The following is a 57,671-nucleotide window of genomic DNA, read 5'->3' as shown; positions in this document are numbered from 1 at the left end:
CCGGTGTCACTCCAGCCAAATGTCGCTTGCCAAAAACCGGCAGCAATTTGTAGCGCAGCCGGTAACCCCACCGGGATCACCGATAAAAATAGCCAGCCGGTCACTTTCCCAAGTTTAGGTCCAAAGGCCATAGTGACGAAATGTGCAGCGCCACCCGCACTGGGGAAGTGACGGCCTAAAGCGGCAAAAGCGATAGCAATAGGGAAAACCAGCACAATCAACACCGGCCAGGCCCACAGGCTGTCGTCACCTGCCAGCATTGCTGCCAACGCGGGGACGGCAAAGACACCGGTTCCCAGCAGTGAGGTGGATAGCAACCCGACGCCTTGTGCCAGGCTTAACTCCTGTTTTAGTCCCACTTCACCGCCTTTTTCTATACCTAATCTATAATACCCAAAGTCATTGGAGTGGCAGGTAGGCAGCAAGCAAACACATCCCGATGAGCTTACTCAAGTAAGTGATTCGGGTAAGTACGCGCAGCTAACACCCCTGCAACTTCAAGGCCGAAGGGTATTTAGCCGCGGCCATTCTTGATTGACTGAATAATATTGGTGGTAGAAACACCATCTTCAAAATTCAGCACTTTAACTTCACCACCTGCGGCCCAAACTTCTGCGCTACCGGCGATTTCATCAGGTTTATAATCGCCGCCTTTCACCAGCAGATCCGGCAAAATATCAGCAATCAAGCGCTGTGGAGTGTCTTCTTCAAATGGCACTACCCAATCTACCGCTTCCAATGCACCCAAGACAATCATGCGCTGATCCAGCGGATTTACTGGGCGTTTTTCGCCTTTTAATCGTTTGGTCGATGCATCACTGTTAACTGCGACAATCAGGCGATCACCCAACTTGCGGGCATTGGCCAAGTAGGAAACATGACCGGCATGCAGAATGTCAAAGATACCGTTGGTCATCACCACTTTTTCACCGCGCTGACGGGCCTGCATCACCGCTTTTTTCAGTTGCTGCTCATCCATCACGCCGAAACCGGTCTCAGCACGGCCACGGATAGCATTTTCCAGCTCAATTGGCGACACCGTTGAGGTACCCAATTTACCGACTACAACGCCAGCTGCGGCATTCGCCAAGAAGCATGATTCTTCGAGAGTATTTCCCGCCGCCAATGCCGCCGCCAGCACACCAATCACCGTGTCGCCAGCCCCGGTCACATCAAATACTTCCTGTGCCTGAGTGGGCAAATGTAATGGCGGTTTACCCGGCTGAAGCAGGGTCATCCCCTGTTCGGAGCGAGTCACCAGCAAGGCTGAAAGTTCAAAGTCAGCCACCAACTGCATACCCCGGCTAACCAACTCTTCTTCGTTTTTACAGTGACCCACCACCGCTTCAAACTCAGATAGATTCGGTGTCAGCAAGGTTGCGCCGCGGTAACGCTCAAAATCGCTACCTTTAGGATCGATAAGAACTGGAACTTTTGCTTTACGGGCCAACTGGATCATTGTCTGCACGCTGTTGAGCGCGCCTTTGGCATAGTCGGACAGTACCAACGCGCCAATTTGCGGCAGCGCTTGTTGAATGCGCTCAAAGATAGGTTGCGGATCGACACCATCAAAACCTTCTTCAAAATCCAGACGGATCAGCTGTTGGTTGCGGGACAGTACCCGTAATTTGGTAATGGTCGGGTGCGTCGGTACCGAAACAAAATCACAGCGCACCTGAACTTCATTCAGTTTGCTGGTCAGTGCTCGTGCGGCATCATCAATACCGGTTAAACCGACTAAGCGAGAAATAGCGCCAAGGGAGGCGATGTTCATCGCCACGTTCGCAGCACCACCAGGGCGTTCTTCGATGGTATCCACTTTCACGACCGGCACCGGTGCTTCTGGTGAAATTCGGCTGGTTGGGCCATACCAATAACGGTCTAACATGACATCACCAACGACTAATACACCGGCGCGGCGAAAATCAGGCAGCGTGACTTTCATACGTTAGCCCCCCAAAGTGAGCTGTTATTAACCCCGAAAACACACATCCCTTCGCTCCAATTTTGTATTTGTTATACCCAATAGATTTTAAGTTGCAGCCAACGCTCTGCGACTCGAAAGATGACCGGTATAGATGGTGCTGGATAATATCACAGACACCTTATATCCCATTAATAACTGGAATTTATACGCTCGTTGGCGCAGCAACCAGCCATTTACGCCAACTGGCGGCCACTTGTTCTCTTTCTGTGATAAAGCTATCAACCGGGACTTTGCTTGACTGCTCCTGCAATGCTAGATGATGAATTTCATCACGCATGGTGACATAAGCGCGCATCAATGCCGCAGCCTCCTCGGGCTCCATAATGTCGTAATTGGCCATTAGCTCAAAAATTCGCACATTATCAGACCAACGGGTCAGACGTGGTTCAGTAGCGGCATAGCGCAGTACCAGATATTGCGCGATGAACTCAATATCGGTGATCCCGCCCTCATCTGCTTTGATATCAAAGATATCGCGCTGTTTACTGCCCAAATGGGTGCGCATTTTCTCGCGCATTTCGCGCACTTCCTGCTGTAATTGTGCCGCTTCACGAGGGCGGCAAAGGATTTGCTGGCGGATAGCATCAAATTGTTGGTGCAGTGCCGGGTCGCCATAGACAATGCGAGCACGAACCAATGCCTGATGCTCCCAAGTCCAAGCTTCATTCTGCTGGTAATCAGCGAAAGCCTCGACGGTGCTGACCAACATGCCCGCTTCACCGGATGGCCGTAACCGTGCATCGACCTCATACAAAATGCCCGATGAGGTGCGGGTACTGAATAAATGCATCACGCGCTGCGCCAGCCGCAAATAGAACTGGCGGCCATCAATGCTGCGCTCACCGTCAGTCATCACATCCAACGGGCAATCGAGCAGAAATACTAAATCCAGATCTGAGCTATAGCCCAGTTCCCAACCGCCCAGCTTGCCATAACCAATCACGGCAAAACCGCGGCCTTCGCGCTGCTGTAAATGGCTTGGTTGACCATAGCGAGCCACCATCTGCCCCCAAGCTTGCTGGATAACGGCATCAATAATGGCTTCAGCCAGATAGGTTAAGTGATCGCTCACTTTCATTACCGGCAGTGCCTCGGTGATATCACCGGCAGCAATACGCAATTGTTGGGCCTGCTTAAACTGGCGCAAAGCCTCCAGTTGCTGCTCTTCGTCATCTTCTGGCACCCGCAGCAAATATTGGCGCAATTCATCGCGGTAAGCACCGGGTTCCAATGGCTGATAAAACGACTGCGGGTCAAGTAACTCATCTAATAACAACGGGTAACGCGCCAATTGGCTGGCAACCATCGGAGAGGCCGAACACAGGCGAATAACATGTTTTAGTGCCGCATGGTACTCCACCAGCAATTCCAGATAAGTGGTGCGAGTAACAATACTTAGCAGCAATTGAATCAAGCGACTCAGCGCAACATTGGCATCTGGACGCGGACAAACTTCAGCAAACAGCCTTGGCATCAGTTGGTCCAATACCTCACGACCGCGCGGGCCAATGGTGCGTTTATCAACGTCGTGGCGGAAATCATTCACAGTGGCCAGTAACTGACGACGAGCGGCTTCGTCTAAGTGCGGCGTCAGTGGCGCTAAATCCTCTTCTTCCAGCGCATCCTGCCACAAGCTTTTATACAAGCCATGGCAAGGATCTTCGCCGATATCAGGGGTATCGTCGCCAATCAAGTCATCAAAAACTACCCGTACGGCCTGCATATGCTGTTCTAAAGCACTATTCATAGCAGCCCAATCGGCATACCCCATGCCCCAAGCCAATCTGGCCTGATTCAGTGCATCGCTGGGTAAGGTCTGGGTTTGCTCATCACCAATGGCTTGCAGTAGATTCTCTAAACGGCGCAAAAACAGGTAGCTGCCACTGAGAGAGCTCACCTGTGCTTCGGGCAGCAAACCCAGTTCTGCCACGGCCTGCAAGGTCGGCAACAAAGCTCGCTGTTGTAACCGAGGTTCACGACCACCACGAATAAGCTGAAAAACTTGCGTGATAAATTCTATTTCACGAATCCCGCCCGCACCCAGCTTAATATTATCTTTCAAGCCGCGACGCCGAACTTCACGAGCAATCATCCCTTTCATATTACGCAGCGATTGGATCACACTGAAATCGATATAACGACGGAAGACAAAAGGCCGCAAAGTCTGGCGCAACTCTTTGCTGTAGTGGTCTTCAGCCCCGCCCATTAGGCGAGCCTTAACCATGGCATAACGTTCCCAGTCGCGCCCCTGCTCTTGGTAATAATCCTCCAGCGCCGCAAAACTCAAAACCAATGGGCCACTATCACCAAATGGACGTAACCGCATATCCACCCGGTACACAAAACCGTCTATCGTTTGCTGGTCCAGTGCCTTAATAAGCCGCTGCCCTAAGCGCGTGAAAAACTGGGCATTATCGAATTGGCGACGTCCGCCTTGGGTCTGGCCGTTCTCCGGATAAACAAAAATCAGATCAATATCTGACGAGAAATTAAGCTCGCCACCACCTAATTTCCCCATGCCCAGAATCAACAGCGGCTGCGGCTCGCCTTGGCTATTACTCGGGGTGCCAAACTCCCGACAACAAGCCTGATATAGCCAATCACGCGCGGCAATAATCAAGCTTTCAGCCAGCCAACTTAGCTGCTGCAAAGTGTCCGTCGTGCTGCTGGTTTGCAGCGCCTGTGACCAAGCGATACGCACCATAATCCGGCGACGAAACAGCCGTAAAGCCGCTAATAGCGCGGCTTCGTCTGACACGTCAGCCAGTGCCTGGCTTAGCCATTGGGGATAAAATTGCCACTCATCGGGTTGCGGCGGTTGCTGATGCAACTCGTCCAGCCATTCAGGGTGAATCAGTAACATGTCACTGACAAAATCACTCAGCGCTAATACCGCAATATCTTCTTCACGTAAGCTCGGTGGAGCCGGTAACTCACCAAAGCGCTGTTGTACATTCTGCGCCTGATGCTGTAATTCCGAAGAGAGTGGCAACATATCAAATTCCCTTAACGAGCAGAGCCATTACGCCAAAAAGCGGGCTGAGATAAGGCTTCCTTGCGGGCGGTATCACGCCAGTGGCCCTGACGTTCCATAATGGCCAACTGCAAACCAAACCAGCCATCAATGTATGGATGCCATTCATTCTGTGGATAGAAGCCAGAAAGCAATTGGAAAGACATAATCTGCCGGTTTAAGCGCGGAAGCTGTGCCAGATAGCCATCGTCATCCAGATTGTGAGCAAAGGCCTCTTTCAAGTCAGCGGCACTGCGGCTCAGCATAATGTCGCAGAAACGCTTAAATGAACCGTCAAACTTGGCCTGCGCTTTGGCATCCATAAATGGCCGCCAGCCAGAGGTAACCAGCCACGATGTGAGCGCTAACTTACATTTCAGGTAATCGACGCTGTAGCAGAGTAACTCGGCATTGACATTTTTCGGCTCTAACTGTGGCTCCAACGCAATCAACAAAGCCCGTAATTCGGTGCTGGCTTTGCGTGGCACCAACCCACCGAAGATAGCCAATGACTGGCGTATCAGCGCTAATGCTTCAATAATCATAGCCTTGGCTGCAGGCTCGCCGCGCAACCATAACTCTTCGTGGTATTGCCAGTGATCCAGCGCCATTTCCAGCCCGGCGACCATTCCCTGCTCAACAGTCGATTTTGGCGCTGGCTGCAAGACTAATAATGGGCGCAATTCTCGTGGTGGATTGCCTTGCGCTAAATGATAACCACGAGCTGCTTTGCTCAAATTACCCTGACGTAAACCGCCGATTTGTGCCAATTCAGCCGCCAGTGCCAGCAAATCTGCCTGATTGCCTTGTTTCAGCTCCAGCTCAATTTCACTCAGTGGCTCCGACAGTTCGACAGTTTTATCTGCACTGTTAGACGAAATAGTTCCTTGGTCGAGAGCAAGCTCTATCTCACTCTCACCGTAAGTAATTACCCACTTCTCACGCGTGAAATCCGTGCGGAACAGAGGATGTAATTCAGCTTGTAGTGCTTCAATATCCCAACCTTCAGGCCAGATATCGGCAGGGAAACGCGCCAAATCTAATTTGTCGCTATCAATATCGACATTATATTCAGGCCGCTGATGCAAACCGCCGACCACTTTACCGCCGGTCTTCACCGTCATTTCATAACGGCCATCATAACCACGAATGCGTAAGCCAATATCATTCTGGCGCAGCCGGTTATCCGCCGTTTCAAAGTAGATATTGGTCAAGGTTTGCGGAGCTGAATGCTGGCTCTGCCAAGAGGTGATTCGCTCCGGCAAAGCGGCAATGGCCGCAGGAGTAGCAATAAATTTTAATTCTATTTCAACGGTCATAATTTCATTCACACCGGTATGTTGCGAGATTACGGGCATTATGCCTCTTTCGCAGTGATTTGCCTGTTTTACACAGATAAACCCGCGCGGCAGCCCCAAGTCAAACCCTATTTTAACCTGTTTTGGCAGGTCTACCCTAAGGCTTCATAAGACAAATTTTCACCGCAGTAAAAATGAGCAATAAAATGGCTAAAGCCGCGCTGGCTATGAGAGTAAGATAGTTCTCATTCCGGTTTATGCGTTGCGTCGGCAAACTGAACACACTACTATCGTCACATATATTCACTCATAAATGACTCTCTAATGCAGAAATTACGCCTAATTTGCCTCGCCGTGCTAAGTCTCACTCTTTCTCTGAGCGCTTATGCAGAAGAAAAACGCTACATCTCTGATGAGCTGGATACCTACGTTCATAGCGGCCCCGGTAACCAATACCGTATTGTCGGCACGCTAAAAGGTGGGGATGAAGTTACCCTGATAAGCGTTAATGACGAGACAAATTATGGTCAAATCCGCGACAGTAAGGGTAAAACAACGTGGATCCCGCTGGATCAACTGAGTGAAACACCCAGTTTGCGTGTTCGGGTGCCAGACCTTGAACAGCAGGTCAAAACACTGACCGACAAGCTGGCTAATATCGATAATAGCTGGAATCAGCGCACCGCAGAAATGCAGCAAAAAGTGGCAGCCAGCGACAGCGTTATCTCCGAATTGCAAAAAGAGAATGAGTCCCTGAAAAATCAGTTAGTGGTGGCTCAGAAGAAAGTCAGCGCGGTGAATCTGCAATTGGATGACAAGCAGCGCACCATTATTTTGCAATGGTTTATGTACGGCGGGGGGGTTGCAGGTATTGGCTTGCTGTTGGGCCTGATACTGCCGCATCTGATCCCAAGTCGTAAAAAGAATAATCGCTGGATGAACTGATACCCACGTTACGCAAAGAATTTATATCGGCTGCCCATTGGGCAGCCTTTTGCTCAGTCTGTTCTCATCCCCAACTATACTGAACTGATTGCTGGTAATTTTGGCGGCCAGTTATAGAATCGTCGCCATCTCCGCTTTATCTCCAGCGCTATAACATCAAGAACGAAGGGTATAACCCAAAGTCATTGATGTTATAGATAGGCAGCAAACGAATGAATCCCGATGAGCTTACATGAGTAAGTGATTCGGGTGAACGAGAGCAGCTAACAACGCTATAACATCAAGAACGAAGGGTTAGTTAATATGGAAATCTACCTGGTCGGCGGCGCCGTCCGCGACAGCTTATTAAACCTGCCAGTTACCGAACAGGATTGGGTCGTTGTGGGGGCTACTCCAGAACAATTGCTGGCACAAGGCTACCAACAAGTTGGTAAAGATTTCCCGGTATTTCTTCATCCTGTTAGCCATGAAGAGTATGCGCTGGCTCGTACCGAACGTAAATCAGGCCAAGGTTATACGGGCTTTACTTGCTACGCCGCCCCCGATGTAACGCTGGAAGAGGATTTACTGCGCCGTGACTTAACCATCAATGCGATTGCCCGCAGCAGTAATGGCGAGCTATTCGATCCTTACCATGGCCAACAAGACCTAGCAAACCGAGTGTTACGCCACGTCTCTGACGCTTTTGGTGAAGATCCACTCCGGGTGCTGCGTGTCGCGCGTTTCGCCGCTCGTTTTGCTCACCTCGGTTTTACTATCGCCCCAGAGACTCAATCATTGATGGCAGCAATGGCCGAAAGCGGTGAGCTTTCTGCTTTAACACCAGAGCGGGTCTGGAAAGAAACCGAGAAAGCTCTGAAAACGCAAAGCCCGCAGATCTATTTTCAGGTACTACGTGATTGTGGCGCATTGGCGGTGCTATTCCCAGAGATTGAGCGCTTGTTTGGTGTTCCGGCCCCGGAAAAATGGCATCCGGAAATTGATACTGGCATTCACACACTGATGACACTGGCCATTGCTGCTCAGCTCAGCCCTGAAGTTGACGTGCGCTTTGCTGCACTGTGCCATGATTTAGGTAAAGGTCTGACGCCAAAAGAGTTTTGGCCTCATCACCACGGCCATGGCCCGGCGGGAGTCAAATTAGTCGAGCAATTATGTCAGCGCTTACGAGTGCCGAATCCGGTGCGAGATTTAGCAAAATTGGTGGCGGAATATCATGACCTTATTCATACGGTGAATAAGCTCCGCCCTGAAACTCTACTTAAGCTATTTGATTCTATTGATGTGTGGCGCAAACCAGAGCGCCTTGAGCAGATGATTATGACCAGCGAAGCAGATGCCCGAGGCCGCACCGGTTTTGAAGAAAATCCTTATCCACAAGGCGATTATTTGCGAGCAGCATTCCATATTGCAAACAGTGTCTCGGTGCAGGAAGTCGTGGCCAGTGGGCTACAAGGCTTGGCAATCCGCGACGAACTAAAGCACCGCCGTCAATTGGCGCTGGCCCAATGGAAACTCACTCAAGAAGTGATTCCGCAATAAATCACTATCATACTGACATAAAAAAGCCCTGATTATTCAGGGCTTTTTTATAGCACTCGACAACTAAACCACTACATAAAGACCCAATACACCGCTGCCGCAACAACAAAGCGATAAATGGCGAAAGGCACAAAAGAGATGCGTTTAATCAGCGACAAGAAGGTTTTGATAGCAATCAGTGCAACGATAAATGCGGTGATAAACCCAACAGCAAACATCGGCACGTCGCCCAACGTCAGGAAATGCAGGCTTTTGTATAAATCTAATGCGCTGGCCCCAAGCATCATCGGAACTGCCAGAATAAAGGAGAATTCAGAGGCGGCGTAGCGGTTCACCCCGACCAACATCCCACCAGAAATAGTGGCTCCCGAGCGAGAGAAACCCGGCCACAATGCCAGGCACTGGAAGCAACCAATAGCAAAGGCTTGGCGGTAAGTAATATCATCCAGCCCAATAGCTTTAGGATTTTTAGGTTTAAACCACTCTGCGGCCAACAATAGCAAGCCGCCAGCCACTAATGCATACATGACACTGTGCGGGTTAAATAACGACTTGATGACATCGTGGAACACTAATCCCAAGCCAACTGCCGGGATCATCGCCAGTAAAATATGGCCCAATGTCAGGTGACCGCTGGTTTTCCCCTCGTGAGGGACTTTACCAAAATGGATGCCAATCAGGCCGAATAAGCGCCGCCAGAACACCACCACCACAGCCAAAATCGACCCTAACTGAATAATAACTTCAAAGGTTTTTGCTTTATCGCCAGTAAAGCCTAATAGCTCACCAACAATAATCATATGCCCAGTAGATGACACTGGCAGAAACTCGGTAAGCCCTTCCACCACACCCAAAACAAAAGCCACAAACAGCGAATACATATCCGTCATCTACGATACCCATGCCAAGTAATAGAGATCACAAAAAAAACGGCAGTGCTGAAAACTGTATCGATAGTGGTTAAAACAATATCGATAGTTAACAAAACAATGCCGTTTAAATTCAATATTAATTAATTTATCACGTCATACGATGCAATCAGACCACATTATCGGTTCAGGGTTGCACTTTTATGTCACTACAGCGAAAAATTATGCCATCAATATCACAATGAATCAGTTAGGCCACAAACCGCGCTCAATCACTACGCCAACATTCCTCGCCTGGGCGACAGCTCCCGGCTTGCTGACTTTAATCCGCACCCAAGGTGAGTTAAAGCGCTGTAATAATAGCTCGGCAATCTCTTCCGCTACCCGTTCCACCAAAGCAAAACGCTGCGACTCGACGTGTTTTATGACGGCATCACTGATATCAGCATAGCTTAGGCAATCCTTTACATCATCACTGACGGCTGCCTTACGGTTATCCCAGCCCATTTCGATATCGAACACCAGCTTTTGCTGAATGGTCTGTTCCCAGTCATAAACACCGATGGTGGTTATGACACTAAGTTCCTCAATAAATACGATGTCCATCACGTCATTCTCTGTTTTTGCGCCTGCCGGATACCACTTCCAGCCGAATATGCGTATTATCCACTGATGTTGCGATTAAAACGATCATTATTCAACAGGGCGGTGTTATGAGTGCTATCGCGCTTGGCATGATTATCTTCGCGTATTTGTGTGGCTCTATTTCCAGTGCAATCCTGGTATGTCGGGTTGCCAAGCTGCCAGATCCGCGTGTGCATGGCTCCGGTAATCCCGGTGCCACCAACGTACTGCGCATCGGTGGCCGTGCCGCAGCGGCAACAGTACTGATTTTCGATGTGTTGAAAGGTATGTTGCCGGTTTGGATAGCTTATCTGTTGCACGTCTCGCCACTCTATCTTGGTCTGACCGCCATTGCAGCCTGCCTTGGCCACATTTACCCGGTATTTTTCCACTTTAAAGGCGGTAAGGGTGTCGCCACTGCGTTCGGTGCCATCGCCCCTATTGGCTGGGATCTCACCGGCTTGATGACCGGTACTTGGCTGCTGACCGTGTTACTGAGTGGTTATTCATCTTTAGGGGCTATCATCAGTGCCCTGATAGCGCCCTTCTATGTCTGGTGGTTCAAACCTCAATTTACCTTCCCAGTCGCCATGCTTTCCTGCCTGATTTTGATGCGCCACCACGATAATATCCAACGTTTATGGCGCGGCAAAGAAAGTAAAATCTGGGATAAACTCAGAAAGAAAAAACAGAAAACCCCAGCCGAAGAAGCCGCAGAGTTGGAAGAAAAAGAAGATTAATTTTATTGGATGGGCCTCGCAGCCCCGCCAAATTCAGAATGACTAAGCGGGAGCGAGGCAAGGCGCAAGACATTGAGGGCGCGGAGCATACATCAGTATGTGAGCATCCCGAAATGACGCAGCAACACCGCCGCAGCCCCGCCAAACCCAGAATGACTAAGCGGGAGCGAGGCAAGGCGCAAGACATTGAGGGCGCGGAGCATACATCAGTATGTGAGCATCCCGAAATGACGCGGCAACACCGCCGCAGCCCCGCTTAGCCTTTCTGATTAGACTTTCGGTAACTCACTCAAAGGCCAGCGCGGCCTTACCGACACCGCCAACTCGCTATTCACACCACTTTTCAGCCGAATCAAACCTGCATAGGCGATCATCGCCCCATTATCGGTGCAAAATTCTGGTCGGGCATAAAATACTTCGCCGCCGCGTTTTTGCATCATTTCTGCCAGTTTTGAGCGCAGGGTGCGGTTAGCGCTCACGCCACCAGCAATAACCAAGCGCTTAAAGCCGGTTTGATCCAATGCTCGTTTGGATTTGATTGCCAGGGTATCAACCACTGCATCTTCAAAGGCGCGGGCAATATCGGCACGTGTTTGGTCATCGTCGCCATTGGCGCGAATAGTATTCGCTGCAAAAGTTTTCAGACCAGAAAAACTAAAATCCAGCCCTGGGCGATCAGTCATTGGACGAGGGAAAGTAAATCTCCCCGCGGTACCCTGCTGCGCCATACGCGACAACATGGGCCCACCAGGATAATCCAGCCCTAACAATTTAGCTGTTTTATCAAAGGCTTCCCCAGCGGCATCATCAACAGACTCACCGAGCAATAGATACTCACCAATACCCGTCACACTGATTAACTGTGTGTGACCACCAGAGACCAGCAGTGCAACAAACGGGAACTCGGGTACGTTATCTTCCAGCATTGGAGCCAACAAGTGGCCTTCCATATGATGAACCGGCACTGCGGGAACACCCCAGGCAAAGGCGAGTGCACGGCCGACAGTGGCTCCAACCAGCAATGCACCGACTAACCCCGGGCCTGCGGTATACGCCACACCATCAATGTCTTTGGCGCTCAGATTAGCTTCTTTCAATGCCGCCTGAATCAATGGCACAGTTTTGCGCACATGATCACGGGAAGCCAGTTCAGGCACTACGCCACCATAATCAGCATGCAATTTAACCTGACTGTACAGTTGGTTAGCTAATAGACCGGTTTCATCGTCATACACTGCAATTCCGGTTTCATCGCAGGATGTTTCTATACCCAAAACTCGCATTACATTTCCCATCATTCACGTGCGGCCGATAGTTTAGCATAACCCAGCTGCTCGTCATGATTTCTGATCCGAAATTGAACGCAAAAGCGCCATTTTGGCGTATCAATAAGGTGAATGTTGTTGATAGTTGTCGCATTTGAAAAGAATGTTGATAAATTCGCTCAATGGCCCTGTTTAGTATATAATCAGCGGCCGTCGCACTCTCGGCACCAACTTTCTTGTAAAGAACGGGGGCGACATCACAGGGGCGTGCCTGTTTCAATTTGCTGTGGTGCTTTACAAAGCAGCATCCATTGAAGTAAAATTCCGCACCATTTTGAGAAGGCTGGCGATTGGCCAGCAGCAAACCGATTTCTATTGAGGTGAGAGGCACATGCCGGTAATTAAAGTACGTGAAAACGAGCCGTTCGACGTAGCTCTTCGTCGTTTCAAACGTTCCTGCGAAAAAGCAGGTGTTTTAGCTGAAGTTCGTCGTCGTGAATTCTATGAAAAACCGACTACCGAACGTAAACGCGCTAAAGCTTCTGCTGTAAAACGTCACGCGAAGAAATTGGCTCGCGAAAACGCACGCCGCACTCGTCTGTATTAATTCTTCGGGGGTAACCCCACAGCGTAGTTTTTTATGTTCTAAGAACGCGCAGATCGAGTAGTTGCATACGAAGGCCGTGCTTTCCGAAAGGAATGCGCGGCTTGTTCTCGTTTATGGACTGACCGAATAGGGGCTTATGGCTGGACGAATTCCACGGGTATTTATCAATGACTTGCTGGCTCGTACCGACATCGTCGATCTGATCGATGCTAGGGTAAAGCTAAAGAAGCAAGGCAAAAATTATCACGCGTGCTGTCCGTTCCATCATGAGAAAACTCCCTCATTCACCGTTAATGGCGAAAAGCAGTTTTATCACTGTTTCGGCTGTGGTGCTCATGGTAATGCTGTCGATTTCTTGATGAATTACGATCGACTTGAATTTGTCGAGAGTATCGAGGAATTAGCCACTATGCACGGGCTGGAAGTGCCTTACGAGGCAGGAACCGGCACCACACAGATTGAGCGTCATCAACGACAAAGTCTTTATCAACTGATGGAAAGCCTGAGTGCATTCTATCAACAGTCACTCAAAGGCCAGACAGCCAATCAGGCGCGCGAATACCTTAAACGTCGCGGTTTGAGTGAAGAAATCATCCAACATTTTGCTATCGGTTTTGCCCCTCCTGGTTGGGACAATGCCTTAAAACGTTTTGGTCGTGATGGTGAGAGCCGCACTGCGCTGAACGATGCTGGGATGTTGGTGACTAATGATACAGGGCGAACTTACGATCGTTTTCGTGAGCGCGTCATGTTCCCTATCCGCGATAAACGCGGGCGGGTTATCGCCTTTGGTGGGCGAATTCTGGGTGACGGAGTGCCGAAATACCTCAACTCCCCGGAAACAGAAATTTTTCATAAGGGCCGCCAGTTATACGGCTTGTATGAAGCGCAAGTGAACCACCCTAACCCAACCCGGCTACTCGTGGTTGAAGGTTATATGGATGTGGTGGCACTGGCGCAATTTGGTATCGATTATGCTGTTGCCTCACTGGGTACAGCCACGACCGCGGAGCATATTCAATTATTATTCCGCGCGACTGATAACGTAATTTGTTGTTATGACGGAGATCGGGCCGGTAGAGATGCAGCCTGGCGCGCATTAGAGACGGCACTGCCCTATCTAAATGATGGACGTCAACTACGCTTTATGTTTTTGCCCGATGGCGAAGACCCGGACACTCTGGTACGTAAAGAAGGGAAAGATGCATTCGAACGGCGGATGGAGGAGGCGCAGCCACTCTCAACTTTCTTGTTCGAAACATTGATGCCGCAGGTTGATTTGAGCAGTCCAGACGGGCGCGCCAAATTAAGCACGCTGGCACTCCCTTTGATAAGCCAAGTACCAGGTGAAACTTTGCGTCTTTACCTACGCCAACAGCTAGGTAACAAGTTAGGTTTGCTCGATGACAGCCAGCTTGACAAGCTGATGCCGAAACAGGCTGAAAACATAAATAGCTACCAGCCGCCCCAGCTAAAACGCACAACCATGCGTATACTTATAGGGCTACTGGTACAAAACCCACAACTGGCTACACTTATCCCCTCATTGCAGGGTGTTGAGCAAGCCAAGTTAGCCGGTTTACCGTTATTTATTGAGTTGGTTGAGACTTGTTTAGCCCAACCGGGGCTGACAACCGGTCAGTTATTGGAACTGTATCGTGATAATAAATTCAGCCAACAGCTTGAAACTCTCGCAACATGGAACCACATGATTGTTGAGGACATGGTCGAACAGACTTTTGTCGACACGCTAACCAGCCTGTATGACTCCATATTGGAGCAACGTCAGGAAACACTAATAGCGCGTGATCGTACACATGGATTAAACGCCGAAGAACGTAAAGAGCTTTGGTCTTTGAATCTGGCTTTAGCCAGAAAAAAATGAAATACCTAACGGCTTAAGTGCCGATAAATGTGGGGGCGAATCCCCACAATATGCCGTCATAGCGGGCAGCGGCGACAAAAAAAACAGCCCCAAATGCTATTGTTGGCGGTTTCGCCGACCGACACCAACCCAAATACTCTGAAGTGTGGATACCGTCTTATGGAGCAAAACCCGCAGTCACAGCTGAAGCTACTTGTCACCCGTGGTAAGGAGCAAGGCTATCTGACCTATGCTGAGGTCAATGACCATCTGCCGGAAGATATCGTCGATTCCGATCAGATCGAAGACATCATCCAGATGATTAATGACATGGGCATACAGGTGCTGGAAGAAGCGCCTGATGCCGATGATTTAATGCTGGCCGAGAACACCACTGATACCGACGATGACGCGGCTGAAGCTGCTGCACAGGTGTTGTCCAGTGTTGAATCCGAAATCGGGCGTACAACCGACCCGGTGCGTATGTATATGCGCGAAATGGGTACCGTTGAGCTATTGACGCGTGAAGGCGAGATTGATATTGCCAAACGTATCGAAGACGGTATCAATCAGGTGCAGTGTTCTGTTGCTGAGTACCCTGAAGCAATTACTTATCTGCTGGAACAATATGATCGCGTCGAAGCGGGTGAATCCCGTTTATCTGACCTGATCACCGGCTTTGTTGATCCAAATGCCGAAGAAGATATTGCACCGACAGCAACTCACGTTGGTTCTGAATTATCCACCGAAGAGATGGATGATGACGACGACGAAGATGAAGACGAAGAAGAAGAAGAAGACGACAACAGCATCGATCCAGAGCTGGCACGTCAGAAATTCAGCGAATTGCGTGAGCAGTATGAAAACGCGCGCATGGAAATCAAGAAAAACGGCCGCAGCCATGCTAATGCTGCTGCTGAGATTCTGAAGCTTTCTGAAGTGTTCAAGCAGTTCCGCTTGGTACCGAAGCAGTTCGACTATCTGGTCAATAACATGCGTGCCATGATGGACCGCGTTCGTACTCAAGAACGTATCATCATGAAACTGTGTGTTGAACAGTGCAAAATGCCGAAGAAAAACTTCGTGACTCTGTTTGCTAGCAACGAAACCAGCGATACCTGGTTTGCGGCTGCAATTGCCATGGGTAAACCATGGTCTGAAAAACTGAAAGATGTATCGGATGATGTTCAACGTAGCTTGCAGAAACTGCGCCAGATCGAAGAAGAAACCGGTCTGACAATTGAGCAAGTGAAAGACATCAACCGCCGTATGTCTATCGGTGAAGCGAAAGCGCGTCGTGCCAAGAAAGAAATGGTTGAGGCTAACCTGCGTCTGGTTATCTCTATTGCGAAAAAATACACCAACCGTGGTCTGCAATTCCTTGATTTAATTCAGGAAGGCAACATCGGTTTGATGAAAGCAGTAGATAAATTCGAATACCGTCGCGGTTATAAGTTCTCAACTTATGCCACTTGGTGGATTCGTCAGGCAATCACCCGCTCTATCGCGGATCAGGCACGCACCATCCGTATTCCGGTGCATATGATTGAGACTATTAACAAACTCAACCGTATTTCACGCCAGATGCTGCAAGAGATGGGCCGTGAGCCAACGCCAGAAGAGCTGGCTGAACGTATGCTGATGCCGGAAGACAAGATTCGTAAAGTGCTGAAGATTGCGAAAGAGCCAATCTCAATGGAAACCCCAATTGGTGATGACGAAGATTCACATCTGGGCGATTTCATTGAAGATACCACTCTGGAGCTGCCGCTGGACTCTGCGACCTCTGAGAGCCTGCGTTCTGCAACTCACGACGTGTTAGCTGGCCTGACAGCGCGTGAAGCGAAAGTTCTGCGTATGCGCTTCGGTATCGATATGAACACTGACCACACATTGGAAGAAGTGGGCAAACAGTTCGACGTAACCCGTGAACGTATCCGTCAGATCGAAGCGAAGGCATTGCGTAAACTACGCCATCCGAGCCGTTCTGAAGTGCTACGCAGCTTCCTTGACGATTAATCGTCAGTTGCAGTGATAAGCACACAAAAAACCCCGGCATGCCGGGGTTTTTCTTTTTAGCCAAGTAGCCAATATTTAGCTGATATCTGCGCCACCAACCTGCTATGCCCGTAAAAAACCTTAATTTTGCGCATAAAACACCCATCTGATTCTTCAGCTCTAGACCGCAGGATAAAAACTACCGTATAATCAGCGCCCAAGTCTGGCCCCTTAGCTCAGTTGGTTAGAGCACGCGACTCATAATCGCTTGGTCGCTGGTTCAAGTCCAGCAGGGGCCACCAGATAAAACAAGGAGTTAGATGAGAAATCATCTGACTCCTTTTTCGTTTTATACGAATCGGGTCAGGTAATGGGTCAGGTAAGGAATTGCTTCCCTACCCTGTTCATCTCGCTGCCAGAATCCTTGGATAGTGCTTCGCCACGATATCATTCATCTTTTCTGTCAGATCGTAGCGCTTAAAAGTGATGTGCGCGGTTCCTTTCTGAAAGTAACGGATACTGAAGAAATCATCTTCGTAAACATCCTTCGAAAGGTTGTCCCGAATATGTTCCAACAACCGAGTAGTATTGTACGGGTGACGGCAGGCATCGCTTTATCAGCCTTCTCAGTCAGCCAGCTATCGTAACGATGCCCGGATTTCATCGCCCAGTCTTGCGCTGTACCCCCGCCAATTTCTGAGGTTTGCCGTGAAATGGCATCAAGCTGCTCAATGAGTTGTTCAATCTGTGATGTGGTCGAATAATCAGGACACTAAACTTACATCCAAAATGGAGGTGTTTAGTGAACCAGAAACGAAAATTTACCCCTGAGTTTAAAAAGGAAGCGATAGCCCTGGTGACAGAGCAAAGCTATACGGTAGCTAAAGCGGCAGCATCGCTGGGAATAAGCGACAAAACCCTGCATACATGGGTAACGCTGGCACGCAATCAGAGCGACGGAGTACTCAGTGATGATGAACGGGCAGAGTTAAAGCGATTGCGTAAAGAAAACAAAGAATTACGCCTTGAGAAGGAAATACTAAAAAAGGCGAGTGCCTTCTTCGCGAAGCATATGTCGTGAGATACCGCTTTATCCGTGACAATACCACTGACTTCAGTGTTCGCCTGCTTTGTCGGGTGATGCGGGTGACGGTCTCAGCCTGGTATGCATGGCGAAAAAAGCCCGCTGAGCCTCCGGAGAAAGACGTGGAAACTCGTGTCAGGTTAAAGGCCCTGTTTGCCGCCAGCAGACAGGGTGCGGGAAGCCGGACGCTGGCCAAAAAACTTCGGGAAGAAGGCATCAACATCACCCGCTGGCGGGTGATGAAACTCATGCGGGAAGAGGGGCTGGTCTGTCGCCAGCGCCGTGCATACAAGGTCACCACGAAACCGCGTCCGGGCGCAGAAGTGGCACCGAACCTGCTGAACCAGAATTTTAACCCACCCGGGCCAGACCAGGTGTGGGTGAGCGATATTACGTATCTTAAGACCGGAGAAGGCTGGCTGTATCTGGCGGCGATAATGGATCTGTACTCCCGACGGATAGTGGGCTGGCACGTGGATAAATGCATGAGCGCATCGCTGATCTGCCGGGCGCTGATGAAGGCATATAATCTGCGGAACCCACCCCGGGGTCTGGTGGTGCATACGGACAGGGGCTCGCAGTATACCAGCCAGCGGTTCCAGTCACTTCTGAGCAGCTACGGACTCAGGAGCAGCATGGGAGATGTGGGAGCCTGCTGGGATAATGCGGTGATGGAGCGCTTCTGGGGCAGTCTGAAACATGAATGGCTGTTGCTTGTTCCCCAGCCGACGCGGGCTTATGCGAAACAGGACGTGACGACATATATCCGCCACTACAATCTTGACAGAAATCATGCCGCTAACGGGGAGCTGTCTCCGGTGCGTTACGAGCAGATAGCTGAGAAAAAAGTGTCCTGTTTAACTTGACCAGTACACTGTTTAAGTGCTGCATTACGGCCTGTCACTATGCGTTTAATACTGGTCGAGCAAATCAGCTCGCTATGATCGGTTAATACTTCAGCTTCAGTTTGCATGACATTTTGTCCTTGAAAAGCAAACGCGCCCGCCGGGTAATGGCAGGCGCATTATGCAATATGTAAACAAGGGAGAAAGCTCAGAAATTTAAATCAGGAAGGTTGTACGCAATATTCACCGTACTACGTTGTTACGGCTTTGCTGCAACAAGCCAGTTGCCTGTCGCGCTCGCAGAATATCAACAGCCCGAAGATAAGGGGATTGTTCCTGCCAGCTAAATCCTTTGCGATCTATTCGAACCAGCTCGTCTTTTTCCACTAGAAAATTAACGGCATCGGCCAGCGTGATACCTGCATCGATATGTTTCTGAATAACGATTTCATCACTGAAAGGTGTGTCCTTTAGCATCAGGCCATAGTGTTGTTCCAGCAGGCGTGTCAGAAGCATTTGCCAGATAGCCACGGGTGACAGGCAGAGTTTTAACACCCGCGAAGTTGTTGCAGATTGAGGTTTCATGTTTGCTCTCGTGAAATTAGTTAGCGCTGAGTAGGGTAAATGGCGATGTATACGTAGCCGCAACTGCCAAGGGTATGGGCTTCGCAGGTAAAACCGTTGTGGTACAGGATGACGCAGTGGGCGTGACGAGGATTCATTTCACCGGTGGTCAACATGAATTCCATCTGGCTGATAAAGTGCGGGAATGTTTCATCCAGCTTTCGGCACCCGGCGTCACTGAACTTACCGGTGATACTGGCCCGGTCAGCCAGATAGTGCAGCCGGTTCCCCTCCTGCACCAGACGGGCTCCCAGGCGTGGCGTGATATCCCGCTGCAGGCCCCATGTGATGTTGCTCATTGATAACCTTCTTTATTGTCAGTTCAGGGTGATACTCATCAGGCAGGCATAAGGCCCGTTGCGGTCCTGGCGGCGTTCGGCGTATACCGCCAGGACTCCTGTGATATCCGGAACTTCCCTGCCGGTGTAATGGCAGACGCTACCGTGCCACTGATATTTTCCGGTGCAGTAGCGAAAGATTCGGGACTCAGGATGCTGGCGGTATATCGTCATTGCCCGGCGCTTACTGATAATTTTCATATAATTCCTCACAGCAGACCGTGTTCTGCGAACGAATAGATTTGCCGACCGCCGACAATCAGATGGTCAGGGACGCGGATATCCACCAGTTGAAGTGTCTGTACCAGCCGCTGCGTGAGAGCTTTATCAGCCTGGCTGGGCGTCGTCTCGCCGGAGGGATGGTTATGCGCCAGTATCACCGCTGCGGCATTGAAATACAGGGCGCGCTTAACCACTTCCCGGGGATGGACCTCGATGCGGTTAATCGTGCCGCTAAAGAGCGTCTCATGGGCAATAAGCCGGTTCTGGTTATCCAGATACATCACCCGGAACTCTTCCCGCTCAAGCTCGGCCATATGCAGTCGCAGCCATTCACGGACAGCATGTGTGGAGGTGAAGGCCACCCCGGGTTCATGCAGGTGCCGGTCCAGAGCCCTGAGAGCACGCTGAATGAGACGCCGGTCCTGTGGCGTCATTTCGCCGGGTAAAAAGGAAAGCTGTTTCATCCGTTGTTCCTCTGTTCAGTCGATGATGCGCAGAATGGCGCTGGATTCAGAGTGCTGCAGGGCATAGTCCCGCAGGCGGTAATAGTGTTCAGTCATGGCGTAGCATTCGGTGCGACAGGCGTGATGGCTGTATTCAATCAGGCAGACCGCAATGCCTGCGGCTTCCACGCTCATTTCCGCATCATTGCCGTTCATGCCGTTGAACAGATGCCATTTATCGTCACCGTCAGCATCGGGAGCCATAAACGCACCGCCATTGCTGAGCGTGTAAAAGGACCAGACACCACCGCTGTACTCATCACAGAAGCGGTCCATCCAGGCAAAAATGCGGGGTTCCAGCGTTATCCACTGCGGGACGAAGCCAAAGTGCTGCGGCCAGAAGCGAATACGCTGTTCGTCGGATACCTGCATTACAGTTAGTTCAAATTCGGATTCGTTAGCGGGTATGAGGTCGCACTGTGTCGCTGTTGTCATGTAAATGTCTCCGTCAATAAAAGGTGCCAGCCGCGATGGCTGGCGTGTGGGGTAATAAAGGATGGTCCGGGAGATGGTTGTCGGGAATGGGGTTTGTCAGTCGGTGAGTAACGACCTGCGGATGCCATAGCGCCGGATATATGGGGTAAGTCCTGCACCGGCATCGGGCTCAAAATTCCAGGCACGCCAGACCATGCTGCCATCATCGTCGCGCACAACCAGACGAAAATGCGTGGTCTGGTCATCTTCGATGGTGACGTTGTGGTAACGACTGATAATGGCTTCGGCCTGCTGCCGGGTGAAAGAACCGGGCGGTAGTAATGGGGATTCAGGCATGATGATGACCTCAAAAAGCAAAAAGCCCTGTTGCACATGGGCAACAGGGCTGGTCGAATGACTTATGTGAAAATCCGTCAGGGTTGATCGAGACAATCCTGCCAGGTGATATCTTTCAGCGCATCGTGAAGACCACGGGCACTGAACGGTTTCGATTCCCCTGACTGAAAGGCAGTGAAAGCCAGTTTGTCTTTTGCTCCTGTGTGCTTCAGTGCTTCAAAAGCCACCTGAGCCGGAACAGCCTCACCCGGAAGCAGAGTTTCATTCTCAAGCGAGTATTTTTCATCGTTTATCAGAAGATACACTTCGCTCATTCCTTCATCAGAGGTGGCGCGGTAATCCTCCTTCGGGTGTAGCCAGGCCACAACCATCTTTTTATTGCTGCAACTGATGGTCAGCTTCTCTCCGGCCTGATTGTCGCTGCTGAGTGCAAACTCCATGCCGCCCGTATTGCCGTACCATTCACCCCACTGTTGTTCGGTCACTGTTGCATGAGTGAAGGCCGGGGCCAGAAAAGACAGCAGGACAGGCAAACAGGGTTTAATTTTCATACTGTTATCCTTTTCAGTTCATTAGCGCTGGTTCAGCTTTTCTTTATACGCGTCTAACTGTGCCTTTAGCTGCGCCAGCGCAGCCGGAGCAATATCGGCGTCAACACGGATAAAATCCTCCTGAATCACGCTGAACTTCACCGGGAGCTTAAATTTGCTCGCACCTGGCCCCCGCAGAATGGCCGTTCCCGTTTGCTCTGTATCACTGACCTGCTGCGCATTTTCAATCATCTGGCACGACACATTTTCATGAATGGAGTCCCATACTTTTTCGCCAATGGCCCTGCAGGCGGCTGAGTGATATTGAGTAAGATTCAGATGTGTCTTTTTCGCTTTATCGAACTCGCTCTCTTTCTGTGGGTGGGCTTTGTAATAATCGAGCTTTTTCTGCAACTGCTCTTCCCGGCGCTTCTGCGCCTGCTGCTGATTGAGCTTATCAATTTCATCCGTATCCGGACGTGCGGTAATGACACCGTCACTGAGGGTCATGCGGACCGGGTAGATGTTGCCGTTACTCAGGTTAGCGACCGCCAGATAACGACCTTCAGATAAGGTTCTGGTGATATTGACTGAAACACAGGACTCCCGCGAATTGAGGTTCTCAAGCATATCGTTTACTGCCAGACAGCCTGATGCTTTGACCGTACTCTCCGGTGAGGCAGCAAAGCTGGAGCCAGCAATCATTGCCAGCAGAGGTAATAATTTAATCAGTTTCATTTTTTTCCTTACTGAAATCAGATGAATAGTTTTTGTGAATACATAAATGCCCCGGATAATACCCACCGGTACATCAGTGGGCAATATCAGGGCAAGGAGTCGGCGGGATACCCCGGTTTTTGATGATACTGCGATAACAGCATCGGGCTCCTCTTTACTGCCAGGTGGATAAAAAGCTGTGCTATTCCGGCCTGTTATCAGCCGGAACAAACGCAAGCAGTGACTGCTGAATAAATCGAAAATGGGGTAAGGCCTGAATGAACACCGGGTCTTCAGCCAGACGACATAAACTGTCGTTACGTCTGAAAGACTCCTGCAGGGGCTGAACCAGATGAATTTCATCCAGCGTGAACACGGCAATATGTCCGTTATGCTCGGCAATCAGATACCACGTCTGCTGGTGGATGAGTAAACGGCACGGAGCCATTCGCTCGCAACGCTGACCGTCAGCAAGCAGCGTGACTTTTCTGCGGTCAGTAATCGCCTTAACCAGTCGCCAGAATGACAACTGCTCTGACGGCGAAGAGGCCGGATTAGCTGGTGGTATAACGCAGGGTGCTTCATCACACATCAACAACGCATTCACCAGTCGGCGGTCAAGACCCGGAAAAAGCCCGGCCAGCCCGCTGCGGTGGGCAAAGATAAGCACATCAGGCACCATCTGCATCTCACTGCCAGCGGTGCGCAGGCGGCAATATCCGGACTGATACTCCAGGTCCAGATACATCAGTCGCTCACGAAAATCACGCCGCAGCGTGCGAACCGATACGCCAAACTCTGCCGCCAGCTTACGCACGCTCAGCGTTTCCCCGGCAACCAGGCGGCTGATTATCAGCGACAGCCTGACCGCCAGTCGGTCATGGCGACGTTCTGCCTGTGTCATGAGAGGTTCTCCGGGAAATTTAACTGACTGAAAATGATGTGATTACTTTAAAGAGGGGCGCGGTCAGGGTATGGACACCGCAGTAACTATTTTTCATTTCTGCAAATGTCAGTTGTGGCGGGGGTTACAGACTATCCCCGGGGGAGTGAGGACCGTGAACATTTAGTAATGCGGACAGGTGGTGTCCGATATTAACAACGTGGCAACATGAAACGTCTACTGCAGTTGCGTGAGCAGTGTTTCTGCCATTACCCACAGCGCACGGTTAAGCTTCACGTCCCCGTCAATGCCACGCACGGCACGGGTATGTGTCCGTCCACCTTTAGCATTACGCCCACTGAGTCCGCCCTTAATCAGGTTTTCCTGCACACATTGATAAGTGGTCCAGAGGTCATTGCTCTCATCCTGCCAGCGGCGCGGGGAGAGTATCTGCGATTCAGTAACCGGCTGGTGGTCCTCACCAAAACGATACGTAAGCGCGGCTTTTGCCAGTGCCTGCTGCGCAGGTGGCGGTAACAGCAACGACTGCATGGCATCCCGCTTTTCTTCCACACGGTCAAAAATCCCCAGCACCTCATAGGCCCCCTCAATAACCTGACTCACCACGTCCCCCTTGTGTGGCACCCTTACCTCGCCAAACGACTCACCGCAAACGAGTCCGTTCTGGCATACCGCACGGAATAACCCCGGCAGCATCTGATATGAGCTGGAGCCATCATGGGAGTTGAGCAGAATAATTTCCGGGACCTGTTTGCCGGTGATTTGGCCCTCTCTACGCAGACGCAGCATGTGCTTTGTATGCTCACGACGCCCTGGGTCACGCACTCGGGTCTGGCAGGCAAAGAAGGGCTGAAAGCCTTCCCGCTGCAGGCTGTCCAGCAGGGATATGGTGGGTATGTAGGTGTAGCGTTCACTACGGGACTCGTGTTTGTCCTCGCTGAATACGCTGGGCACCACGCGAAACAGCTCTTCACGGGTTAAAGGGCGGTCACGACGGATAAGATTTGCAGCGCCAAAGCGCGAAGCCAGACGGGCCATAAGCAGACTCCTCATAACGGGAAAACAAATAAAAGAAAGCCCCGTCGCACAGGCGACAGGGCTCGGGAAAGAACAGACAAGCGTTAAAGGTTCAGAAGAAGAAATTCCAGACGGCCCGGGCGACCGACACCACGGTGTCACGCACCGCGCGTATGACTGCCTGCACCGGAGCCGGTATCAGCGGCAGGGCACTCACCGCATCCAGCGCCGCCCCGACGGTTTCACCAAAATCGTCACGCGCTTTTTCCTGGACCGTCGCTGTGCGAAAGGGATGTTGCAGTTGCGCTACCACCGGGCTGCTGGCTTCACGTGGCAGGCAGCGGATCATCCGTTCGGCCATTATCCGCAATCCCCACTGCAGACGAACCGACACCGCACACACAGGATGTACGGGCTGAAATAAATCATACAACAGGCAGATTTTTCGGCTTATGTTCTGCTTCTGCTTCGTAGACAATTTACCATTACCGCTGGTGGGTTCGGCCTTATCCGACTGGCTGATAACAAACAGCACCTTATGCCGGTAAGTCTCACCCATCACCTGATGATAAAAATGTTCATCCACCGCCAGCGCCCGGTCATCGGCCTTAATCAGCCACAGCACCAGATCCAGTCGGGGAAGCTGTTCACGGTACAGCGCAGCATACTCAGTATCGCGGGCTCTGCTTTCTCCTACACCTGGAAGGTCAACGATCGTCATATAACGCTCGCCGACCTGCAAACGAAAGCGTAGTGGTTCTCGGGTACAGGCAGTAACATCACTGACTGGTGAGACTTCTCCGGCAAATAAGGCATTACACAGACTGCTCTTACCTGCTCCAGTTTTCCCCATAATGCCGATCACAGGTTCATATTCAGTAAGCGAGTGTATATGTTTTAGGATCGTATCAGACAGTCGTGTAGGCAGCGCGGCCATCGCCTTGTTGATGGTATTGATACCCTCTTGTTTACTCATGATTTTTCCAGAGAGAAAATAAAATAACAACGGCGAACCGACAAGTTCGCCGTATGGATGGTTGTGTTCAGAGAAATGATATATGTCTGAAAATATTTGGATTATCTGGTGCCACTTAGATAGTGAAAACTGGGCTACAGGCATGTCGGGAATAACCTACATCTCTCGGTTTAAGGATCGATGAAGTCGTTGATTAGTGTTAATATTACCGCCAATTTTTCAGCGTTCTGATTCTTTCTGTGAATCAACGTATTGTGCTTCCCTGATAGCCGAACGCTTGAACCTACAATGCTCAGAATTGATAAGAAAAAAGGAATATATGTCCAGGCTGACTGATTTAATAGCGCAAGCGAAGGCCAAAGATCCGCAACTGGCCGCTGATCTTGATCGAGAAATCAAGATCCTATCGTCACGTCTCCCCTTTGGGCTTAATTTTGAACGACACAGCCCTGAAGTTGTTGAGTTGCCATTGCGGCCTATTCGCAAGGGAGACAAGGTTCGCGTGCTGCCAGAGCGTGGGTCAACGAAGAAAGGTGATCAACGGCTGTGGCAAGTTAAAGCCATTCATAAGTCGAAGAAAGTCGCTAATCTCGAATTGCTGGGCGCGGCTGATATCGAAACTCAGAATGTAGCGCTTGACGACCTTGTAGTTATAGCTGAATTTCGTGACACGATCTGGCCGGGTCTGGTTAGTACAGGAAAAGTGCAACGCGGCGGAGACAAACCTTTCCACTCAGTTATCAATGGCGAGAACTACCATGTGTTAAAGGCATTAACCTACACACACAGGGGCAAAGTGGATGCCATCTATATCGACCCGCCGTATAACACAGGGGCAAAAGACTGGAAGTACAATAATGACTACGTCGAAGGTGACGACATCTATCGACATAGCAAATGGTTGGCGATGATGGAACGTCGCTTGCTGGTAGCTAAAGAATTGTTAAATCCAGCGGATTCTGTGTTGATCGTCACTATTGATGAAAAGGAATATCTGCGGCTGGGAATGTTGCTGGAACAAATATTTCCGGAAGCTAATGTGCAGATGGTTTCATCAGTTATAAATCCAAAGGGAGCTTCTCGTGGAAACGGATTTCGACGTACTGATGAATATCTCTATTTTGTGATGTTTGGAGCTTCATCACCTGCACGCCTTCAGCTTGGTGCTGATTGGGCTAGTTCTGCTTCAAGTACAGTAGAGGATAATGAAGAAGGGAAAGCACCATCGACACCAGAATGGACCTCAATGATGCGACGTGGTTCACACGCTTCCCGTACGGAGCGGCCTGGGCTTTTTTTCCCAATATATGCTACTCCCGATGGAAAACGAATTGTTGAGATTGGCGAGAGCATTCCGTTAGGAGCAGAACTCCCACAAGACAGACCCGGACTGACGACTATTTGGCCTCTACGTTCAGATGGTTCAGAAGGTGTATGGCAAGTTGGGCCTGCAGAATTACGAAATCGCATTGAGCAAGGTAGGGTTAGACTAGGACGAGCCACTTCCTATGGTTTTGTCGTGAATTATCTTCCTGACGGTGCGTATGCAGCCGTATTGTCTGACCTTTTCGAAATACATGGTCGTGCTGAGGATGGCTCACTAATAGCAACAGGTCGCCGCGATACTCGACGAGTTGCCCCCTCACAGTGGAAAATTGCATCTCATAATGCCTCAGAGTATGGCACAGCCCTTCTTCGGTCCTTGTTACCGTCGAGGACTTTTCCATTCCCTAAATCGCTTTATGCTGTTGAGGACGCTCTTCGCTTTTTTGTTGCTAACAAGCCCAAAGCAATCATTCTCGATTTCTTTAGTGGCTCAGGTACAACAGCCCACGCAGTCATGCGCCTAAACAAGCAGGATGGTGGCTATCGTCAGTGCATCTCTGTCACTAATAACGAAGTCGCTGCCGACGAACAGAAAAAATTGCGACAACAGGGCTTTCGCCCCGGAGATCCTGACTGGGAAAATTGGGGCATTTGTGACTACATAACCAAACCACGTGTACAGGCCGCCATCACAGGGAAAACGCCGAAAGGACAACCTATTAAGGGCAATTATAAATTTATCGATGAGTTCCCCATGTCTGAAGGCTTCGAGGAAAACGCCGAATTTTTCACCCTGACCTACGAAGCTGAGAAATCGGTTAGCCACAATTTGGCCTTTGTTCACATTGCGCCGTTACTGTGGCTACGCGCTGGCGCATGCGGCAAACGTATTGACAAACTGCCTGCTGAAGGATGGGCGGTGACTGATGCTTATGGCCTGCTGTCGGCTATGGATCAGGCCACACCCTTCATTGAAGCCATTAGCCATGCTAATGACGTACGCGTGGCCTTCATCGTCACCGACGATGATCGTCACTTCCAAGCTGTCACCAGACGTTTACCAAAAGGCGTTGAGCCTGTGCGTCTGTACGAATCGTACCTGACAAATTTCAGCTTCATCAGTGGGGAATAAACAGAATGAAGTTCACTCTCAAGGACTACCAGCGCGATGCTGTGCGTGATTCGCTGGTAAATCTCAGAAAGGCTCGCCGTTACTGGCATAACGAGAATGAAAAGAGCGCCTTCTCTTTAACGGCTGTGACCGGTGCGGGTAAGACTGTCATGGCTGCCGCTGCGTTTGAAGCATTATTTCATGGCGACGACGAATTTAATTTCGATGCCGATCCCGGTGCGGTCGTGATCTGGTTCAGTGACGATCCTGCACTGAACGAACAAACCCGTTTTCGCCTGATGGAGGCCAGTGACCGTATCAACTATAACGATATGGTAGTCGTTGAACACCCTTTCAGTCGGCGCAAGTTTCAGGCCGGGAAAATCTATTTCCTTAACACGCAGAAGTTTGGCAAGAATAGCCTATTGGTGCGCGGGTTCGATGATAAAGGCGGGCTTTTCGAAGCAGCACCTGATGCGCAGGCTTATACGTTGTGGGATACCATCCAGAACACCATCGAAGATCCGGATCTGACACTTTACTTGGTGCTGGATGAAGCGCACAGGGGGATGGGTTCATCAACGACTTCCAGCGAAGCAGCTAAAAGTACCATTGTGCAACGGCTCATCAATGGTTCGGCTGGGGTAAAGGGTATACCAGTAGTATGGGGGATCTCCGCAACAGTTGAACGTTTCGACAAAGCCATCGTGAATGCTGGTCATCATGTCAAACTGCCGAATGTAGTGGTTGACCCCGCTAAAGTGCAGGAATCGGGACTTATCAAGGACGATATCATTCTGGGTGTGCCGGATGAAGCTGGTGACTTCGATACAGTGTGGGTACGCCGTGCTGCCGACAAACTCAGGGAAGCGACCGATGCCTGGACAGAGTACGCAAGACAGCAGGAAACCGTGAGCGAAGTAGTGCCTCTGATGGTATTCCAGGTACCCAATATGCCAGATCCGAACGAGGTCGGACGCTGGCTGGATACGTTATTCTCCCGTTATCCTGAATTGCCCACTGATAGTGTTGCTCATGTTTTCGGTGAACACACCACACAACGTTTCGGCCAACATCAGGTACCTTATATTGAACCGCAGCGGGTGCAGGAATCAGCCTGGCTACGTGTACTGATTGCTAAGGATGCCATCAGCACTGGTTGGGATTGCCCGCGTGCCGAAGTGATGGTTTCATTCCGCGCGGCCAGCGACAGGACACATATTACACAATTGCTGGGGCGTATGGTGCGAACTCCACTGGCAAGACGTATTCCGGGTAATGAGCGCTTAAACTCAGTAGAATGCCTGTTGCCTAAGTTTAATACCAATACCGTGAGAGATGTCGTCAATACCTTGTTTAAGGGCGATGATACCTCTCCTCCAAGCGGACGCGTCCTAGTTAACCCTGTGGAGATGAAACCTAACCCGGCGGCTTCAGCTGCCGTATGGGAAGTATTTGAAGCGCTACCTTCGCAAACCCGACCACAGAAAGGAGCCAGACCCGCCCGACGTCTGACCGCGCTGGCACAGGAACTGGTTGATGACGGAATTCTTGATGGGGCAGTCAAAAAAGCCCATGCTGCTTTGCACGCTGTCCTGGACAAGTTCCAGACAGAAAATGCTGAAAAAATCCAAAACAAGCGCAATGCAGTGCTCGTTGTGGATGGAAAAGCGGTAGTTGCCAGCCTGAAGAACAAAGCAATGACCTTCAACGAATTCTGGGAGGAGGCGGACGTAGCGGTGATTGATGACGCCTACCGGCGTGCAGCACGAATCTTCAGCCCGGATGTTTCACGTACCTATGTCGAATATGTTGCCGATAAGGTCGTGGATCGAGAAGAAGATGCAGAGGAGTACCTGGAAACAATCATGGAAGCTCGTGTGACCCTTGCTGGCCTGGGGCTGGTGATGGAGGTGCAGGATTACTTCGATGCCGAGGCAGATAAACTGGCAAAGGCGTGGCTGGCCGATTACACATCGAAGATCAAGTCGTTGAAAGATGAGCGTAAAGAGGCTTATCGTCAAATCGTCGAAATGAGTACCGAACCGCAGGATCTGGATCTGGTCAGGCCAGAGAACAAATTTGAAATGACCAGGGCGCGTGAAGGTGAGAAGGAAACTGACCTTCCAGTATGGAAACACCATTTGTTGTGTGACGAAAGCGGGAACTATCCGGCTCAGTTGAACCATTGGGAAACCAAGGTCTTTGAGATCGAAACCAAACGTGAAGGATTTGCTTTCTGGTATCGTAATCCACAGTACACAGGTCAGTCGTCACTGGGAATCGCCTATGTTGAAGCCGAACAGTACAAGATTGTTCGTCCCGATTTCCTATTCTTTGCCGAACAGGATGACAAAATGGTTGTGGACTTGGTAGATCCACATGGCCTACATCTGGCTGATGCTTTGCCCAAACTGAAAGGACTGGCGCTATATGCCGAACATCATCCTGGTGCTTACAGACGAATCGAATCCGTCGCCGAAGTAAAGGGTAAGTTACGGGTGTTAGATTTGAAACGGCATGATGTACGAAGTGCTATAGCTGTAGCTGAAAATGCGGAAACGTTATTCAGTAGTGGACTTGCCAATGACTATTAGCATCCTAAGATAAATTGAATATAAAATGGCCTTTTATAAATTGAAAGGCCATAGTTATAAAGAATATTTTTATTTACTGATAAGCGGTTCCACTAGTTAACTTAAATAAGTAGGTAATGGCTATGAATTTAGGATTTTTTTTTGGTGCTGGAGCGGAAATTGGGTATGGTTTACCAAGTGGAGGCAAATTTGCCATTGATCTTTTTAGACAAGATCCAAGTCAGTATAAAACTGAGCTCCGCCAACAACTGCGATTAGTGGATTCACGCTCACCTTATGCCAATGATTGGCTACCTCAGGGGTATGCTGATAAAAGTATTTATGCTTTTGGACGTAACGAGTTCTCCAGTATTATTGAATCATCTATCGAATATAAACGAGAAGAAATAATTCGGCGTCTAAACCGTTTTGATCAAGAATGTGATGATGCCTTATTAACCCTAGGAATTGATAAAGCCACATTAGAAAATTTATTTTCAGAGTTGACAGGTCATGTCATTGGTGAGCGTCTGTATACACATGATATTCGCCTTAACGAGTTACTAGCCAGAGATGTTAGATTATTCGAGTCCGAATATTACTCTGCTATGTTGGATGTGGTTCGAGAATCAGATAACAATGATGATTTAAAAAGATATGTCATTTCATTTTTGCAATTATTGGTCGGTGCACACGGTCAATCTCTTGTACAACGCCTAAACCAGGAATTGTTTGAGGCTGCACCGGATGATTTACCCATCTTCGATGATATTACGGGCATGTTCCGTCTGGAATTTAACCGCATTGGTTCAACAGCTTTAGAGCTATTGCTGGAAGAAAATAGAAATTTCAATATCGGTGAAGATGCAACAGCCCTTACACTTTTCTGTGCCATAGCCCAAAAAGTATTAGAGAATCTGTTCACTACAGTACTCGACTACCAGAAATTGATAGATGACCACTTTCGATATCTCTTCTCACCATCCACGGAATGGGCTAAGTTCACTCGGATGGTTATTTTCCTCAAGATCGCACGCGATTATATTAGTGCCCAGGCACCATCTATCGAAAATCTTCCCGATCATGGTTATTATCATGATTTAGCTACATTTGATGGTAATCTAACAATTTCAGCCATTGGTACGGCTAATTATAACAGCCTTCTGGCAGAGGTTTTCCGTGGTATGAATATAGAGTTACCACAAATTATTCACCTGAACGGCAGTGTACATGACTATTATAATCCTTATAAAAATGCGGTTATCACTTGTGAAAATCCAGATGATGTAGATCAAAGTCAGATCCATGTTCCATTCATGCTGACGCAAAGCGGTCTAAAGCCTTTAACATCGGTAACTATGTCAAGACGATACGTTAGTCTTTTTGATGCTTATGCTGAATCTGATGCTATTGTTGTTGTAGGTTTTGGATTTAATAAAGATGATAGCCATATTAATGGACTTTTCCGTGAACTGGTTGAGAATAAAGGACGGAAATTAATACTTATTTCGAGGCGTGTGGATGGAAGTGTTGAAGAACAGAAACGGCGGTTGCGTAACAAATTACGTATTTCCCATGAGTTCAACCATTTGCTAATAGTAATTCCAGTAGATGATCTCACAAGGTGTCAAGATGACCGACTATGGTTAGAGCAAGTTGTTGATACTTTAAACGAGGAATAAGGCAACTGATGATAGTGCTATAATCATTATTGTTCCTATTGATACTAGCTAGCCCTTATCAGAGAGATAAGGGCGCTAATTAATGCCAGTTAATTATTACTGCTCCCAAATGTTCTATAACCGTCATCAAAGTTCTTGCTTTTCACTTTGGTGAGATAATCAATTCGATTCAGTAAATCGTCGGGATAAATATCATTAAGAATATGATCACGATTCAGGGTATATTTACCATTAGAAGGATACTGCACCAAGTGCTGTCCCTCTTCAGTAGTCAGACTTAATGCGCTACACCATGCCGAAGTGATCATAGTTCTTAACGTATCTTCATTCAGATTAAAATGTCCTAGGTGATAGTAAGCATCCTTATTAAAAAATAGAAATATGTGAAAGTGGCGTTTACCATTCTTGGTAAATTCACGTACCCACGCATACCGGAGCGTATTAGGATGTACCCGTTTACCCTCCTTGCGCTTACGCTGTTCATCTGCTGCCAGTTTGGCTTTCAGTGAATTAGTAAATCTTGATATAGAACCTGAATCAGTATTAGCGTTACAGGAAATAGTATCACCATTGTCCAGAATAATCGGATCATGGAGATCCACACGTATTGCCAGTGTACGACTATGTTCCTTAACAGATTTTTTAATAACATCGATAATCCTTTCTTTGTATTTTTTAACATGACTGCCATACTCGCTATCGTAGATATTCATAATTCCCCTTCGATGGATAACAGTCATCGTATTACTGGCTATGGCTTATTAGCGTGATATATACAGGCATTGTTAATTACAGTATATAATAACTATCCAACACTGAATTTCAGACAAATAATAGCTACAGCCTATGATGACTGATTAAAAGTTACTCTTTAATTAGTTGGAATGAAAATCGGTTAATAAAACAATTATTACATCCTATCTTTGGCCTGTTCGTTATATAAGGATATCGACAGGTTGTATGAAAATGGTTTTCCCTCTCTTCTCCGCCCGTATTTTGTTTTGCGAATAAAGTGTACTCAGCAGTTCATTCAATTTGCTCCGGTTCCTGAACCGGTTTGGACCATATTGCAAGATGGTCGTCTTCCTGATATACGGCACCACACACCGGTAGCAATAATCTTTTACCCACGAATAAAGTTCATCTGCTTCTGAACTGACCAACAGCAACGTCTGGGGTTTAGAGAAAATTCTCACATACTCATCCACATACCAGGCACTTATCTCTACTGCTGCTTCTACGGCAGTAAGGGATATATCCCCTTCATCACCATTAACCTTATGCAGCAGCGCAGCAATCCTTGCCATATTTTCCGCCATTTTAGAGGCATAATCCTTAAAGCCGGACAGGAAGCCAATCAACCCCATTTCTGACTCGACTTTATTATAAAATTCGAGCCAGCGTTTTTCAGCTTCGGGAGAGAAACGCAGGCACTGACGCTCATTTTCATCATTTCTGGCAATACTTTCGTTAACGATCTCCATCAGTCGTTGATGAAATACCGGCAGATGCTCGCTTGAGACAACCGGGCTGGTAATTTGCCTGTAGCCCTGTGTTGAACCAGGCTGACACATCAAACACCGGGCGAAAAACCCGATCCCTTTAGCTGTATCGCCTTTTCGTTCCAGATAACCTTTTTTAAACACATCAGGCTGAACCATCAGTGCCAGCGTCATTCTGGCATCTTTGATTAATTTGTCTGGCTCGCTTTTTCTTTCCACAGGAAACATTGCGCCATCCCACATTTTATTGATGAAAGGCAGTTCATTCAGCGCATAGCCGTTAAAAATGGTGCCTGCTTCATCAGACATAAGCCCGATGGACCGCCAGCGCCCACTGAGATAGTCTTTTATCGCCGCTGGTGTGGCATCGTTGAATATCTGCCTAAACCTGACCGGTGCTTTCGGGTACGCTGCCAGCAGCGCTTTCAGCCGTTCATTCGTTGTGGAGTGATCTTTGCTACGGCGAATATCTGATTTCAGTTTTGACATAAGGGCTTTTTTTTCAACGTTAAAAGTCGTTTCCTCACTCCGCCAGATAATCAGGTCCTCGGTATATTTTTCAAACCATTCTTCTTCTAGTTGATACAATGGCTTCATTAGCAGTTTGTCCACCGTACTTTTGCGTTCACCCGATTCCGCCAGTGTCAGTAAAAAAAGCGATACCGGGCTGCGCAGATTATTCAGTCTGCACACATCAATCCGGTTCTGGCAGGCAAGAGAAATAACCCCTAGTACTGATGCGGCAATCAAAGCCTGGGGAGCCTGCGTATGCTGTTCTACTTCGTAAACCGCATTTCTGATGATCTGTGGGAACACATGTACAGGAAAAGGACGACCACACAGCATAGATACCTCTCATTCAGTTAACGTTTAAAAAGACTTCACTCATATTGCTATTCCGCTATTAATGGCAGAAATAGCAGGATGAACTCGGTCATCCAAAAAAATAAATGCAAAAAACACCTGATGTTAACGCTCACTGATCCAATAGAGCAGATCACTTAATAGCCACCCGCAAGATTTCAGACCAATAGACTTACGCAGTGGAAACTGACCGACTTGCTCTAGTTTCCAGGCCGTTGAACGGGATACAGATGTAATGTACTGACGCTCTTTTTCACGTACGAGGCGATCATGAGGTTCGCCATTGTTGCGTAATACCTGTAAGCGTTCTTCTGATGTTGGATTGTTGAATTTTGCTTTCATACTGCCTCCTTTGTTTCGATGGATGCAGCATGGCTTAAGCAGACACTAATATAAAAGAAGTTTACGGCTTATTAAGTTGCATATTGCTTATTGTGGTGCTTAAAGTGGCTTGATGTGGCTTTTACGGTGGCTTAATGTGGGGGTTTTAAAATACATGTAACGCTTGCTAAATAGCATACTCGATGTACTTACCGCTTTTCCTTTGCATCATTACATTTTCAGCAAAACCTGAAAAATAAATATTGAAAAGGTTAAAAGAGAGGTTCATTAAGAGATATGTAATAATCATGTAAATCACAATAATTAAAAAACATCATAAATACATTTTTCTCAATATTAACCTTTCCATTCATAGCTATACTCTATATTAACTTTGTATAATTAAGGATTAGTCAACAAAAAATCTCTACTAGAAATTTCCACCATAGATTGCTGAGAATGACAAATATTAGAATTCATGAATAATGCTAGAGAATTTTTATATTTGCCATAAAAAACGATAAATTACTTGAAGCATCATTGAATTGATTTCAACCAGCGGCGAATAGTTTCCGGGCTGAATTCTCGCCCAGGTAATATATCCTTGGCATCCGAATTCAACATGTTCGCGATTGGTGCGGCCTCAAGTTTACCATTTTTACTTTTATAATTTTTACTTAACATTATAAATATAGCATCTCGTTCTGCCTTAGATACCCTTTCTTTAGCCCCTTTAACAATTTCTTTAGCATTCACATTTTGATCAGCGTTCCTTTCCGCTCCGGCAACTATTGATTTTATATTTTGAGGTGAAACCTCATCTGCATCTTTGGTAAGTAAAGACCCATCTAAAACAGCTTCAATGTCAGGTCCAACAAAAAAATCTTCTTTGAAAATTACAAAAGAATGATTAAAAAATAAAATATGATCACTTGCATTGCCGTTAATAATGACTGCCCCGGGATTATTAATAATGGCATTACGTGAGGTTCCATTTGCAACATGATATCCTTCATTTGCAAAACGAGTTATTTTAGTTGGCTTTACTTCCCAAAAGCCATATGCCAGACCTTGATAAGAAATATAAGATGAAACAATTTCATTTGGATTTTTATTTTTTTCAATTTCACATTCTTGTGGATTTAGAGGAATAAAAACCCTATAAGCCGTTGAACCAAAAATGCTTTGATACTCATCAGAACCTGACGTAATACTTTCTATTTCCGAATCACCATCCCCCTCGAGTGGTCTTTGCAAGCAACATGGAACAGCATCTAATTTTACATATAGCTTTCTTGAAAAGCTCAACCAATCACTTATAATTTCCGTAATAGATATATTTTCCCGTTCACATAAGTCAGTAATTGAAAGGAAACTGTCAGTCTCAACTGCATTATTATTTTTGTTTTCTAGAGTAAACAAACATCCCTCCACTAATTATATAAGTAAATTTTATAACAAAGACAGTGCTTTTAACTGTTACGTTTATCATACATGATTTCTATTAAGAGAAACATAAAAACACATAGTGTTCTAAACCCAAAAACTTCATTTTATTAATGTGCGTCAAATCACAAACTGTAAAAATCAATCTAAAAAAAATAGATTTGTATCAATGGTGGCAACTCAAGAATAACGCAACAGTCAAAAAATACAGATGACAAGAAAACTTATTGTATTCTGCAGCGAATAGATAACAATCAGCCTGATTTTTGGGTAAGACAAGGATACGTCACCCTTCTAACTTTCGATGCTCGCCTTGCGAACCCCCTCCTTCCGAACTAGAATCAGTGCTGCAAAAGAGGCTCTCACCATGACAAAAAAAGCAGCACATACTCAGATCACCAGGACTCAAATCTACCGTGCCGTTGCCAGCTCCACCGCGATAGAAACCGGTGCTTCAGTGCAAAAAATTGAGCAGCAACTCAAAAAAAATCAGGCACAGGCAAAAGCCGTTGGCCTCGCCCGTTAATCTGGCAAGATGTCGCTCACCAGTTGCATCATAGGGCTGTAGTTCCCGGATACGCCAGCCTGTATTGCCTTGAAGTAAAACGCCTTGTGCTCATCCCACAGGCTGTAATCAAGTAAGCCCTTCCCTGCCAGAACCGACAGCACATCGCAAAGTAGCCGCGACAGACGCCCGTTACCTTCTCTGAATGGGTGGATCAAAATAAACTCCACATGGCATTCAGCCAGATAACTTACCAGCTCCAGACGAGCCAAGGATTTCAGCGCACCAGACTGAGCGAGAAACTGTTTCTCGAAACCATCGAGAAGAAGTGGAATCCTGTCGGCAGCAGCAAACTGAAAGCCAGCCTTAGTTAAGTTGGCATTACGCAACCTCCCCGCCCAGTCATACACATTCCCCAGCCATTGGCGATGCCACCTGCTGATGTGCTCAAAAGCCAGCGCCGTTGGCGGCTGGCCTTCGATAAATAGCTGTTCATAAAGCATCAGCAACAGGCCAGATTCCAGAGACTCCATTTCCTCTTCATCAGTGATCCCTAACTTATTAGCCAGCACCAGGTCTCCAGAACCCGGTTGATACCGCTCTTCCGCTGAATTAAGCTCATATTTTGCCAAGCCCTTACCTCCGTCCAAACAAGTTCACAACGTTGTTTTCCTGCTGTCGCTGATAGTTATTAACCCGATCCTCCCAAATCTCAAGCGCCCTGCGCTTTTCAGGCAAGTAATCATAACGGTCATAGTGTTTCGAGCTGACGTCGTTCAAAGCGTGATTCTGGATACGGTCACGGATCTCTTTGCTAATCCCTGCCTCTCCCATTAGCGTTTTACAGGTGCGACGTAAATCTCGCGCTGTGAAAACTTTAAACTCAGGATTAAAGGCCCGGAAATACATGATGGAACGCGCCAGGCTATCAGTACGCACCGGACGCTCACCGTTGGTTGATAGCGGGAAAATATAGGGGCTGTTACTTTCCTTAGTCAGCTCTTTCACTGAAGCTAATTCCTGTAGCGCCGATTCAGTCAGCGGGATCAGGTGCTCACGCTTGTTTTTCGATACATCGGCAATGACCAGGAGCGTCTTTTGCTGCCAGTCAATCGCGCTCCACTGGCTGGCAATCATTTCAAATGGACGCTGCCCGCCAACATAAACGCAGAAGCGGATTAAATGCTGCATCAGCGGCCCAACATTGGTGGCCTCTGCGAACTGCTCCATGACAACACGCAACTCTTCCAGCGTTAGCCATGTATCACCCACTTTTTCCGCCGAAGACTGCTTCGGTATGGCCGATACCGGGTTAACTTCAAGGCCGAACGTAATACCCACGCTGGTATTCATCGGATCGTTATCAGCTTTCAGACCGTAGTTGAATGCCGCCATCAGATAAGAACGAACTCGGTTCGCATGGACCACCGCATCACGCTGGATAATACCCGAGAGGATGGTTTTGATCTGCAGAGGCGTCACGTCCTTCGCTTTAGTATCACGAGGAATAACGGTGTAGCACTCTCGCTCCATGCGCTTCAATACATCAGCCCAAGTACGCTTGTTGTCGAGCTTCATCTTGTTAACGTAGCCATGTACCAGTTCTTCAAACGATCCTTGAGAACGATGGATCTGCATAATGTGCTGTTCGGCCAGGCGCTGTTGCTCAAGCTCTTGCTGGGGTTCCTTCCCTTCGACAAGCCAGGCACCATACTTTTTCGCCAGCTCATTGGCCGTCACTAGTTTCATCTCAGGCCAGATGCCCAACTGGATGAACTTCTCTTTCTTCCCTTTCTCAACGTAGTAACGAAAATAAAAAACTTTGCTGCCTGAAGGCTGAACCTTAACACCAAGCCTGCCGGTACCACGTTGAGCACTGTTGCTCCACACGTAGTACGCCGTGCTTTTTGTCTTCAATCCACGTATAGCAGTCTCGGTAAGATTAGCGGCCATGAGTTTACCTTTCTAAGAATAAGCGTTACCTGACCCGATGCCCATTTCGGGTCAGGTAACGGGTCAGGTAAGGATAGTACAATGGGGAAATAAGAGAACCAATCAGAAACAAAAACAACCTCATAACTGATTGATTATAGACAATTAAAAACACAAACAGAGACAATGGCGAACAATTAAAAACATGCCAATTTTATGACTCATAATCGCTTGGTCACTGGTTCAAGTCCAGTAGGGGCCACCAAATTTAGTAAGGAGTTAGATGAGAAATCGTCTGACTTCTTTTTATTTGGCTTGAATGGCCCGCGATGCTCTCTTTAGGATAAAAATCACAAAAAAAGAGGTGCAGCTTTCACTGGCACCCCAAACGTCAAAGAAGAATAACAGGTTTAAGGATAGAGCTTATATTTCTCGCGGAGCTTTAAATAATTATTAATGCCAGGCTGCCAGTTGGATTCCAGATAGTTGACCGTTTCATCAATGGTCAACTTCCTCTCTGTTGCTGCTTCCATTAATTTAACCAGATTGCGCGTGCCCGTTAATTTAGCGAGCCATAGCGGGCGGATTAAAAAGTACTCATCCTGATAATCCAGATAATTTGCCTCCATCTGTGGCGGGATAACCATTGAATAACCCGCATCTTTAAATTTGAACCACCACTCGACAAAATAACGTATTGTCGGTGGTATATTGGCCATATCAGTTGCCGCAAATCTCTCGCCACAGACCTCTTTACCTGCATGTGGCCACCCTGTTTTCTGTTGATTAATATCAACGTCATAGCAGGTATTGATATAAAATTTCTTGGATGGAAAACCTAATTGTTCAAAGGGATGATCAGACCCTCTGCCCATATTGACACTGGTGGCTTCAAATATTCCTAAAGAAGGATAAAGATGAATAGCCAAATCACTGCGTAAATTTGGCGAAGGTCTTACCGGCAATGAATAAGGTGATTCATGTGTATAATTCCCCATAGCAATAACCGTTAAATCTTTTGGGGGAAACTGATAAGCTTTGATACCAAAAGCTTTCCAGCTAGCATCATCGAAATGTGTTAACCAACCCTCATTGACTATCATTCGAGCAAATTCTCCCGACGTCAGCCCGTGCACCATAGGTACAGGATGCATCCCTATACCTGAGATATTTTCTTCTTCGAGAATAGGCCCGTAAACATAATTACCGAGTGGGTTAGGTCTGTCGAACACCATAAATTGTTTATGGTACTTTTGTAGACTTTCCAACATATGATGCATGGAGATGGTATAGGTAAAATAGCGAACACCAACATCCTGTAAATCATAAATAACGACGTCGATATCAGATAACTGCGCCTCGGTCGGATGAGCCCGCACCCGACCATCTTTATCTCGTCCGTACAAAGAAATAATAGGGAGGCCGCTCTGCTTATCAATATGGTTATCATCACCTAACCCAGCATCTGCATTTCCACGTATACCATGCTCAACAGAAAATAACGTTGTTACGGTAAAGTAGAATTTATCCTGCTCAGATAACAGCTTGTCGATGGTATGACGCCCTTCTCTGTTAATAGAGCTCTGATTTACCATTAAGCCAACTCGCTTATTTTTAAGCCGTGGCCCATAAACATTTTCCTGATCGACACCTAAAATAATTTTTTGCGACACGTCAGCATAGCTGGCATTTATCATAAATAATAAACACAGGCATAATAATTTTTGCAGGAAATATCTCATTCCTTATCTCTCGCTATTAATGAATGAATATTATGATGTTACTTACTTAATATCAGAAATTATGCCTTAACTCCACCGCCCAGAACCAAAAATTATTGCTGGTCTTATTGTTATTAGTCCAGGTTTGTTCTGGCCGGTAATAGGTATCTGCAAATATTGAAGTTTGTTTCGTTAGTGGATAAAGCACCTGTAAGCCATAACGACTCCGATTCTTTTCTTTATATAGCGTTTCATGGTTGTTCGAATCACGGAAACTCTGTGTGCCTTTCGTCAATGCCAGACGGGTATAGGGCATCAATAGTAAGTCATTATCGAACTTATAACGGTAAATGCCCCATAAGAAGTGCTCTTTGTTATACAGCGTATTGACCAATTGCTCATCAATGTATAAATAGTTTAGCCAGAGTGAATTCTTCTGGTTAAAGGTGATATTTGCCCCGGCAAAGTGTTCATTAATTTGGCTCCAATCCCGCTTATATACGCCATAGTTCCCTTTTGCACGAGCATAATCTAGCTTACGGTCTATCAAACGAAATGAGAGGCTAGCATTAAAACTCAGGGTTTCTGAGTATTTATAGTATGCCTGTGGACGGATCCAAATTTCATGCCGCTCTTCCCCCTTGCGGACATCTCCCTTATATTCTGGGTCAGCCAGAGCTGGACTATTGATTGAAGGGAAATGCCAGTTATCATTACGATATCCGAGACGTAATTTTGTATTACCGCTCTTACCGTCATAGGTGAAAGGAAAGGTTCTGGTTACCCCTGCCTGCCAACGTGTACGATCATACTCAGGGTTATTATCCAAATATGTTTTTAAGAACTGAACATCATATAGCCATAATGAATCATTCTGGTAAACATAGGCACCGACATAAGGTGATGTTGCCATACTTCCTTTAATAAACTTCCAACTTTCATCACTGTCTATTTCTTGCTCAGCACCTATATAGGTATCAAAATTCCAGGCTTTTTGTTTTAGTTTATCTTGTGCTTCTTTTTTCTCTTGTTCTATTTGCTGGATTCTTTTATTTAATTTAATGATTTCCTGGTCATAATCAGTTTCAAACTCATCCGCAAACACAGGCATACACATCGTTATGGCGCTGAAGACCATAAGTCCTTTTACTATATTCATTTTTACCTTCCGCGATGTTTATAACAGTGTTAATCCATAACCACGTGGATAGAGTATTTGGCTATTATCCGGCGTTCTAATATCTACCGGTAATTTCCCATGCGGCTTGGCCAGTACATCTAATTTCCCTTTCGGCCCCTGAAATAGCGTTCGTAGCCCACTGCGGATGTTGGTTTCCAAGCTATTACGCACATTATTAGTGACATCAAATCCAGTGATGCCATAAATCGCAATATTGGCTTTAACATTAGACAAATAGGCAATGTCGTAAGGGTTTCTGCTGGAGATAACAACCAGAGGAATGTTTTCTTTATTTGCTACATCGATAATCCGCTGTGCATTGACAGGGTTGAGCTTAAGATTATAAGTAGCGAGAATAATAAGATTCCGGCCTTTAATCTGCTTGGCTATCTCTTCAGGTCTAATATCATCTTTATCCAGCTTGATGACTTCATTTTTAACGTCAAAAGTGATATGAAACTGATCGGCAATATCATAGAGATGCTTGGTGATTAGTTCGTTACGTGGTTTTTCATCAGAAAATACCATGATATTGTTTTGCGGCTTGAGGTGATAAGGCAAAACATTGTCATTTTTAATTAGCGTAATCGCCTGTTCAGAAATGAAATTTTCAATATCTTTATGATTTTTCGATGCCACAACTCTTTCAGCGGTAGCAACGTCGTGCGGGTCCGCAGAAATGCGCTTACTAAGTTTGGTATAAATAACTCGCTGTGCAGCATCTTCAATGCGTTGTTTAAGCACAGGATCTTTTACCGCCTCTGCTTTTAAATAGTGGTAAAGCCCATTGAGTTGCTCAACACTGGCGCTATTCTTTATTTCCATGGGCATTAATACAATGTCATTTCCTGCCATAATGGCCTGTTTGATTGACCAGTTACGATCAAAATTACCGGTGATAGCGCCCATATCCATCGCGTCAGTCAGAATTAAACCATTATATTTAAGTTGGTTACGCAAAATACTGGTCAAGATCGGCTTCGATAATGTAGCCGGAGTGCCGATTTTCTCGCCCTTAATATTCGTCAGCATCGCGTTATCAAGTGCGGGTACCACAATATGAGCCGTCATAATTGCATCAGTAACAGGCATGACTTCAACAAATGGTTTCAGTTCTACCTGCTGCCATGATGCTTCATCAATATTGACAGTAGGTAGCGCAAAATGGGTATCTGAGCTGACATTACCATGGCCGGGAAAATGTTTTAGTGAAGTCAGCACATTGGATTTATGGATACCATTGATATAACTGCGCGCCAATTCCCCCACCAGCACCGGATCGTCGGAGTAAGAACGCACACCAATAACAGGATTATTTTGGTTATTATTAACATCGACCACAGGACCAAAATTAAAATTAAAACCAAGACTGGATAATTCGTAGCCATGAATACTTCCAGCTTGCTCAGCTAATTTTGATGATCCTGTCGCGCCTAACGCCATATTTCCAGGCATTTCAGTACCAACTCGTAAGCGGGTAACATATCCCCCTTCCTGATCAGTGCTAATAAATAGTGGGAAATTACTCCGTGCGCGCTGTAGATTATTAATTAATTCAACTGTCTGCGGAGTGTCAATTAAGTTTTCTCTAAAAAGAATAATCGATCCTAAATGATAGTCTCGAATCATTTTACTGACGGTGTCATTGATTGCGATAAAGGGCTTTTTATCATCGTTGTTATCATTGCTCCACGAACGAATATCAACCATCAATATTTGCCCAAGCTTTTCTTCAAAGCTCATGTTAGAGATTATTTTTTCAGCAGATACTTGAGGTGATAACCACATTTCTTTAAGTTGTGGGTCTGGAATAACATCTGCGTAAGCGCAGCTACTAAACAAGAGAATCGCGGGTATTATTACTTTCATTAATTCCTCCGTTATTTATGTTTGCCGGGGGGATTTTACTTTTTAGTTTACGTAATAAAGTGATAATTATCACAGTTGATTGATTCGTTATTTTCCGCTAAAAGGAATATTATTATTCCTTTTTTTTACGTTCATTTCCCGAAGCCTGATGCATAAGGCGATGAGGAAAGGAATAACGTCTCAGTATCAGGAATATTTATTATTAAATTTTTCCAAATGTAATCATTTAATATCTCCCGCCGCCCGATATTGTAGGCAATGTCTTACAAAATGGACACGATGTAAATGGAATATGGCAATGAGATAATCAAAATATCTTACTTCATTGCCTGAAATCAGATTAACCACTCGCTGTCTGCATCAGTCATCCAAATTATTGATAGTCATGCTTGCATTTAAAATCAATGGCTTAGCCATTTCTTGTCGCAATTGCATCAATGCCAAAAAAATCAGATCTGTCAGGGTATTTTGAGCCGTACGTGAAGAGATCGAAGAACTGCGCCACTCATTCTCATCAGAAATACTTTCAAGGACATAATCTGCAATTTTAGCCAGCGGCGAGACTTTACTGCCCGTGATAGCAATGACGGTTGCCCCTTGCGCTTTAGCCATTGTTGCAGCAATTCTCATATCCTTCCTTCTGCCAGTGAATGAAAGAACAATCTGTACATCTTTGGGTGTCAGAGTGAGTGCAGCTGCTATCTGGACATGGAGGTCTGCTTCAACCAGCGTCACTATACCTATTTTTTGTAGTTTGTAACTCAGGTCTTTGGCTGTAAGTCCTGACCCCCATATCCCGACTATTTGCACACGCTGAGCAGTATTAATAAGAGACACAATATGTTGGAAAACTGAGAAATTTATCTTGCGGGTTGTCTCCATGATTGATGCCGTCTTCTCATGCGCAAGTTTCTGTGCCATGACCATCAGTGAATCTTCTGATGAAATAGAATTATGCAGGGCTTTATGCGGATAAGATTTAAATAAGTTATTCCGGCCTAATTCCTCACTGATAGCAAGTTTCAATGCAGGAAAACCTTTCATTCCTATCTTTTGACTAAATTTTACGATTGCTGATTGGCTGACGCCCGCATTTTCTGCAAACTGAGAAGAAGATATACTGAGTATAGATTCCGGATTATCAAGAATATATTTCGCTATTTTTTGTTGGTTTTCTGCTAGTTCAGGCAGTAACCAGGTTATTTCATTCAGAATCGACATTAAAAGTTTTCCCGTAAAAGATAATAGATTATTCCAGCACCCGCATCTTTATGAATCAGGCGTAACTGCATAAATATAATGAGAATAATTTTTTTATTTATTGATTTTTATCGCTGCTTATTCCTCTAACCAGCCATGCTTAGAATAGATTTTACCGTGACAAACATCACGTTTAATAAATAAATAATTCCTTAACATCGCCGATAATTTAAATAAAAGGAAGTCCTAATGAAGATCAATCTAAGCTCAATGGTTACAGAAAGCCGAAACCCCGCTAGTTCTCAAATTGACACCCTTGCAACTCTGGATATGCTCACGGTGATCAATAACGAGGATAAAAAGGTCCCTTTTGCGGTGGGAGAGAAGCTTCCTGAAATAGCCAAGACGGTTGATCTTATTGCAGAGGCTTTCGCAAATGGCGGCAGATTAATTTACTGCGGCGCGGGTACCTCTGGGCGGCTGGGGATTTTGGATGCCAGTGAGTGCCCACCAACTTATGGCACGCCACGAGAAATGGTCGTCGGCCTAATTGCTGGCGGAAATACCGCCATCCTCCAAGCAGTTGAAAATGCCGAAGATAGCCGTGAAATGGGTGAGCAAGACTTACGTAACCTTAATTTTAATGCCCGTGATGTGCTCGTCGGTATTGCAGCAAGTGGCCGCACACCTTATGTGCTCGGGGCAATGGCTTATGCTCGTGGGGTGGGCGCTACCGTTGCCGCTATTTCCTGCAATCAGAATAGCGAAATGAGCAAAGCGGCAGATATTGCCATCGAGCCGCTGGTTGGCCCGGAAGTCGTCACTGGCTCATCACGAATGAAGGCCGGTACCGCGCAGAAATTAATTCTGAACATGCTGACAACCGGTGCCATGATCCGCAGCGGCAAGGTTTATAGCAATTTGATGGTGGATGTCGAAGCGACAAATGCCAAGCTAGTACAGCGCCAGGTCGATATTGTTGTCCAGGCGACAGAGTGTTCCCCCGATGAGGCGCAAGACGCGCTCAATGAATGCAACCGCCACTGCAAAACAGCCATTATGATGATACTAAGTGGTATGTCTGCCGAGGACGCGGGTGCGATCCTAAGCAAGAATAAAGGGTTTATCCGTAAAGCACGGCAGGAGATTAAAGTATAACTATGGCGAAAATAACGGGCTCTACGATTGAACAGATTTTACTCTTCATTGGTGGGAGTAAAAATATCATCGTCTGTGGAAACTGCATGACGCGGCTGCGTCTCACCTTAAGAGATCGCCAGCTAATACAACACGAAGATCTGAAGAAAATTCCCGGGGTTATGGGAGTGGTCAATGGCGACGACCAATTGCAAATCATCCTAGGGCCGGGTAAAGCTCAAACCGCCAGCGAAATGATGAATAAGGTTCTAAGTGCTGAACCACAGCAGGGCCATGACAATGCTGATGAAGTTGATCTGCAAGTGCTGGCAAGCCAAACAAAACAACAGATGAAAGCGAAACAGAAAAGTGCAGTTCATAATTTTCTGACTAAATTTGCGACCATCTTTACCCCACTAATTCCGGGCTTCATTGCCGCTGGGCTACTGCTAGGGATAGCAACCCTGCTTCAGCAAACATTGGTATTAGAAGGCGTCACTCCGTCCTCGTGGTTAGTGGGGCTGATTGCTTACATGAAAGTATTCAGCATCGGCTTATTTACTTTCCTGAGTATCCTAATTGGTTTTAATACACAGAAAGCCTTTGGCGGGACCGGAGTCAACGGCGCAATTATCGCGTCGTTATTTATTTTACGCTATGTGCCGGAGGGCACTGTCGGCTATTACGCCGGGATGGAAAACTTCTTCGGCCTGGTCATTGATCCGCGCGGTAATATTATTGGCGTGCTGCTGGCCTGTATGGCAGGGGCATGGATTGAGCGACAAGTACGTCGTTTTATCCCTGATAATCTGGATATGATCCTAACATCAACTATCACGTTGCTGATTACTGGTGCGATTACCTTTGTGGTTATTATGCCTTTGGGTGGCGAGCTATTTAAGGGCATGTCTTGGCTATTTATGCACTTGAATGGTAACCCTTTCGGCACCGCAATTCTGGCGGGGCTATTCCTGATTTCCGTAGTTTTTGGTATCCATCAAGGGTTTGTTCCAGTCTATTTTGCCTTAATGGATGCGCAAGGATTTAACTCATTATTCCCCATTCTGGCGATGGCGGGTGCCGGTCAAGTGGGTGCCGCGCTGGCTCTTTATGCGCGTTCGCCCAAAGGCTCTGTCCTGCGTACGCAAATTAAAGGGGCCATCTTCCCCGGGCTATTGGGGATTGGCGAGCCACTTATCTATGGTGTGACGTTACCGCGCTTGAAGCCCTTTGTTACCGCCTGTGTGGGTGGTGCGGTCGGCGGCTTCTTTATTGGGCTCGTCGCTTGGCTGGGGCTTCCGGTTGGCTTGAATACGGTATTTGGGCCATCGGGCATAGTGTCGATTCCGCTAATGACATCAGCCCAGGGGATCTTTGCCGGAATGCTGGTTTATATCGCAGGCCTACTGATCTCGTATATTGCTGGCTTTATTCTGACCTGGTTTTTTGGCCACAAAAATATCGATTTAAGCTGATTTTTTATCGCAATATCCAGATAATCTGGCCCTGTATCACAGGGCCATTCTATTTATCTAGTAAGCTAAAATCCGTGGTTAGCGGCTTTTATACAGGTTATATCCCAACTGTTGGGCAACCGAAGCCACCATTTTCTGCCCGCGCACGCTATTGCCGACCGGATCAAGTGGTGGTGAGAATGCGGCAATTCCCATAACCCCAGGGACTACCGCTAAAATACCGCCACCGACACCACTTTTCCCCGGTAAACCCACGGTATATGCCCAATCGCCCGAGCTACCATACATCCCTTCCATTGTCATTTCCGCCAGAATAAATGGCATGTTTGAGGCCGTCAGTACCTGTTTTTTAGTCACCGGGTTCATGCCATTGGCTGCAAAGGTTGCCCCCATGGTTGCCAATTCAATGGTATTAAACAAGGTTGAACACTGGCGGGTATAAACGTCGCAAGCTTCCATTGGATCGCAATACATCGCCTGCGCAGAATAGAGTAACCAGGCAATGGCACGATTATGAAAATTGGTGGTTTGCTCTGAATGATTAACTTCATCTGAAAGTGAAATGGGTGCCCCGGCAAGTTTCTGTTGAATATCCAGAATGCGTGCCCAGCGGTTTTCACGATCACTGGCCTTAATCACACTGACCGTAGACATGGCGCCAGCATTAACCAACGGCGACAGGGGTTTGCCATTGTGCAACTCCAACGCAATGACCGAGTTAAAAGGCAAACCAGTAGGGTCGGCACCAATTTTGTCCTGCACCTCCTGCGGGCCAATGTCTTCTAAGGCCAAGGCGAGGGAACACACTTTCGAAATAGACTCTAAAGCAAAGCGAAAATCAGCCTCGCCTTGCGCGATAATATGGCCATCGACGGTAACAATTGCCACCGCAGCAAGTTGGCTGGGAACACTGGCCAGATAGGGAATATAACTGGCATTCTCACCCCCAGAAAGAGTGGAATATTGCGAATAAGCATTCTTAACCGCTTGATTTAAATGATCCAGGTTAATAGTCATAACACTGACTCCAACACTTAATGTCATTGAGCAGGGGGCCAATGCCGCCCTGCTTAGAGAGGAGGGAAATTAACTTTTTGGCGTGCTCGCCGCTGGGGATTTCGTGGCGACAGATGCCGTCACATCACTGGTATGGGCTGCCGATAAGTTTTGTAACCCCGGATGCCCGTTCTCGGCTTGCCAGGTAAATGGGGCAAAATCACTGTTTTCATCACGCCAGTGAGGTTTGCGCACCAAATAAATCAAGAATGGCAGCACGACAAAGAACAAGGTGGTGGCAATCAAAATGCCAACGTATTCCGTTGGGCTACCGACTGATATTTGGCTGGGTGGAATAAAACTAAAGACGAAAGCCAGAATAGAGCCAAGCAACCCAGCCCCACCAATTATCCACATACCGATAGTGCCACCGGGAATATGATATGGCCGCGGGCGATTCGGCTGGCTATAACGCAGATAAATTGCCGAGCCAAACATCAGCATATACATAATGAGATACAAGATTACGGTCATTTGACTCATTATTTGGTACGCAGCCTGCACTGAAGGTAATACCACAAACAGAATAGCCAGTAAGGTCACCAATAATGCCTGTAACAGCAGAATATGTGTCGCCATGCCATTTTGGTTTGTATGTTGCCACCAGCGCGGCAAATAACCCGCTTTAGCCACCACCAGCAAACCAGAGGATGGGCCAGCAACCCAAGTCACTACCCCGGCTAATACCCCAATAGCCAAAGCAAAGGCGACAATCGGCCCTAACCATTCCAGACCAGCCCACTTAAACATCGCGTCATAAGCGACCAACAAACTTTGTGTCAGGCTAATATCCGACTTAGGAATAATAAAGGCGATAGCCAGAGTCCCTAATACGAAAATAAGCACCGTCCCCACGGCTGACAGCATGATGGCAATGGGGTAATTTCTGTTGGGATTATCCACGTCCTTAACATGGATGGCATTCATCTCCATACCGGCATAGAACAAGAAAATACTCGCTGCCAGCACGACGTTATCGAAGTTGGTAAAGTCGGGAATAACCTGATCCCAAGCTAATTCAATTTGTGGTGCTCCACCGCCCAATAGGTAAGCAAAGCCCAAAACAATCAAAATGATCGCCGGAATAATGGTACCGATGATACCGCCCCATTTTGAAACTTTGGCAAATGTCGCCACCCCTTTAAAGGCAATAAAGGTGGCGAGCCAATAAATAAATAGCACTATTCCTAACACAAAGAATTTATTGGCAGACAGGGCCTCGTCCCAGCGTTGTTCGGGGCCAATAAAGGCCAGTGATACTGCGGCAAATGTCAGCGCGGTGGGGAACCAAACTGTGACTTCAATCCACAGCATAAACATGGCTAGAAAGGCCAATCGTGGGCCAAAGGCTTCACCAACCCAGCGAAATACCCCGCCTTTTTCAGGCCAACCCGTGGCTAATTCAGCCGCGACCAATGACACAGGAATTAAGAAAAATACAGCAGCAAAGAGGTAGTAGAAAATTGAACTCAAGCCATATTCAGCCTCAGCGGGTAATCCCCTGAGACTAACGACAGCCACGATATTCATAATCGCCAAAGTCGCGATGCCCAGTTTTTTTACCGGGACCGCTGACTTGGCGGTATTTGAGACAGTATTTGACATAATTTATCCACCTTATTCACGGCATGACGCCGCCTTGTTTTAAAGGCTCATAATCAGAATAAGAAAAACCCGTTTTAGGTATGGTTAAAACTATTCTGACTGGCCTCGCCGCCAAGGGATGGATGTTCACTGAGATATTTCAGTGAAGATTTAAAATCGTCTAATAGCAGTGCAGCGAAGTCCATTTCGAATCCGCGGCGGCACATGATGCGCATCACCACCACATCGGACATGCCGCCACTCAGGGTAAATGCCGGGACTTGCCAACCACGTAATCTTAAACGTTCAGAAAGGTCATAGAGGGTATAGCCCGGTTTTGCCCCGTCTTTGACACGGAAACATATTGCAGGAATTCCCTCATAGGGGCCGCCACTGCAATAGAATTCATACGGTCCTAGCGGAGCAATTTCTTTTGCCAAGAATTCGGCGACCTGATAACAGGCACTTTGTACTTTGGTATAGCCTTCGCGGCCTAGACGAATAAATTCGTAATATTGAGAAATAACCTGCCCCGCCGGACGCGAGAAGTTGATGGCAAAAGTACCGACCTGGCCACCAAGATAATCAACATTGAATATCAGTTCTTCAGGTAAGGCTGCGGCATCACGCCAAATAACCCAGCCACAACCCAATGGGGCCAAACCGAATTTGTGCCCCGACGTGCTGATTGATTTTACTCGCGGTAAACGGAAGTCCCACTCGATATCAGGCGCAACAAAGGGAGCTAAGAAGCCGCCACTCGCCGCATCGATATGCATATCAATATCAAGACCTTTCTCTTTGTGTAACTTGTCCAATGCATCATGCAGTGGTTTAGGAAACTCATAGTTGCCGGTATAAGTCACACCAAAAGTGGGCACCACGCCAATGGTGTTTTCGTCACAGGCCTCCACCATGCGTTGCGGGTCCATAAATAATTGCCCCGGAGCCATTGGGATTTCACGCATTTCTACATCCCAGTAGCGAGCAAATTTATGCCAGCAGACTTGTACCGGCCCACAGACAAAATTAGGTTTATTCGTGGGTTTTCCTGCGGCTGCCATTTTCTTGCGCCAGCGCCATTTCATCGCCATGCCACCCAGCATGCAAGCTTCGGAAGAACCAATGGTATTGGTTCCAACCCCTTGCTCATCCTTTGACTTAGGTGCATTCCAGAGATCCGCCATCATATTCACACAGCGCATATCTATCGCTGCCGACTGCGGATATTCCTCTTTATCAATCCAGTTTTTGTTTATCGACAGATCCATCAGTTTGTGGACATTATCGTCATCCCACGTCTGACAGAATGTAGCGAGGTTTTGCCGCGCATTGCCATCAAGAAATAGCTCGTCACTGATGATTTGAAAAGCGATATCTTCGCGCATCTCTTCTTTAGGAAATTTTTTATCTTCCGTCATATTACGAATTGCTTGGGAGCCAAAGCGAGAATCCAGTAACGTCGAGCGGTATTCATCTATAGATTTTCTAGTCATTTCCAACCCCTATCCTAATTGAGGAAAAATTCAATTAAAAGTCAGTGAAATCAAACAACTATAAAAGGTAAGATTATTATTGAATTTATTTAGCCATTTAAAAAAAATGCAGACACAGAACCATTATGATTTCACCTGATGTTAAAAAGTTAGCACTGAAAAAAAATTGTGCCACCATAAATATAAATATGTCCATTTTATGAATAGATGCTTTTCATATTATTTATCTACTAAGTCTATTTATTCAATACTATATAAATCCTATTTTTTATTCAGTCATTGGCAGATGATTTTCTTGTGCGGACTTTATTAATTGGAAAGATTATTAATATAAGTGACTGTGATTAAATACGTTATCCACCGATAACGTATTCAGAAAAGGGGGGGGATAATCTCACTCACGTTGCCTTAAAGCATCAATAGTGGCAGTTGGCATCGGTATCACTGATTTTAAGCTATTTTCAATCCGTTCAATGATGGTCATTCGTGGCCCAGAAAGCCACCCATCAGAGCTGTAAAAACGCGCCTCAGCATTGGCCATTGCTTCTTGGCTATCAAAAGCACGCATCAGGTAATAAGCATCTGGATCGTGGAGCGAATTTCCATAAGCCACAACGTCCATCCCCTCTCTGGCATGCAGTGGGATGCTAATTTCTCGCATGATTCGATGGAATTCAGCACCACTCCCCGGCTTCAAGGTATATTGCAGGATTTCCAGTACGCGATAGTCCATTTCATTTCTCCTATAATTCAGCTTCCATTGATATTTTAATAAGTATTCTTCGCCCTATTACCATGCTGTTTTTCCATCTAATGTACAAGAAACATTCCACTGCCTAATCATTTGAATATCATAAATTTTATTTATATATTAATGACGCGGCCTATACTCATGAGAGTTATCGATAACTGAGTTCAGACAATACAGGAGTCATAGTCATGCTGAATATAGATCGGAAATACCTTATCAGCCTTGATAAAGGGACCTTAAAAAAACAACGACTTATCATGCAAGTCATTGCTATTTTACTGCTGTTAGGCGGGATTTTTTGCCTGATTAATCCGCTGGCCTCCGGTGCGGCCCTCAGTATGATCATCGGTATTCTGCTGCTGCTCAGCGGTATTGCGGTGGTAATCGGGATGATAAGCAACCGCTCTCATAATCTCTGGCCGATGGTCACTGGTATTTTGCTGGGTGTGGCATATATTGTGATGGGGTATGTATTCATTACCAATCCTACTGTTGGAATGATAAGTCTGGCTATCGTGCTCGGCGTATTGTTTGCCTTTGGTGGGGTAATGCGGCTGATAACCGGCTTTAGAATGTGGGGATTGCCGGGCGCATGGCTACAAATTTTACTGGGCGTGCTTGATCTGATCATTACCTATCTGCTGGTCAGTGCCGGGCCATTAATGTCAATCACGATGGTGACAACCTTGGTCGGGATTGAAATGTTATTCAGCTCATTTGGCTGCTTTATGGTCGCGAGCTTATATAAACGTAATTCATAATCCCCTTCCGCAAGCGGTATCATGAATAGTGATACCGCTGTTCTGGAAATAATGTGAAAGGTATATAGTCAGGTTTTATACTTCGACGAGATACTTTATGTCCCGTAGCCAGCGTCTGCTTGATTTGATTCAAATTCTACGCCGCCATCGTTATCCGGTTACCGGTGCGGCGTTGGCGGATGAGTTGGCTATCAGTGTGCGGACACTTTATCGCGATATCGCAACCCTACAACAACAAGGTGCTGATATTACAGGCGAACCCGGCTTGGGATATGTGCTACGCCCTGGCTTTATGCTGCCGCCATTGATGTTTTCCGAAGAGGAAATTGAAGCTCTGGTTCTGGGTTCACGTTGGGTCAGTCATCGTGGTGATACACAGTTAAGTGCGGCGGCACATAATGCTTTGGCCAAAATTTCCGCGGTGTTACCTGCAGATTTACGCGATGAACTGGATGCCTCGACACTGCTGATCGGCCCAGTGGGTCATATGCCGGATAGTGAGCTGGCACTGCCAACATTGCGCCGCGCTATCCGCAGCGAACGAAAAGTCGATATCACTTATCGCGATCTGAAAGGTGCTGAATCTAGCCGCCGTATCTGGCCATTTGCCATTGGTTTTTTTGAACAGGTGCGCGTGGTGGTCGCCTGGTGTGAACTGCGCCAAACCATCCGTAATTTTCGTGCCGACCGCATCAGTGCCATCTCACTGACTGAGCTGCGCTATCCCCAACGCCGACAGTTGCTATTAAAGCAGTGGCGTGAAGCCGAGGGTATCGAGGATCAATCGCTGCGCCCAACCTCACCAAAACCATCGACATCTTAGAAACTTTTAATCACTGACTAATCACTACTGACAGAAACTGTCAGTATGCCCCGCTAGGATAGAACTCAGCTAAGCGATATTAGGCTAACACACTGAGTATCCATCTGATTATATGGGGTAAAACTATGACAGATCCAAATTTCATCATCTTATACGTTGATAGCCCAACCAACAGCGCGGCATTTTATGCTGACCTTCTCGCCAAAGAACCGGTGGAGTTACACCCCACTTTTGCCATGTTCGCACTGGATTCCGGCGTGATGCTGGGGCTCTGGTCCAAACATACCGTCGAACCGGCCGCGACAGCCACGGGGGGCGGTGCTGAAGTGGCTTTTACTTTGGCAAACAAAGCAGCGGTGCAATCTTTATATGATGACTGGCAACAGCGCGGGCTACCTATCCTACAAATGCCTTTACAGATGGATTTTGGCTTTACCTTTGTGGCGTTAGACCCTGATGGTCACCGCCTACGGGTATTTGGTGATTAATAGCCCATCATTCTGATAAACGAAGGGAATATGTCCTGCGTGGCTATTCTCTTCGTTCAATACTGCAAAATCTCTCTCCCTCTGCCAATGTCATATTCATGACGGCTATCACAATCAGCACATTGTGATTTCCCAAGCTGCACTGCACCGTCTAAATTTGAATAAAAAATCTCATCCGACCACTTGGCTTAATCCTGTCAGGGCGGCAGAGAAATAACAATATTGGAGACTGCAATGTTAGCTTACCCTCACCTGCTCGCCCCCCTTGATCTTGGCTTTACCACCCTGAAAAATCGCGTATTAATGGGGTCAATGCATACTGGATTGGAAGAGTTGCCCGATGGCCCACAGCGTCTGGCGGCTTTCTATGCCGAAAGAGCGGCAGGCGGCGTCGGCCTGATTGTCACCGGGGGTATCGCGCCCAATAAAAAAGGCGTGGTATATCAAGGCGCATCGGTGCTAAACGACGTGGCGTCAGTGCCGCACCATCAGATAGTCACAGACGCGGTACATCGCGCAGGCGGGAAAATCGCGCTGCAAATTCTGCATGCTGGCCGCTACAGCTACCAAAAACAGCCCGTCGCCCCTTCCGCGCTACAAGCACCCATCAACCCCTTTGCGCCACAGGCATTAAGCGGTGATGAAGTACTGCAAACCATTGCCGATTTTGCCCACTGTGCCCAACTGGCAAAACTTGCTGGTTATGATGGTGTCGAGATCATGGGCTCAGAAGGTTATCTGATTAATCAGTTTCTCGCGGCCCGAACCAATCAGCGCCAGGACGAATGGGGTGGTGATTTTACTCACCGCATGCGCTTTGCCGTAGAAATTGTCCGAGCAGTTCGTCAGGCGACGGGGTCTGATTTCATCTTGATTTACCGCCTTTCTATGCTTGATCTGGTGGAAGAAGGCTCAAATTGGGATGAAATCGAACAGTTGGCGCTGGCCATAGAACAAGCCGGAGCCACCTTAATTAACACCGGCATTGGCTGGCATGAGGCGCGAATCCCTACTATCGCCACTATGGTGCCACGCGCCGGATTCAGCTGGGTGACCCGCAAATTGATGGGGAAAGTTCGCATTCCATTGATTACGACTAACCGGATTAATGACCCCACAGTTGCCGAGCAAGTATTGGCTGACGGCTGTGCGGATATGGTATCCATGGCTCGTCCGTTTCTCGCTGATGCAGCTTTTGTGCAAAAGGCCGCCCAGAACCGAGCTGATGAAATCAACACCTGCATTGGTTGTAATCAAGCTTGTCTGGACCAGATTTTCGATGGCAAATTAACCTCATGTTTGGTTAATCCGCGGGCTTGCCGTGAAACTGAAATGCCGGTATTGCCGACTGAGTTCCCCAAGCGCTTAGCGGTGGTCGGCTCTGGCCCTGCCGGGTTGGCTTTTGCTGTGACCGCCGCCAGCCGCGGCCATCAGGTGACACTATTTGATGCCGCCGCAGAGATTGGCGGCCAATTTAATATTGCGAAACAGATCCCCGGCAAAGAAGAGTTCTACGAAACGTTGCGCTATTTCCGCCGCCAATTAGTGCTTCATGGTGTTACCCAGCAGCTCAATACCTTTGTGCAGGCATCGCAACTGGCTGATTTTGATGAAGTGATTCTGGCATGTGGCATTCAGCCCCGGTTGCCGAATATCAAAGGTATTGAGCATCCGAAAGTGCTGACTTATCTGGATGTCTTGCGTGATAAAAAACCAGTGGGTGAGCGGGTCGCCATTATTGGTGCCGGTGGAATTGGCTTTGATACAGCGGAATATCTCAGTCAATCCGGTGATTCCAGCAGTCTGGACAGCAGTGCATTCAGCAGTGAATGGGGCATTGATCAAAACCTTGTCCACCGCGGCGGTTTATCGCCAGAGGGGCCAAAAGTGCATCCTTCACCCCGGCAGATTTTTCTATTACAGCGGAAAACCAGCAAAGTCGGTGAAGGTTTGGGGAAAACCACCGGCTGGATCCACCGTACCAGTTTGGCAATGCGCGGCGTGAAAATGCTCAATAGCGTCAGCTATGATGCCATTGATGATGAAGGGTTACATATCACTCGCGCAGAGCAGGTCAGCTGTCTACCCGTCGATACTATTATTATCTGTGCCGGTCAGGAGCCACGTAGAGAACTGCATCAGCCACTACTGGATATGGGCAAAACCGTGCATTTGATTGGTGGCGCTGATATTGCAGCCGAGCTAGATGCGCGTCGGGCAATTGATCAAGGGACGCGGCTGGCATTAGCCATATAGCCGTTGGAGAGAGAGGCAGGAGTGGCAGAAACCACGCCCTGTGATTCATTGGCGTTGCTGCAAGTAAACACCGCTGCAACGCCAAGAACAAAGCATAATTAGAAATCGCTGTACGACATATCCAAACTACCCGAACCACCCCCCTCTGAGCGGGATGACGCGGTCTTCACGGCTTTCAGCACCATAAACTTCTGGTTAGAATCCAATGTCTCGCAATTGCCAAACAGGCGCTTCAGTTTGTGGAAGTAATCCAAATGGCGGTTCCCGACAATCATCAGTTCGCCACCCACTTTCAGGCAGCGCTTGGCATCGCAAAACATCTGCCAGGCCACATGGTCACTGACCGCATGCTGTTGATGGAATGGCGGGTTACACAGCACCAATTGCAGGCTCTCACGTTCTACACCGGCCAAACCATGACTTACCATGAACTCACAGCGCGACAAATCTTGTGGGCGGTTATAAGTGATATTCAGCTCACTAGATGCGACTGCCATATATGATTCATCGACAAACAGCATTTCTGCCAATGGGTTTTGCTCCAGTGCAATTAAACCCACCACACCATTACCACAGCCCAAATCAGCTATTTTACCGGTCACATCATAGGGCAGGATTTCCATAAAGAAACGCGCGCCGATATCCAGATTATTGCGGGAAAATACGTTCGCGTGGTTATGGATAACATACTCGGTATTAGCCAGTGGCCAGTCAGTGGTTTGCGGAGCCTCTGCCGGTGGAATATCGGCCACTTCACAGTGAATCAGACGCGCTTTCTTCCATGCCAACGTGGTTTTGGTCGGCCCGAGAATTTTTTCGAACAATTGCAGGGTTGAGTTATGCACATCACGAGATTTTGCACCGGCAATAATCACCGTGTCCGGCGCAACGACCCGGCGCAAAGCATGTAATTGATGCTCTAACAGCGCTAATGCTTTAGGGATTTTAATCACCACCAGCTTAGGCGCTTGCGGCAAGGCATCCATACTGCTTAGCAATGTCACTGCATCTTCATCCAAATGGTTTAAACGCAAATTGTGCGCTGTAGCCAATTGGCTCATATAGGAATCACTGACACTAAATGGACGATGAGCGTGTAACGCACAAGCCAGCGTACCAAACTGATCATTAAACACCAGCACTGGGCGACCGTCGATTTGGCTTAAGTCAATGTTTTGTAGCAGATATTCATCTGCCGCTTCCCATGCCTGTAAGGTATTGGAATTTTCTTGCGGGGGGAAACGCTCAAGCTCAAGGCTTTGTGTCCCCAGTAAGAGTTGGCTCATCACCGCTCCTGAATAATAAATTTGGGCTGTTTATCCCCTA

51 protein-coding genes, 1 tRNA gene and 2 pseudogenes (1 of these 54 only partly in view) are annotated in these 57,671 nt (G+C 47.4%); 19 read left to right on the top strand and 35 right to left on the bottom strand.

The window, feature by feature from the left end; all coding sequences use genetic code 11:
• From yjeH to N0H69_RS06045, 4 genes are all read right to left on the bottom strand, one after another.
• Positions 1 to 359 carry the beginning of an L-methionine/branched-chain amino acid transporter gene (gene yjeH / locus N0H69_RS06060; RefSeq protein ID WP_050108639.1) on the bottom strand. It extends 889 nt beyond the left edge of the window, so 359 of the gene's 1,248 nt are visible here — the first part of the coding sequence; its start codon is at positions 357 to 359; its stop codon lies beyond the left edge, outside the window.
• A 155-nt stretch (positions 360 to 514) separates the two neighbouring features.
• A complete protein-coding gene (hldE, locus tag N0H69_RS06055; protein WP_050108641.1) occupies positions 515 to 1,945 on the bottom strand; it encodes a bifunctional D-glycero-beta-D-manno-heptose-7-phosphate kinase/D-glycero-beta-D-manno-heptose 1-phosphate adenylyltransferase HldE in 1,431 nt (476 codons plus the stop codon).
• A gap of 184 nt (positions 1,946 to 2,129) precedes the next feature.
• A complete protein-coding gene (gene glnE, locus N0H69_RS06050) occupies positions 2,130 to 4,982 on the bottom strand; it encodes a bifunctional [glutamate--ammonia ligase]-adenylyl-L-tyrosine phosphorylase/[glutamate--ammonia-ligase] adenylyltransferase (protein WP_050150745.1) in 2,853 nt (950 codons plus the stop codon).
• An 11-nt stretch (positions 4,983 to 4,993) separates the two neighbouring features.
• Positions 4,994 to 6,319, bottom strand: a complete 1,326-nt coding sequence (locus N0H69_RS06045) for a CYTH domain-containing protein (RefSeq protein WP_050108741.1) — start codon at positions 6,317 to 6,319, stop codon at positions 4,994 to 4,996.
• A 303-nt stretch (positions 6,320 to 6,622) separates the two neighbouring features.
• On the opposite strand from N0H69_RS06045, the gene N0H69_RS06040 reads away from it, so the two are divergent.
• Both N0H69_RS06040 and N0H69_RS06035 read left to right on the top strand, forming a co-directional pair.
• Positions 6,623 to 7,243, top strand: coding sequence for a TIGR04211 family SH3 domain-containing protein (locus N0H69_RS06040; protein WP_050108646.1), 621 nt, complete (start codon positions 6,623 to 6,625; stop codon positions 7,241 to 7,243).
• 303 nt (positions 7,244 to 7,546) lie between these two features.
• Entirely contained in the window at positions 7,547 to 8,785 is a 1,239-nt protein-coding gene (locus tag N0H69_RS06035; protein WP_050150743.1) for a multifunctional CCA addition/repair protein, read from the top strand.
• Between the two features lie 71 nt (positions 8,786 to 8,856).
• Here N0H69_RS06035 and bacA read toward each other — a convergent pair whose 3' ends face one another.
• The gene (bacA, locus tag N0H69_RS06030) at positions 8,857 to 9,675 is read right to left on the bottom strand and encodes an undecaprenyl-diphosphate phosphatase (RefSeq protein ID WP_050108649.1); all 819 of its coding nucleotides are present in this window, start codon (positions 9,673 to 9,675) and stop codon (positions 8,857 to 8,859) included.
• A 225-nt stretch (positions 9,676 to 9,900) separates the two neighbouring features.
• A complete protein-coding gene (gene folB, locus N0H69_RS06025) occupies positions 9,901 to 10,260 on the bottom strand; it encodes a bifunctional dihydroneopterin aldolase/7,8-dihydroneopterin epimerase (protein WP_050150741.1) in 360 nt (119 codons plus the stop codon).
• Positions 10,261 to 10,367: 107 nt separating this feature from the next.
• Here folB and plsY point away from each other — a divergent pair, with 107 nt between their 5' ends.
• Both plsY and N0H69_RS06015 read left to right on the top strand, forming a co-directional pair.
• Positions 10,368 to 11,018, top strand: a complete 651-nt coding sequence (gene plsY / locus N0H69_RS06020) for a glycerol-3-phosphate 1-O-acyltransferase PlsY (protein WP_050108652.1) — start codon at positions 10,368 to 10,370, stop codon at positions 11,016 to 11,018.
• 38 nt (positions 11,019 to 11,056) lie between these two features.
• On the top strand, positions 11,057 to 11,278 hold the full coding sequence (locus N0H69_RS06015) for a hypothetical protein (RefSeq protein ID WP_155412589.1): 222 nt from the start codon (positions 11,057 to 11,059) through the stop codon (positions 11,276 to 11,278).
• Between the two features lie 9 nt (positions 11,279 to 11,287).
• Here N0H69_RS06015 and tsaD read toward each other — a convergent pair whose 3' ends face one another.
• Complete coding sequence (gene tsaD, locus N0H69_RS06010; protein ID WP_050108653.1) at positions 11,288 to 12,301, bottom strand: tRNA (adenosine(37)-N6)-threonylcarbamoyltransferase complex transferase subunit TsaD; 1,014 nt, start codon at positions 12,299 to 12,301, stop codon at positions 11,288 to 11,290.
• 373 nt (positions 12,302 to 12,674) lie between these two features.
• Here tsaD and rpsU point away from each other — a divergent pair, with 373 nt between their 5' ends.
• The 4 genes from rpsU to N0H69_RS05990 all read left to right on the top strand — a co-directional run bounded on the left by rpsU (position 12,675) and on the right by N0H69_RS05990 (position 17,054).
• Entirely contained in the window at positions 12,675 to 12,890 is a 216-nt protein-coding gene (gene rpsU, locus N0H69_RS06005; RefSeq protein ID WP_001144069.1) for a 30S ribosomal protein S21, read from the top strand.
• Between the two features lie 136 nt (positions 12,891 to 13,026).
• Positions 13,027 to 14,775, top strand: coding sequence for a DNA primase (gene dnaG, locus N0H69_RS06000; RefSeq protein ID WP_050108655.1), 1,749 nt, complete (start codon positions 13,027 to 13,029; stop codon positions 14,773 to 14,775).
• 159 nt (positions 14,776 to 14,934) lie between these two features.
• Positions 14,935 to 16,773 carry an RNA polymerase sigma factor RpoD gene (rpoD, locus tag N0H69_RS05995; protein ID WP_050150739.1) on the top strand — a complete coding sequence of 613 codons (1,839 nt, stop codon included), beginning with the start codon at positions 14,935 to 14,937 and terminating at the stop codon, positions 16,771 to 16,773.
• Positions 16,774 to 16,977: 204 nt separating this feature from the next.
• Positions 16,978 to 17,054: transfer RNA gene (locus N0H69_RS05990), tRNA-Ile, on the top strand.
• 102 nt (positions 17,055 to 17,156) lie between these two features.
• Here the strand turns inward: N0H69_RS05990 and N0H69_RS05985 are convergent.
• Positions 17,157 to 17,500 (bottom strand): annotated as a pseudogene (locus N0H69_RS05985) (DUF4942 domain-containing protein); the annotation flags it as partial.
• Positions 17,501 to 17,515: 15 nt separating this feature from the next.
• Here N0H69_RS05985 and N0H69_RS05980 point away from each other — a divergent pair.
• Positions 17,516 to 18,702 (top strand): IS3 family transposase gene (locus N0H69_RS05980; RefSeq protein WP_375541938.1). Its coding sequence is split into 2 segments (ribosomal slippage): positions 17,516 to 17,792 and positions 17,792 to 18,702, totalling 1,188 coding nucleotides; the frame shifts between segments, so codons are not numbered across the junction.
• An 8-nt stretch (positions 18,703 to 18,710) separates the two neighbouring features.
• Here N0H69_RS05980 and N0H69_RS05975 read toward each other — a convergent pair.
• From N0H69_RS05975 to N0H69_RS05920, 12 genes and pseudogenes are all read right to left on the bottom strand, one after another.
• Positions 18,711 to 18,809, bottom strand: a pseudogene (locus N0H69_RS05975) (DUF4942 domain-containing protein); the annotation flags it as partial.
• 115 nt (positions 18,810 to 18,924) lie between these two features.
• A complete protein-coding gene (locus N0H69_RS05970) occupies positions 18,925 to 19,266 on the bottom strand; it encodes a TA system toxin CbtA family protein (protein WP_151419917.1) in 342 nt (113 codons plus the stop codon).
• Between the two features lie 20 nt (positions 19,267 to 19,286).
• Complete coding sequence (locus N0H69_RS05965) at positions 19,287 to 19,604, bottom strand: type IV toxin-antitoxin system YeeU family antitoxin (RefSeq protein WP_151419916.1); 318 nt, start codon at positions 19,602 to 19,604, stop codon at positions 19,287 to 19,289.
• An 18-nt stretch (positions 19,605 to 19,622) separates the two neighbouring features.
• Positions 19,623 to 19,844: a DUF987 domain-containing protein gene (locus tag N0H69_RS05960; RefSeq protein WP_100188781.1), complete on the bottom strand. Its 222-nt coding sequence runs from the start codon at positions 19,842 to 19,844 to the stop codon at positions 19,623 to 19,625.
• An 8-nt stretch (positions 19,845 to 19,852) separates the two neighbouring features.
• Entirely contained in the window at positions 19,853 to 20,329 is a 477-nt protein-coding gene (radC, locus tag N0H69_RS05955) for a RadC family protein (RefSeq protein WP_151419915.1), read from the bottom strand.
• 15 nt (positions 20,330 to 20,344) lie between these two features.
• A complete protein-coding gene (locus N0H69_RS05950; RefSeq protein ID WP_128451210.1) occupies positions 20,345 to 20,803 on the bottom strand; it encodes an antirestriction protein in 459 nt (152 codons plus the stop codon).
• A gap of 96 nt (positions 20,804 to 20,899) precedes the next feature.
• Entirely contained in the window at positions 20,900 to 21,139 is a 240-nt protein-coding gene (locus tag N0H69_RS05945; RefSeq protein WP_151419914.1) for a DUF905 domain-containing protein, read from the bottom strand.
• A 77-nt stretch (positions 21,140 to 21,216) separates the two neighbouring features.
• Entirely contained in the window at positions 21,217 to 21,690 is a 474-nt protein-coding gene (locus N0H69_RS05940) for a hypothetical protein (RefSeq protein ID WP_151419913.1), read from the bottom strand.
• A 21-nt stretch (positions 21,691 to 21,711) separates the two neighbouring features.
• Positions 21,712 to 22,407, bottom strand: a complete 696-nt coding sequence (locus N0H69_RS05935) for a hypothetical protein (protein WP_151419912.1) — start codon at positions 22,405 to 22,407, stop codon at positions 21,712 to 21,714.
• Positions 22,408 to 22,588: 181 nt separating this feature from the next.
• Positions 22,589 to 23,290 carry a DeoR family transcriptional regulator gene (locus N0H69_RS05930; RefSeq protein ID WP_151419911.1) on the bottom strand — a complete coding sequence of 234 codons (702 nt, stop codon included), beginning with the start codon at positions 23,288 to 23,290 and terminating at the stop codon, positions 22,589 to 22,591.
• Positions 23,291 to 23,506: 216 nt separating this feature from the next.
• Positions 23,507 to 24,328: a DUF932 domain-containing protein gene (locus N0H69_RS05925; protein ID WP_151419910.1), complete on the bottom strand. Its 822-nt coding sequence runs from the start codon at positions 24,326 to 24,328 to the stop codon at positions 23,507 to 23,509.
• 91 nt (positions 24,329 to 24,419) lie between these two features.
• A complete protein-coding gene (locus N0H69_RS05920; RefSeq protein ID WP_375541937.1) occupies positions 24,420 to 25,244 on the bottom strand; it encodes a GTPase family protein in 825 nt (274 codons plus the stop codon).
• Between the two features lie 358 nt (positions 25,245 to 25,602).
• Between N0H69_RS05920 and N0H69_RS05915 the strand changes: the two genes are divergently transcribed.
• The 3 genes from N0H69_RS05915 (at position 25,603) to N0H69_RS05905 (ending at position 31,978) form a co-directional block, all read left to right on the top strand.
• Positions 25,603 to 27,741, top strand: a complete 2,139-nt coding sequence (locus N0H69_RS05915) for a site-specific DNA-methyltransferase (RefSeq protein ID WP_259705573.1) — start codon at positions 25,603 to 25,605, stop codon at positions 27,739 to 27,741.
• 5 nt (positions 27,742 to 27,746) lie between these two features.
• Entirely contained in the window at positions 27,747 to 30,317 is a 2,571-nt protein-coding gene (locus N0H69_RS05910) for a DEAD/DEAH box helicase (protein WP_151419909.1), read from the top strand.
• A 122-nt stretch (positions 30,318 to 30,439) separates the two neighbouring features.
• Positions 30,440 to 31,978 (top strand): hypothetical protein, encoded by a 1,539-nt coding sequence (locus tag N0H69_RS05905; RefSeq protein WP_151419908.1) that lies wholly within the window; start codon positions 30,440 to 30,442, stop codon positions 31,976 to 31,978.
• 89 nt (positions 31,979 to 32,067) lie between these two features.
• On the opposite strand, the gene N0H69_RS05900 is transcribed toward N0H69_RS05905, so the two are convergent.
• The 4 genes from N0H69_RS05900 to N0H69_RS05885 form a co-directional block, all read right to left on the bottom strand.
• Positions 32,068 to 32,691, bottom strand: coding sequence for an inovirus Gp2 family protein (locus N0H69_RS05900; RefSeq protein ID WP_145538382.1), 624 nt, complete (start codon positions 32,689 to 32,691; stop codon positions 32,068 to 32,070).
• A 222-nt stretch (positions 32,692 to 32,913) separates the two neighbouring features.
• Positions 32,914 to 34,326: a YfjI family protein gene (locus N0H69_RS05895; RefSeq protein WP_151419907.1), complete on the bottom strand. Its 1,413-nt coding sequence runs from the start codon at positions 34,324 to 34,326 to the stop codon at positions 32,914 to 32,916.
• 123 nt (positions 34,327 to 34,449) lie between these two features.
• Positions 34,450 to 34,686 carry a helix-turn-helix transcriptional regulator gene (locus tag N0H69_RS05890; RefSeq protein ID WP_145538378.1) on the bottom strand — a complete coding sequence of 79 codons (237 nt, stop codon included), beginning with the start codon at positions 34,684 to 34,686 and terminating at the stop codon, positions 34,450 to 34,452.
• Between the two features lie 516 nt (positions 34,687 to 35,202).
• Positions 35,203 to 36,087 (bottom strand): hypothetical protein, encoded by an 885-nt coding sequence (locus tag N0H69_RS05885; RefSeq protein WP_151419906.1) that lies wholly within the window; start codon positions 36,085 to 36,087, stop codon positions 35,203 to 35,205.
• Between the two features lie 391 nt (positions 36,088 to 36,478).
• On the opposite strand from N0H69_RS05885, the gene N0H69_RS05880 reads away from it, so the two are divergent.
• On the top strand, positions 36,479 to 36,637 hold the full coding sequence (locus N0H69_RS05880; RefSeq protein ID WP_145538375.1) for a hypothetical protein: 159 nt from the start codon (positions 36,479 to 36,481) through the stop codon (positions 36,635 to 36,637).
• Here N0H69_RS05880 and N0H69_RS05875 read toward each other — a convergent pair.
• From N0H69_RS05875 to N0H69_RS05850, 6 genes are all read right to left on the bottom strand, one after another.
• Positions 36,634 to 37,248, bottom strand: a complete 615-nt coding sequence (locus N0H69_RS05875) for a Fic/DOC family protein (RefSeq protein ID WP_259705572.1) — start codon at positions 37,246 to 37,248, stop codon at positions 36,634 to 36,636. The two genes, N0H69_RS05880 and N0H69_RS05875, sit on opposite strands and share 4 nt — an antisense overlap.
• 4 nt (positions 37,249 to 37,252) lie before the next feature.
• Positions 37,253 to 38,569: a tyrosine-type recombinase/integrase gene (locus N0H69_RS05870; protein ID WP_151419905.1), complete on the bottom strand. Its 1,317-nt coding sequence runs from the start codon at positions 38,567 to 38,569 to the stop codon at positions 37,253 to 37,255.
• A 389-nt stretch (positions 38,570 to 38,958) separates the two neighbouring features.
• The gene (locus tag N0H69_RS05865; RefSeq protein ID WP_050145770.1) at positions 38,959 to 40,290 is read right to left on the bottom strand and encodes an exo-beta-N-acetylmuramidase NamZ family protein; all 1,332 of its coding nucleotides are present in this window, start codon (positions 40,288 to 40,290) and stop codon (positions 38,959 to 38,961) included.
• Between the two features lie 52 nt (positions 40,291 to 40,342).
• Complete coding sequence (locus tag N0H69_RS05860; protein ID WP_050145771.1) at positions 40,343 to 41,428, bottom strand: hypothetical protein; 1,086 nt, start codon at positions 41,426 to 41,428, stop codon at positions 40,343 to 40,345.
• An 18-nt stretch (positions 41,429 to 41,446) separates the two neighbouring features.
• Complete coding sequence (locus N0H69_RS05855; RefSeq protein WP_050150643.1) at positions 41,447 to 43,318, bottom strand: glycoside hydrolase family 3 protein; 1,872 nt, start codon at positions 43,316 to 43,318, stop codon at positions 41,447 to 41,449.
• 360 nt (positions 43,319 to 43,678) lie between these two features.
• Positions 43,679 to 44,539 carry an SIS domain-containing protein gene (locus tag N0H69_RS05850; RefSeq protein ID WP_050150640.1) on the bottom strand — a complete coding sequence of 287 codons (861 nt, stop codon included), beginning with the start codon at positions 44,537 to 44,539 and terminating at the stop codon, positions 43,679 to 43,681.
• A gap of 228 nt (positions 44,540 to 44,767) precedes the next feature.
• On the opposite strand from N0H69_RS05850, the gene murQ reads away from it, so the two are divergent.
• A complete protein-coding gene (murQ, locus tag N0H69_RS05845) occupies positions 44,768 to 45,676 on the top strand; it encodes an N-acetylmuramic acid 6-phosphate etherase (RefSeq protein WP_050134192.1) in 909 nt (302 codons plus the stop codon).
• A gap of 2 nt (positions 45,677 to 45,678) precedes the next feature.
• Positions 45,679 to 47,130: a PTS N-acetylmuramic acid transporter subunit IIBC gene (gene murP / locus N0H69_RS05840; protein WP_050150637.1), complete on the top strand. Its 1,452-nt coding sequence runs from the start codon at positions 45,679 to 45,681 to the stop codon at positions 47,128 to 47,130.
• Positions 47,131 to 47,208: 78 nt separating this feature from the next.
• On the opposite strand, the gene glsA is transcribed toward murP, so the two are convergent.
• The 4 genes from glsA to N0H69_RS05820 all read right to left on the bottom strand — a co-directional run bounded on the left by glsA (position 47,209) and on the right by N0H69_RS05820 (position 51,999).
• Positions 47,209 to 48,147, bottom strand: a complete 939-nt coding sequence (gene glsA, locus N0H69_RS05835; RefSeq protein ID WP_050134188.1) for a glutaminase A — start codon at positions 48,145 to 48,147, stop codon at positions 47,209 to 47,211.
• 69 nt (positions 48,148 to 48,216) lie between these two features.
• Positions 48,217 to 49,791: a glutamine/gamma-aminobutyrate antiporter GadC gene (gadC, locus tag N0H69_RS05830; RefSeq protein ID WP_050134186.1), complete on the bottom strand. Its 1,575-nt coding sequence runs from the start codon at positions 49,789 to 49,791 to the stop codon at positions 48,217 to 48,219.
• A gap of 74 nt (positions 49,792 to 49,865) precedes the next feature.
• Entirely contained in the window at positions 49,866 to 51,266 is a 1,401-nt protein-coding gene (gad, locus tag N0H69_RS05825; RefSeq protein ID WP_050145775.1) for a glutamate decarboxylase, read from the bottom strand.
• Positions 51,267 to 51,660: 394 nt separating this feature from the next.
• On the bottom strand, positions 51,661 to 51,999 hold the full coding sequence (locus N0H69_RS05820; protein ID WP_050145776.1) for an NIPSNAP family protein: 339 nt from the start codon (positions 51,997 to 51,999) through the stop codon (positions 51,661 to 51,663).
• A 206-nt stretch (positions 52,000 to 52,205) separates the two neighbouring features.
• Between N0H69_RS05820 and N0H69_RS05815 the strand changes: the two genes are divergently transcribed.
• The 4 genes from N0H69_RS05815 to N0H69_RS05800 all read left to right on the top strand — a co-directional run bounded on the left by N0H69_RS05815 (position 52,206) and on the right by N0H69_RS05800 (position 56,345).
• Positions 52,206 to 52,778: an HdeD family acid-resistance protein gene (locus tag N0H69_RS05815; RefSeq protein ID WP_050150634.1), complete on the top strand. Its 573-nt coding sequence runs from the start codon at positions 52,206 to 52,208 to the stop codon at positions 52,776 to 52,778.
• 97 nt (positions 52,779 to 52,875) lie between these two features.
• Entirely contained in the window at positions 52,876 to 53,601 is a 726-nt protein-coding gene (locus N0H69_RS05810) for a helix-turn-helix transcriptional regulator (protein WP_050150631.1), read from the top strand.
• A gap of 125 nt (positions 53,602 to 53,726) precedes the next feature.
• Positions 53,727 to 54,089, top strand: a complete 363-nt coding sequence (locus N0H69_RS05805) for a VOC family protein (protein WP_050150628.1) — start codon at positions 53,727 to 53,729, stop codon at positions 54,087 to 54,089.
• Positions 54,090 to 54,323: 234 nt separating this feature from the next.
• A complete protein-coding gene (locus N0H69_RS05800; protein ID WP_050150625.1) occupies positions 54,324 to 56,345 on the top strand; it encodes an NADPH-dependent 2,4-dienoyl-CoA reductase in 2,022 nt (673 codons plus the stop codon).
• Between the two features lie 98 nt (positions 56,346 to 56,443).
• Here N0H69_RS05800 and rlmG read toward each other — a convergent pair whose 3' ends face one another.
• Positions 56,444 to 57,631, bottom strand: a complete 1,188-nt coding sequence (gene rlmG, locus N0H69_RS05795) for a 23S rRNA (guanine(1835)-N(2))-methyltransferase RlmG (protein WP_050110344.1) — start codon at positions 57,629 to 57,631, stop codon at positions 56,444 to 56,446.
• Positions 57,632 to 57,671 lie beyond the last annotated feature (40 nt).

It is taken from the genome of Yersinia alsatica (genome assembly GCF_025133195.1).
Classification (GTDB): Bacteria; Pseudomonadota; Gammaproteobacteria; order Enterobacterales; family Enterobacteriaceae; genus Yersinia; species Yersinia alsatica.
This window is presented reverse-complemented; position numbering and strand designations above follow the sequence as displayed.

Coding starts and splice junctions, on each gene's coding strand:
- hldE (WP_050108641.1), bottom strand. CDS start 1,945: ATGAAAGTCACGCTGCCTGATTTTCGCCGCGCCGGTGTATTAGTCGTT.
- glnE (WP_050150745.1), bottom strand. CDS start 4,982: ATGTTGCCACTCTCTTCGGAATTACAGCATCAGGCGCAGAATGTACAA.
- N0H69_RS06045 (WP_050108741.1), bottom strand. CDS start 6,319: ATGACCGTTGAAATAGAATTAAAATTTATTGCTACTCCTGCGGCCATT.
- N0H69_RS06040 (WP_050108646.1), top strand. CDS start 6,623: ATGCAGAAATTACGCCTAATTTGCCTCGCCGTGCTAAGTCTCACTCTT.
- N0H69_RS06035 (WP_050150743.1), top strand. CDS start 7,547: ATGGAAATCTACCTGGTCGGCGGCGCCGTCCGCGACAGCTTATTAAAC.
- bacA (WP_050108649.1), bottom strand. CDS start 9,675: ATGACGGATATGTATTCGCTGTTTGTGGCTTTTGTTTTGGGTGTGGTG.
- folB (WP_050150741.1), bottom strand. CDS start 10,260: ATGGACATCGTATTTATTGAGGAACTTAGTGTCATAACCACCATCGGT.
- plsY (WP_050108652.1), top strand. CDS start 10,368: ATGAGTGCTATCGCGCTTGGCATGATTATCTTCGCGTATTTGTGTGGC.
- N0H69_RS06015 (WP_155412589.1), top strand. CDS start 11,057: ATGACTAAGCGGGAGCGAGGCAAGGCGCAAGACATTGAGGGCGCGGAG.
- tsaD (WP_050108653.1), bottom strand. CDS start 12,301: ATGCGAGTTTTGGGTATAGAAACATCCTGCGATGAAACCGGAATTGCA.
- rpsU (WP_001144069.1), top strand. CDS start 12,675: ATGCCGGTAATTAAAGTACGTGAAAACGAGCCGTTCGACGTAGCTCTT.
- dnaG (WP_050108655.1), top strand. CDS start 13,027: ATGGCTGGACGAATTCCACGGGTATTTATCAATGACTTGCTGGCTCGT.
- rpoD (WP_050150739.1), top strand. CDS start 14,935: ATGGAGCAAAACCCGCAGTCACAGCTGAAGCTACTTGTCACCCGTGGT.
- N0H69_RS05970 (WP_151419917.1), bottom strand. CDS start 19,266: ATGAAACCTCAATCTGCAACAACTTCGCGGGTGTTAAAACTCTGCCTG.
- N0H69_RS05965 (WP_151419916.1), bottom strand. CDS start 19,604: ATGAGCAACATCACATGGGGCCTGCAGCGGGATATCACGCCACGCCTG.
- N0H69_RS05960 (WP_100188781.1), bottom strand. CDS start 19,844: ATGAAAATTATCAGTAAGCGCCGGGCAATGACGATATACCGCCAGCAT.
- radC (WP_151419915.1), bottom strand. CDS start 20,329: ATGAAACAGCTTTCCTTTTTACCCGGCGAAATGACGCCACAGGACCGG.
- N0H69_RS05950 (WP_128451210.1), bottom strand. CDS start 20,803: ATGACAACAGCGACACAGTGCGACCTCATACCCGCTAACGAATCCGAA.
- N0H69_RS05945 (WP_151419914.1), bottom strand. CDS start 21,139: ATGCCTGAATCCCCATTACTACCGCCCGGTTCTTTCACCCGGCAGCAG.
- N0H69_RS05940 (WP_151419913.1), bottom strand. CDS start 21,690: ATGAAAATTAAACCCTGTTTGCCTGTCCTGCTGTCTTTTCTGGCCCCG.
- N0H69_RS05935 (WP_151419912.1), bottom strand. CDS start 22,407: ATGAAACTGATTAAATTATTACCTCTGCTGGCAATGATTGCTGGCTCC.
- N0H69_RS05930 (WP_151419911.1), bottom strand. CDS start 23,290: ATGACACAGGCAGAACGTCGCCATGACCGACTGGCGGTCAGGCTGTCG.
- N0H69_RS05925 (WP_151419910.1), bottom strand. CDS start 24,328: ATGGCCCGTCTGGCTTCGCGCTTTGGCGCTGCAAATCTTATCCGTCGT.
- N0H69_RS05920 (WP_375541937.1), bottom strand. CDS start 25,244: ATGGCCGCGCTGCCTACACGACTGTCTGATACGATCCTAAAACATATA.
- N0H69_RS05915 (WP_259705573.1), top strand. CDS start 25,603: ATGTCCAGGCTGACTGATTTAATAGCGCAAGCGAAGGCCAAAGATCCG.
- N0H69_RS05910 (WP_151419909.1), top strand. CDS start 27,747: ATGAAGTTCACTCTCAAGGACTACCAGCGCGATGCTGTGCGTGATTCG.
- N0H69_RS05905 (WP_151419908.1), top strand. CDS start 30,440: ATGAATTTAGGATTTTTTTTTGGTGCTGGAGCGGAAATTGGGTATGGT.
- N0H69_RS05900 (WP_145538382.1), bottom strand. CDS start 32,691: ATGAATATCTACGATAGCGAGTATGGCAGTCATGTTAAAAAATACAAA.
- N0H69_RS05895 (WP_151419907.1), bottom strand. CDS start 34,326: ATGCTGTGTGGTCGTCCTTTTCCTGTACATGTGTTCCCACAGATCATC.
- N0H69_RS05890 (WP_145538378.1), bottom strand. CDS start 34,686: ATGAAAGCAAAATTCAACAATCCAACATCAGAAGAACGCTTACAGGTA.
- N0H69_RS05880 (WP_145538375.1), top strand. CDS start 36,479: ATGACAAAAAAAGCAGCACATACTCAGATCACCAGGACTCAAATCTAC.
- N0H69_RS05870 (WP_151419905.1), bottom strand. CDS start 38,569: ATGGCCGCTAATCTTACCGAGACTGCTATACGTGGATTGAAGACAAAA.
- N0H69_RS05865 (WP_050145770.1), bottom strand. CDS start 40,290: ATGAGATATTTCCTGCAAAAATTATTATGCCTGTGTTTATTATTTATG.
- N0H69_RS05860 (WP_050145771.1), bottom strand. CDS start 41,428: ATGAATATAGTAAAAGGACTTATGGTCTTCAGCGCCATAACGATGTGT.
- N0H69_RS05855 (WP_050150643.1), bottom strand. CDS start 43,318: ATGAAAGTAATAATACCCGCGATTCTCTTGTTTAGTAGCTGCGCTTAC.
- N0H69_RS05850 (WP_050150640.1), bottom strand. CDS start 44,539: ATGTCGATTCTGAATGAAATAACCTGGTTACTGCCTGAACTAGCAGAA.
- murQ (WP_050134192.1), top strand. CDS start 44,768: ATGAAGATCAATCTAAGCTCAATGGTTACAGAAAGCCGAAACCCCGCT.
- murP (WP_050150637.1), top strand. CDS start 45,679: ATGGCGAAAATAACGGGCTCTACGATTGAACAGATTTTACTCTTCATT.
- glsA (WP_050134188.1), bottom strand. CDS start 48,147: ATGACTATTAACCTGGATCATTTAAATCAAGCGGTTAAGAATGCTTAT.
- gadC (WP_050134186.1), bottom strand. CDS start 49,791: ATGTCAAATACTGTCTCAAATACCGCCAAGTCAGCGGTCCCGGTAAAA.
- gad (WP_050145775.1), bottom strand. CDS start 51,266: ATGACTAGAAAATCTATAGATGAATACCGCTCGACGTTACTGGATTCT.
- N0H69_RS05820 (WP_050145776.1), bottom strand. CDS start 51,999: ATGGACTATCGCGTACTGGAAATCCTGCAATATACCTTGAAGCCGGGG.
- N0H69_RS05815 (WP_050150634.1), top strand. CDS start 52,206: ATGCTGAATATAGATCGGAAATACCTTATCAGCCTTGATAAAGGGACC.
- N0H69_RS05810 (WP_050150631.1), top strand. CDS start 52,876: ATGTCCCGTAGCCAGCGTCTGCTTGATTTGATTCAAATTCTACGCCGC.
- N0H69_RS05805 (WP_050150628.1), top strand. CDS start 53,727: ATGACAGATCCAAATTTCATCATCTTATACGTTGATAGCCCAACCAAC.
- N0H69_RS05800 (WP_050150625.1), top strand. CDS start 54,324: ATGTTAGCTTACCCTCACCTGCTCGCCCCCCTTGATCTTGGCTTTACC.
- rlmG (WP_050110344.1), bottom strand. CDS start 57,631: ATGAGCCAACTCTTACTGGGGACACAAAGCCTTGAGCTTGAGCGTTTC.